Here is a 57671-nt window from a genome sequence, read left to right as displayed (position 1 = left end):
CGTGCATATATTGGTAAATACCTGCGTATGTGATTTGCTAAAACAGCCAAAATCCTTTTTGCCCAGTAGCAATTGTGCGGCAGCATTCATTTTATCAACATCCGGCATGTCACGAAGCAACCAAGAAGCATCTTGCAGAAATGGATTTTTGCCTAAATGAATATGGTATTCGTAAGATCTGGAAGTCGCATCAAAACGTGCATGTGCCTCCGCATGTACGGGCAACAATCGTTGTACGCTAATATCCGAAGGCAGGATGGCGTTCAAGGCGTGGACAAATCTTTGTGGTGAGCTGATTTTTTCCGACGGAATATCCGCATGCACATATAATTTTGTGGCATGCACGCCCGTATCGGTGCGGCCGGCGCCCGTTGTCTCGACTTCCTGTCGCAACACGGTCTGCAGCGCTTGCTGCAATTTCTCTTGCACAGAGACAGCATTCTGCTGGATCTGCCATCCATGATAGGCAGTGCCTTTGTATGCGATTTCCAAAAAGTAGCGTTGAGTGTTTGCTTGCACGGAGGCAAAGTTACGCAATTTTACGTTGTCTGAATGTAAAGACCGCCGGTACAAAGTCGGATCTGTTTAACCAATCTGTCTGTGCTTTTTACACCGGGGATAACTTGGCTTAACGCGGATATTTTTAGTACCTTTAAAACGTATAAAAGAAGAAACGACCATGAAAACACTAAAAGGGCCAGCGATCTTTTTGGCACAATTTATTGATAATACCGCACCTTACAATACGTTAGAAAATATTTCCAAATGGGTAAAATCATTAGGCTATGTCGGTGTGCAAGTGCCGACCAATGATCCGCAATTTTTTGATATGCAAAAGGTAGCAGAAAGCAAAACTTATGCAGACGAAATCAAAGGCCGACTAGCCGAAATCGGGGTAGAGATCACCGAGCTTTCGACGCATTTGCAAGGCCAATTGGTAGCTGTACACCCGACCTACGATAAATTGTTTGATGGATTTGCGCCAGCAGCCGTACACAATAATCCAAAAGCACGTACCGAGTGGGCCATCGATCAACTAAAATTAGCGGCTAAAGCGTCGGCTAACTTAGGTTTGAACGCGCATGCTACCTTTAGCGGTTCATTGTTGTGGCATATGGTTTATCCTTGGCCACAGCGTCCGGCAGGTTTGGTAGAAACAGGTTTTAAAGAATTGGCCAACCGCTGGTTGCCGATTCTGGATGAATTTGATCGTTATGGTGTGGATGTGTGTTACGAAGTGCATCCTGGAGAAGATTTGCACGATGGTGTTTCTTACGAACGTTTTTTAGAAGCAGCTAACAATCACCCAAGAGCCTGTCTATTATATGATCCATCACATTTGTTGTTGCAAGGAATGGATTACCTGAGCTATATAGATCACTATCATGAGCGTATCAAAATGTTCCATGTGAAAGATGCGGAGTTTAATCCAACAGGGAAGCAAGGTGTATATGGCGGCTATAGCAATTGGTTGGATAGAGCAGGTCGCTTCCGTTCGCTTGGCGACGGGCAGGTTGATTTCAAATCCATCTTTAGCAAATTAGCGGCCTATGATTACGAAGGTTGGGCTGTACTAGAGTGGGAGTGTGCGATCAAAAACAGCGTTGACGGTGCTACTGAAGGCGCGCAATTTATTAGCGACCACATCATCAAAGTGACCGAGAGAGCATTTGACGATTTTGCGGCTACCGGTTCCGACGAAGCGTTTAACCGTAACCTGTTGGGGATTTAATCATTGGAATTACAAATAATATGAAATTAAGTCTGGGTTTTTCTCCGTGCCCGAATGATACCTTTATCTTCGATGCCTTGATTCATGGTAAGATCGATACGGGCGATCTTTCGTTCGAACCGAGTTATCAGGATGTGGAGACACTGAACCAAATGGCCTTCGCGCAGCAATTGGATATTACCAAACTAAGCTATCATGCATTTGCCTACGCGGCAAAAGATTACGAATTGTTGGATGCGGGTAGTGCGTTGGGCTTTGGCGTAGGGCCATTATTAATTACGAAGGATAAAGATCTTGCCGAGCGTCTGTCAAATTACGCAGGGCAAGATTTGCCAGCAGATCTGTTGGGTTTGCGTGTCGGTATTCCCGGAAAATATACCACGGCCAATTTTCTGTTGGGCTTGGCTTACCCCCAATTGACCAATAAACAGGAATTGGTGTTTTCAGATATTGAAAATGCCGTACTGGATGGACGGGTTGATGTGGGGTTGATTATTCACGAAAATCGTTTTACGTATAGCGAACGCGGTTTATCCAAAGCACAAGATCTGGGCGAATTCTGGGAACGAGGTACTGGATATCCTATTCCTCTGGGCGGTATTGTGATCAAACGATCGCTGCCGCAATCGGTGAAACAGCAGGTGAATCAGCTCATCGCGGATAGCGTACGATTTGCCTTTGCCAATCCGAAGTCTGGGCTAGATTACATTCGCAGTCATGCCCAAGAAATGGAAGAATCGGTGATGTACCAACATATCGATTTGTATGTCAATAAATATTCCGAGAATCTGGGTGAGAAAGGGCGTGCTTCCGTCAACTATCTATTTAGTGAAGCGGAGCGGCTGGAATTAATCCCGCCGCGCACGCAAGATTTATTTTTAGCTTCGATCTAACATTCAGGGAGACTGAGCGGCACTTTTACGGCGAGTCCACCGTCGGCAGTCTCCTTGTATTTCACATTCATATCTTGCGCGGTAGCCCACATCGTGCCGACGACGGCATCCAAACTCACTTTTGCTTTTTCTGGATTCGATTGTAAGGCTAATTGTGCTGCGGTAATCGCTTTGATGGCGCCCATGGTATTGCGCTCAATGCATGGAATCTGTACCAATCCTCCGATCGGATCGCAGGTCAACCCCAAATGATGTTCCATTGCGATTTCTGCGGCCATCAAGACTTGTCGCTGCGAGCCGCCAAGACATTCGGTGAGCGCACCAGCCGCCATGGCTGACGAAACGCCAATTTCGGCTTGACAGCCTCCCATCGCGGCAGAGATCGTAGCGCCTTTTTTGAAAATCGATCCTATCTCGGATGCGGTCGCCATGAATTGAATGATCTTCTGTTCGTTGAACGCGTCGTAGAATGTAATGTAATATTGTAAAACCGCAGGAATTACGCCTGCTGCGCCATTAGTGGGTGCCGTGACCACCCGACCGAACGAAGCGTTTTCTTCATTCACCGCTAGGGCAAAACAACTCACACAATCCAAAATATAACCAAAATCTTTACCGCCGGCGCGAATCGCTTCCAGCCAAGAGGCAAAATCATGGTACGGGCGGTCTTTGACAATACGCTTATTGAGTTTGGTAGCGCGGCGTTCTACTTGCAATCCGCCCGGCAAAATGCCATTGGTGTGGCAGCCTTTGTAGATGCACTCCTTCATAGTCGCGAATATCTTTAGAATACCTTCTTTGGTTTCCTCTTCGCTGCGCCAAGCCAATTCATTTTCCAGAACCAACTCCGATATCTTCAATCCTGTCCGTCTCGACCAAAACAAGACATCTTCTGCGCTATCCATTTGGAATGGAAGATCCACTTCGGTTGTGCCAGCGCTCTGTTCTTCTTCTTGCACCACAAAACCTCCGCCGATCGAATAATAGGTTTCGCTTAGCGCAGATCCATCTTGCAGAAAAGCTTGAAAAGTAACCGCATTCGGGTGAAAAGGAAGACTTTCATTGTACAAGAACAGCATGTGTTCGTTGTAAACGAAGTCGATTTGATGCTTAGCCCCAAGCTCGATCTTACAAGAAGATTTGATACGATCTATTTTTGGGACGACATCGTATACATCAAACGTGACTGGATCATCTCCGCTCAGCCCAAGTAAAATAGCGATATCTGTACCGTGGCCTACACCGGTTTTTGCTAATGATCCGTATAATAATACGTTGACCTGCTGTACATTTTCTATTCCGGCACGGGCATCTACCGTTTGTACAAATCGCTGTGCGGCACGCCAAGGCCCCAAGGTATGAGAGCTGGACGGACCGATGCCGATCTTAAACATGTCGAAAATAGAAATCTGTTCGCTGGCCATAAATAGATTTAAAATTTCTCAAAAATACGGTATAAAAAGCGCGTATTTTTATTAAATGTTAAATATTAACAAGTATTTAATGATACTATAAATTCGCATTCATTTACATGCCAGCGCCAAATTTGTACTTGCGTGATATAGTCACCGGCAGTTTACCTTCCGAGCGTATATCTTTAAATAGCACTTTGGCCGCAGCACGCTGCATGAAAGCATCATTTTGGTAGGCCATAATAATGCTGCCGCTTTGGCTCACATCCAGGTTGTTGAGCGTGTACGGGTTGGCATTTACAATGGTAATGGTGTTTTTATTGGTTACTTTATCGATAAATCCTACCACATCTTCTGAAAGTGGCAATGTGCTTTGCGGTCTGTTTCGTGCATCGTGAATAGCAACAATCACTTGACCATACTTTCGCGCTTCCATCGCAATTTCTTGCAAGCGCTCTGGTGATTCGTTGTTCGATACGTACAGCTGCATGATGCCACGTACACGACTCGCAATTAGTTGCTCTAAAGCCTGCGGCTTATTGATGCCGACGCTAATGAGTAAGGTTGGGCGTCCGCGATTGAAGGAGTTGATGGCGCGCTGCGAACGTAAAACGGTGATCGAAGCTTCTGCTAAGCGCTGAACCAATTGTTTGGATGCGGCGCTATTCAAATCATTGTATAGATTTTTGGTAGATACTGGTTGGTATTTGTCCAGACCTAACCAGTATTTGGTTGCCAAGACTTTTTTAACCCGGCGATCGATATCTGCTTGCTTGATACTACCGTTTTTAATGGCTTGTTCGATTAGTTGGATCGCGCGGCCACTATTCTCTGATATTTCCAACAAATCATTGCCTGCCTCGATGGCCATCACATCGGCACGACCATTGGGGAAAAATTTAGTTACGCCTTTCATGTCCATCGCATCGGTTACGGAAAGACCTTGAAAACCCAATTCATTGCGGAGCAAATCGGTTACGACTTTTTTGGAGATGGAAGAAGGGATGTTGGGGGTATTATCTAAGGCAGGAATGTGCATATGCGCAACCATAATAGCCGGTGCGCCGGCGCGAATCAATTCCCGAAAAGGAAATAGCTCCAATTCATCCAATCTTTTCTTGGAGAAATCCAATTGAGGAAGATCGTGATGCGAGTCTACATCGGTATCCCCGTGTCCGGGAAAGTGCTTGAGCGAGGCCACAATACCGCCCGCTACCATACCGTCCATGTACGCTTTTGCTTTACGCGTCACATTTTCCTTGTTATCGCCAAAAGACCGGAAGTTGATGACAGGATTTTGTGGGTTGTTATTAATGTCTACTACCGGCGCGAAATTAAAATGCATGCCCAATCGTAAGAAATCTTTGGCCACTTGCTTTCCCATATCGTAGATCAATTCGTCGCGCTGAATAGCGCCCAGCGTCATTTGATAGGGGAACGACGTGGTCGAATCGGCTAAGCGCATGCCCAAACCCCATTCACCATCAAACGTGATCAATAAGGGCACTTTACTATCTTTCTGATAACGGTTGAACATATCAGCGTGTCGCACCGGTCCACCTTGAAATACAACTAACCCGCCCAGTTTTTCCTGCCGTACAATACGGCCGACCGAATCGATATAACGCGTGCCACGATCTGTATGTGCTCTAATAAGAAGTAATTGCGCAATTCGTTCGCGCGGCGTCAGCTGCTGAAAGGTGCGCTCTACCCAAGGATGAGATTGATTAATAAACGGCACAAAATCGCGTTTGGCTTGGCCATAACTATTTGACGTAGCGAAAAAAGATATACAAGTAATGACAAGAAACAGGTACTTCATAGGTATCGTAAAGATAGGTAATGGTGGTGTTAAATCAACTGGTATTTGTCTTCAATCAGTTGGGTCAGCTCTGCAGCATTTCGTACTTCGCCGCAGGCTTCTTTTTTCCACAGCATATCGATAACCAATAATAAATACTGCGTTTCTAGCTCCGGCTTGGCATAGCCCAATTCCTGAAATGCCTTTAGGATGATCGATTGCACGGGCTTCATAAAGTGCTCATGCTGTGTACGCGACAACTCATCGTGCGAGAGTCTTTCCTGCATTTTCCAAAATAAGGGCTCTTCTGCGACTAGTTTATTAGGAAGCAGAATCATATTGCGCAAAAATTCTTTGGCGCCTTTGTAGGTAAGCATGCCTTTGTGGTGCATCACCACGCGGCTATATCCTGTTTTGATGATGAAGGAAAGCAGCCTGTCTTTATTGCCAAAATGTTTGAAAATCAATGCCTCTGACACGCCCGCCTGTAGAGAGATTTCTTTGGTGGAGGTGTCAGCAAAACCTTTTTCAGCGAATAGTGAGGTGGCGGTCTGTATAATTCTATCTTTCCTACTAATGGCTGTTTCTTTCATAGTTGACTGTCTGAAGCAAAGATATTGAAAAATGACAATCCTTGTCTTTCGTATTGATTTATTAAAGTATGCGGCCGCCTTTTTGTAAGAAAATTTCCTTTTTGTCCATGAAGGTCGTCTTATCAATTGGCTTGGTCGCGCGAGAAATAATGGCGGTCTTGAAACCCGCTTCTAAGCTATCCATCGCGGTGAAGTAAACACAATAATCGGCTGCCAATCCGCAAACGTGTACTTCGCTTACCGCTCTTTCCTTCAAATAGCCCTGTAATCCGGTCGCTTTTCGTTGACCATTATCAAAAAAACCGCTATAGCTATCGATATCTCGCTCTGTTCCTTTTCTAAAAATAGCTTCTATAGCAGCTGTATTCAGCATGTCGGATAATTCGGCCCCTGCCGTGCCTTGTACACAGTGATCTGGCCAAAGTGTTTGCTCTAAACCATGCAATTCAATTTTTTCGTAAACCTGCGTGCCGGGATGCTGACTCGCGAAGCTGCCGTGATCTGCGGGATGCCAATCTTGCGTAGCAACTACCAAATCATAGTCTTTCTGCAAAGCATTGATGGCCGGGATAATCGTATCGCCGGCTGGAACAGCCAAAGCGCCTTCGGGCAAAAAATCCACCTGTACATCGACAATGATAAGTGCTTTCATACTCAAATATAACTAATCGATCGTTAATCGATAGCCTACCCCGCGGATGTTTGTAATCTTAATACGTTCGTCTTTAGACAAATATTTTCGGATTCGGCTGATAAACACATCTAAGCTTCGCCCGGTGAAATAGGTGTCATCACCCCAATAGGTGCGGATGATCTCTTCGCGCGGAACTACTTGATCTTTACGCTCGAATAGGCGGCGTAGCAATTCGGCTTCCCGAAAAGAAAGTTTGTCCGTTTCACCTTCGAAGCTCAATAAAAACTTCTGTGTGTCCAACCGATAATTGCCTATTTCGTAATGTTGCTGATCGTGGTATTGTCTTGTGGCGCGATGCGCCGATTCAATGCGTACGATAAGTTCCTCAATTTTAAATGGCTTGCGTATATAATCATTGCCGCCCAGATGAAAGCCTTTGACCAAGTCGGCCGTCTGCGTCATAGCGGTTAGAAAGATAATCGGTGTTTTGGTGTCGATCTTACGTATTTCGGTGGCCAAGGTAAAGCCGTCCATCAAGGGCATCATCACATCTAACACCATCACATGCGGACTGAATTTTTTCAATATTTGCAAGGCATCTTGTCCATTGACCGCATGCTTCACCTCAAAGCCATGTTCCTCGAGGCTTTCCCCAACGATCATCGCCAAACTCAATTCGTCTTCGACATATAAAATTTTCAGCATATTATTTATTTTTTGGATGAGGAATGGTGTTTTGAGGGAATGATATCGTAAAAGTGGTGCCCTCGCCAGATTTGCTATCTACCGTAATGTTGCCGTCGTGCTGATGCACTACTTGCTGCACGTAGGCTAGTCCTAAACCAAATCCTTTCACACTATATAGCTCGCCATTCGGTACACGGAAAAACAGATCATAAATGTTTTTGTGATACGCCTTCGGAATGCCAATACCATTGTCGCTGATGCGGATCTGAATCGCTTTTTCAGTGGCCGTTACGATAATCTTCACCTGTGGTGAAGGCGATTGATTGTATTTGATCGCATTATCTATCACGTTAGAAAATGTATTGCGAAGATGAGCCAAGTCACCATTCAACCATATTACAGGTTGCTGCGGAGGCAATATCAAATTTATTTGTGCAGTGCTAACCAACCGGAAAGACTCTAATATCTCTCGAAGGAGTAAAGCAAGATCAAACGCAGTGTACGTTAAGTTTATACCGCTACGCACATTGCTATTAAACTGCAACACGTTTTCTACCATAAGCGTAAGATGTTCAAGCTCGCGTTTTGATATGGTCAAATACCTATCCCAACGTTCCGGATCGTTTTTAGCTCCAGAACGTTGCAGCGCTTCTACCGCTGCGCTGACCGTTGATAAGGGCGTTTTGAGCTCATGCGTCATGTTGGTCACGAAAGATTGCTGTAGGACGGCCAACTTATTCTGCTTTCGGATCGTTTTGAACAAGGCTAGAAAGGTACCGATCAATGCGAAGAGCAAGAACAGAGAGAAAATGATCTGCCCAAGCATGTTGGAGATAATATGTTTCCAGATGTGGGTTAACTCGGCATATAGATAAAGATTGTTTTCTGCATTAATCAATATTGGTCGCGTGGTCAGGATATCGTTGCTGCGAATCTCGCGCGGTTCGTTGTATCCTCTACGTGCTATTTCATGCACTTTAAGTTGCACGTTAGCACGATCTATACCTTGGTAAGCAAGCTCTTGTTTGTACTCTATTAATAAGGTGTCTAAAGCGGCGGGAGACAACTCTGCGTCTCTTCCCTGTAGCATCCAATGATTGATTTCTCTTGGTTTGCGGCGTTCGCCGTGTTCCTGGCGATTGTTTCGATGGGTTTCACGGTATTGTCTGCGAATACTATCCTGCCTTCTTGTAGCATTCTTCTCCATCCAAGCGTATATACTATCAACTGCAATGATGGGATATGCCCTGCTGATATCTTCCGCAAGGTTTTTCTGGTAGCTATTGCGCGTATTGTTGCCCGTGATGTCGTTGCGCGCGTAATAATCACTTAAGGTGCTGAGCAATGCTTGATCGGCTTTTGCAAAAGTCAATTCGCGGTGGTCGTTATACGAATTGTATAGCCAAAAACTGAGGACGGATAGTATTCCAGCCGTGATTAAGACGATAAGTAGTGCTAGGACTTTGTGGTTTTTTAACATGATTAAAACAAATTTAATTTAGTAGCTTTGCACCGCATAGGTAATTGTTGATTTTTAACAAAATATAACACTGATTAACAGTAACGTTCGGTTACATTTGCAATTCATTGGTTTTTATGCTAAAACATTTCATATTTATTGCCTTCGGGTTCGTTTTTGTCGGCGCGAGTGTCTTATTGTCGAGTTGTGAGAAAGATATGGCTATCGCATTGAACAACGATAACGTTGATGCATTGAACTTAGCTTCGGTGGATTCTTTATCTGTGCAGATTACAAATCTAACACTACAACATATCCCTACTTCGGGAGCAGGAGCTATTCTATTAGGCCGATATGTTCGTGATGGTGTTGGTAGTGTTACTGTTGCGCCGTATTTTCAGGTAGAACCAGAGAATTACACCTATACAGACATTCCAGAAGACGCGCGTTTTGATTCTGTAAGACTAGTACTTCGCAGACATAATCAATTGCATGTACAAGGAGACACCACTCAATCACATACTATTCGCGTACACCGTATCACACAACGTCTGGAAACAACAACATTGCAGGCCGGGGGAATAAATAACGTTGAGATACCTTTTTATGTGCAAAATCCAGCCATTTTTGGTAATCAATCTTTCCAAGTGGATCAAACTCCGTTAGGAGAATTGAGCTATTTGCCAGCTCCTGGTAGAAGACAAAGCCTATCCATTCGTTTGGATAATGCTTTCGGGCAAGATTTGTTTGATAAAATGCAAGCGGATGATGCACGCGTCATCTCGGCAGCCAATTTTACAGAATACATGAATGGCTTCGCCGTGATTCCGGATGAAGAGAATACCAGTGTGATTGCTTATAATGATACTATTCAGGCAGAGATTCATTACTCTTATATCGGCGCTGGCGGATTGCGTGAAGCTGCGCAGAAGGATTTGGTCATTCGCAACTATAATTTAAAATATAATAAGTATTCGGCAGATAGATCGGGTACGCCTTTTCAATCATTGACTCCGCTAAATCCATTACCTGGTACACAAACCAATGGCGTAGGAGTAGTGCAAGCAGGAACAGGTGCGGCAGTGCGGATAGATTTTCCGGCGCTTCGCAATTTCTTACAAACTCCAGGGATAGCGGTGAATAAGTTGGAACTGGAAGTGGAAGTCGAATCGAACGAAAGTTTTATGTATCCTTTACCGACAGGACAGGATGCGCCATCGCTGTATTTGGCGAATAGTAGTGGAGTCGCTTTGAATTTTATTCGTGCACCATTCACAACTGATATTCAACGTGGGCAATATATACCCGCTAATAACACGGGACAAAATGCGACATACCGATTCAATTTAATTGAGTATGTTCGTACGATCAATAGCGAGAGTAATGCGCCTAGTGGATTAGTGCTATCTTTACCACCAGCTTCTTTAGTCGGCACAGCCAATTCGTTGCTGATCGCTACAGAAGATAACAAACCTAAAATCAAATTAAACATCTTATACACAAAATTTAATTAGTCATATGAAGAAGAAAAACTGGCTAGCATTACTTTTAGTTGGTGCGATTGCGACTACATCTTTCCAATCCTGTTCGAGTGATGACGATGAGACGACTACAGGAGACACTGGGCCGACAGAATGGACCAGATCAACAGTTGCACCTGGAGATCCTAGAGAAGGTGCGGCATCTTTTGTGATTAATAATCAGGCATTCCTTGTTGGCGGATACAACGCTACACGCGCTATTTTACAAGATGCATGGGCTTTTAATGGATCGCAGTGGGAACCTAAAGCAGATTTCTCAGGTCCAGCACGTCACCGTGCAGTAGGTTTTTCCATTGGTGAAGCAGGCTTCGTAGGTACAGGTTTTGACGGTACCAATGCATTGAAAGATTTTTACCGTTTTGATGCAGCTGCAAACACGTGGACTCAGATCGCTGATTTTCCAGGAGAAGCTCGTTTTGGTGCTGTTGCATTCTCACTTGGTGGTAATGGATATGTTGGTTTGGGAGAGACTCCAGCCGGCAGAACATTTAGCGACATTTATCGCTACAACCCAGCGAACGATACATGGACTTTAGTACCAACTCAATTCGGTTGGACTCGTTCTGGCGCTTTTGCATTCGTAATTGGCAATAGAGCATATGTTGGTGGTGGTCGTTTCAACAATCAATTACCAGAAGATTTCTTCTCTTTCGACGGAACAACTTGGACTAAATTGAATGACTTGAATCGTAATGATGCGAGTCAGACGTATGATGTAAGACGTCAAAACACGTCGGCATTTGTCATCGGTGGTCAAGGTTATGTCGTGAGTGGTAGAGGACCAGCAGGTTTGGTAGCTAACGTATGGAAATACGATCCAGGAAGTGATATCTGGTCAAATGAGCACCAAGCAGTACAAGGTAGTGGCGCGCGCGAAAAAGCAGTGGGCTTCGCGATTGGCAATAACGGCTACATCACAACGGGTTCTGCTGGTACAGGTCGCGAGCAGTTCTACAGCGAAACACTGGTATTTACACCTGTAAGATAAGTAAGATTAAAAAGGATACGCTATAGTGAGTATCCTTTACAATAAAAAGAGCCGGATGATTATAGCAATCATCCGGCTCTTTTATGTTTATCCTTCTTTAAGGGAAGAAGTCAATTGATCGGATTAACCGATCAATTGTTTTTTATGTAATAGCTCTGCTACTTGCACCGCATTGGTTGCAGCACCTTTACGTAAGTTATCTGCTACTACCCAAAGGTTAAGCGTTTTGTCCTGAGATTCGTCTCTGCGAATACGGCCCACGAAAACCTCATCTTTACCATGTGCATCCTTTGGCATTGGGTATTCCAATTTTGATGGATTATCCACAACGATGATACCTTCTTGAGCTGCCAATAGGTCGCGAACTTCCTGAAGATCAAAATCATTCTCGAATTCGATATTAACAGACTCCGAGTGACCTCCAATTACAGGAATACGGACCGTCGTTGCGGTTACGCGGATAGAATCATCACGCATGATCTTGTTCGTTTCCTTGATCATCTTCATCTCTTCCTTGGTGTAACCATTATCTTGGAAAACATCAATCTGAGGAATCACATTAAGATCAATCTGGTGTGGATACGCTTTTTCACCGTCAATGCCCGCACGCTCATCATTTAATTGCTTTACAGCGGCTACTCCCGTACCAGTTACCGACTGATAAGTAGAAACTACGACGCGTTTAATTTTATATTTCTCGTGTAATGGTTTCATCACCACGACCATCTGAATAGTTGAACAATTCGGGTTTGCAATGATTTTGTCTTCCGCCGTTAATACGTCGCCATTTACCTCTGGCACGATTAGTTTTTTGGAAGGATCCATGCGCCAAGCAGATGAATTATCGATCACGGTGATGCCTGCTTCCGCAAATAAAGGTGCGAATTCGGTAGAAGTACTTCCTCCGGCAGAGAAAAGTGCTACATCTGGTTTGAGTGCAATAGCATCTTGAGCAGTTACCACCTTATACTTCTTACCCTTGAACTCGATCTCTTTACCCTTGCTTCTTTCTGAAGCTACTGGAATTAATTCTGTTACTGGGAAGTTTCTTTCCGCCAATACTGTCAACATTTCTGACCCAACAAGACCTGTTGCGCCAACTACTGCAACTTTCATAAATAAATTATCATTTAACTTTAAAAAAATAAACCAGATTAAGTATATTTAACACGTAATCAACCCCAAACATACTAAATTATTTGGATTCTTAATCTAAAATCTAGTTCGAAAGTAGATTTTAATGATCTTCAAAAATGACGTTAAAAACGTTTGTTCACTGTTCGTTCATCCTGCTTTTATTCGGGAGCAGCTGTGCAGATTTTTTGGAAGATCAGGTGCGTTTTGTATCGCCACATCCTGTTATCAATGAAATCATGATGAATCCGCGTGGAGACAACTTGCCTGCGCGTGAATGGCTCGAGTTATACAATCCATCGGATGTCGCGGTCTTATTGCAAAACTATACGATCTCGTACAACAATCGGAATTTCCAATTTCCAGATATGTATTTGCCAGCCAAACAATATGTCATCGTTACTGCTTCGCAGAATGAACAAGCATTTCTTCGTTATGGGAATGTCTGCGGCATTGAAGGTTGGCCAACGATGAGTAATGCTGGTGCTACCATCACACTGAATCATCAGGAACTGGGAACAGTAGATCAGGTGTCTTATGCTGCCAATTGGTATGCCAGCACGGCAAAAAGACAAGGCGGGTGGAGCTTGGAACGCATAAATCCGGAGTTTGGTTGTAATCCTGCGCAAGCGTGGCAAGAATCTGAAGCCAGAGAAGGAGCCACGCTTGGCGCGCAAAACAGTGTATATCGTGCAGATGCAATCCCAGATGTGCAAATTCGGCAAACTATTGTGCAAAATCAGGAGTTGAGCTTTGTGCTTAGTATGGACATTGGAAATAGTTTAATCATTCAGCAAGTGCAAATGCCGATCGGATTACCACCAATCTCGAGTTGGCGGACTTCGAGAGATACCATACATATTTCCTTCGGGCAGCAGCTTCCCGAAGGTGTTCCTTACGAGGTGATGATTGCGGGACAATATTGCGGAAGGAATCTGAACTTATCGCAAACGGTGTTTTCCGAAACGAACTTAGTGTATAATGATGTAGTCATCAACGAAGTGCTATTCAATCCCAATACGGGCAGTCCCACCTTTGTCGAGATTTACAATCGATCAAGCAAGATCGTCAACCTCCAAAATTGGTTTCTAGGAAACCGTTTAATTTCCAATCGCCAATTACTTTTCCCACCCAATACCTACCGTGTGATCACCACGAATCCGAATCTGTTGCAGCAAGATTATCCCAGTGCCATATTGCGTAATGTTATTGTGCTTCCCAGCCTTCCGGCTTATGCTAACCTGCAAGGAATCGTAACACTTTTCGCCCCAACAGTGTTAATGGATAGTTTGCGCTACACTGCCGCCATGCATCAACCCTTTATCCGCAATGCGCGTGGGGTTTCGTTAGAACGCATTTCACCAGATGTTGCCACGAATGTTGGCGGAAATTTCATTTCGGCATCCACCTACAGTGAAGGCGCGACGCCCGGCTATGAGAATTCACGCTTTCGTGCGGGCACGATTACCAAAAATAACGTATTCCTAGCGGCGCGAACGATGTATCCAAATAGTACAGGCGATGATCGATGGCTATCTATTCATTATGAGTTTGTCCAGGAGAATACCATGGTGAATCTCACGATCTATGATGATAAAGGGAGGAGTCTAAATCGCCTTATTCGCAATCAAGGAGTGGGCTATACAGGCAGATTTACTTGGGACGGCAAAAAGGAAAATGGAGAGCAATCGCCTTCTGGTGTATACTTGATGTGGATGGAAACGTATCAAGATAATGGCCAGCGCCAAACCTTCAAAGAATCCTTTTTATTGAGAAATTAGGCTACGCCTGAAAAACAGCCATTCCCCGTTTTAAAGTAGGGATCAAAAAACAGTATATTTGCACCTGAATTAACCGTTTTGGAGCTCAGACTGGCATTAAATCAGCTTTTTTGGAGCGAAAACGGAAGTGAATAAATCTAAACATGGGAGAACGCATATTAATACTGGGCGCAAACGGACAAATTGGATCAGAACTGGCTGCCGCACTACGTCTGAAATTTGGTGCAGACAATGTCATTACGTCGGATATCCGCGAGCCGCGAGAACGCGCTGAGCAAGAAATCTTCGAATTGGTGAACGTATTGGATAAAGAGAGAGTGAGACATCTTTTTGAGCAATACCAACCCACGCAAGTATATTTATTGGCTGCCATGCTCTCTGCTACAGGCGAGCAATATCCTCAAAAGGCTTGGGATTTAAATATGAACGGCTTATTGAATGTCTTAGATCTAGCTGTTGAATTAGACATAAAAAAGGTGTTTTGGCCAAGTTCTATTGCCGTATTTGGCCCACATTCACCGAAGGTGGATACGCCACAATATTGCGTGATGGATCCCAACAGTATTTATGGTATTAGCAAATTAGCCGGAGAAAGATTGTGTGAGTATTACCATAAAAAATATAACTTGGATGTACGCAGCATTCGTTATCCAGGGGTTATTTCTTGGAAAACAGAACCCGGAGGTGGTACAACGGATTATGCCGTGCATATCTATTTCGAAGCTTTGCGAAATGGCGCATACACTAGTTTCCTTTCCGAACAAACGGAATTGCCCATGCTGTATATGCAAGATGCGGTGCGTGGAACACTGGAATTGATGGATGCGCCGGCAGAAAAGCTAAGCATTCGCTCGAGTTACAACCTAGCAGGAATGAGTTTCACACCAAAAGATATCTCGGAAGAAATCCAAAAAATTCTTCCTAGTTTTGAGATATCCTACACGGAAAATGATCCGAGACAAGCGATTGCAGACTCTTGGCCAAAGCGCATTAACGATGATTATGCGCGAAAAGACTGGGGCTGGAAACCTTCCTTTGATCTGGAAACGATGACGAAGGATATGATTGAAAATCTAAAATCAACGATATAACAATGGGTAGAGCCTTTGAATTTAGGAAAGAGAGAAAATTTAAGCGTTGGGCGAAGATGGCCGTCCAGTTTACGCGACTAGGCAAAGAGATTGCCATGGCCGTAAAAGAAGGTGGCCCGAACGCAGACAGTAATTCACGCTTGCGCACTGCCATGCAAAATGCGAAGGCGGTTAACATGCCAAAAGATCGTGTGGAAGCTGCTATAAAACGTGCTTCAGAGAAAGACGCGAAAGGCTATGAGGAATACGTGTACGAAGGATACGGCCCACACGGTGTGCCTGTGCTCATCGAAACGGCAACGGATAATACCAATCGTACTGTAGCCAATGTCAGAAGCTATTTCACAAAAGCGGGCGGATCATTGGGTAAAACGGGTTCGTTGGATTTCATTTTTCAACGCAAATCGATATTTCGTTTCCCTGCACCTGAGGATCTGGATGTTGAAGAATTGGAATTGGAGTTGATCGACGGCGGTTTGGACGAATTATATGTGGAGGCCGATGAAGAAGGCAATGACGTAGTCGTCGTGCAAACTTCGTTTGAAGATTTTGGTAACATGCAAAAGTTGCTAGAAGAGAAAGGCATCGAAGTTTCTTCGGCTAAGTTGGAGCGTATCTCGCTATCTCATTCTTCATTAACCGAAGAGCAAGCGGCAGATGTATTGAAGTTGATCGATAAAATCGAGGAAGACGACGATGTGCAGGCGGTGTACCACAATATGGACTAAGCAATATTGATATGCATAAAAATCCCTGCGAAACCACTTTCGCAGGGATTTTTTTTTACTTTTGATCATGCTCAGTTTTGAAGAGTTCTTCCATAAGAAAAAGATTGACCTGACTGCTTTGCATTCGGGTGAGCCAGCATTGTATGCGGAATTTTCGAGGCATTACGTGGCAATGGGAGAGAAGAGCTTTGATCACAGTAAAAAGTTTTGGTTCAATAAGCTCCGGAAAACGTACTTGCTCGCCGCAGGCGAACCGGCACCTGTTCCAGAAAAACCATTAGCGATTTCAGACGCACCTTTGGAACCTGTTTCGGATGTCGTGCCTGCTGAGCCAGCAACGACTTCTGTAAAACCGGCAGGATTTAAACCACGCTTCAAGGCCGGCGCTGCAAAAGCATCTTCTACGGAACAAGCAAAGCCGGAAGGGGCCGTTTCGGCTGAAAATAAAGCAGAACCAGCTACTCCTGCTACGGAAGAAAAACCGGTAACAGAAGAATCGGCTGCGCCGGTTACTAAGCCAGCAGGCTTCAAGCCACGCTTCAAAGCCGGTGCTACTAAAACAGTTTCTACCGAGCAAGCAAAGCCAGAAGAAACCACTTCGGTAGAAAATAAGGAAGAACCAACTCCTGCTCCGGAAGAAAAACCGGCAACAGAAGAATCGGCTGCGCCGGTTACTAAGCCAGCAGGCTTCAAGCCACGCTTCAAGGCCGGTGCTACTAAAACAGTTTCTGCAGAGCAAGCAAAGCCAGAAGAAACCATTTCGGCTGAAAATAAAGCAGAAGCAGCTACTGCTCCGGAAGAAAAACCGGCAACAGAAGAATCGGCTGCGCCGGTTACTAAGCCAGCAGGCTTCAAGCCGCGCTTCAAGGCCGGTGCTACTAAAACAGTTTCTGCAGAGCAAGCAAAGCCAGAAGAAACCACTTCGATAGAAAATAAGGAAGAACCAACTCCTGCTCCGGAAGAAAAACCGACAACAGAAGATTCGGCTGCGCCGGTTAGTAAACCCGCTGGCTTCAAGCCGCGCTTCAAAGCTGGCGTAACGAAGCCCACTAAGCCCAAAGACGATCAGTAGCGAACGAAAGCAATGGATCCAGTAAACCCCACGCCAGCAGAAAGTTTAAAAAAGAAAGCCGCCAAAGGATTTTGGTGGGGCGGCCTATCCAACGGTGTGCAACAAGTAATTGGCTTGGTCTTCGGCCTCGTGCTGTTGCGCGTGCTAGATCCTAAAGATTATGGTCTGGTCGGTATCCTCACGATATTCTCCGCTATTGCATCCGCGTTGACAGAATCCGGCTTTGTGAGTGCGATTAGCATTAAGAAAGACGTCACAAAGGCAGATTATAATGCCGTATTCTGGTTTTGCGTGCTTTTAGGTGCCGGAATCTATATGGTTTTGTATTCCGTGAGCCCTTTTTTAGCCGATTTCTATGAGCTGTCCCAATTAGAGCCATTGGCTAAAATTTCATTTTTGAACTTCTTCATCAGCAGCTTTGGCGTCGCCCATAGCGCCTACCTTACGCGTAACTTAATGGTGAAAGAGCGTTCTACTGCGCTGCTTTTCGCAGTTTTGATCAGTAATGTCATCGGGGTGATTGCAGCGCTACAAGGGCTCAAATACTGGTCTTTGGTCATACAAAACCTGACTTACTGCGTGATCTCCGCATCGCTATTCTGGTATTATTCTCATTTTCGTCCTTCTTGGCCCATCAATCTTCGTCCGGTCAAGCCTTTGTTGTCCTACAGTAGCAAGCTGATCATTACCAATGTATTCTTTCACGTCAATAACAATTTCCTGACCGCCATTCTGGGTAAATATGTGCCCGTAGCGCAAGTCGGACAATATACCTCGGGCAATAAGTGGAATCTCATGGGTCAAAATCTGATTTTGAGCATTTCCAATACCATTATCCAGCCGCTGATGACGGAGGTATCGCACAGCGAAGAAGAGCGCAAAATTCGTGTCTTCCGCAAGCTGCTTTCCTTTATCTCTTTCATTACTTTTCCACTAATGTTTGGTTTAGCGCTCATCGCGCCAGACTTTCTTTTGCTTGCTGGCGGTGCCAAATGGCTAGAAAGTGCCGATTACCTGCGCGTTTTGGCATTTGGAGGCGCATTCGCCGTGGTAAGCAATGCATTTTCAAACTATACCCTGAGCAAAGGCCGATCTACTACCTACATGTGGAATATGATCGTATTTGGCATCTTACAGGTCGGCTTATTCTTTGCGCTCAAACACTTGGGCGTCCTGTATATCGTGCTGGGTTATGCAACGATGAATCTGCTTTGGTTGAACACCTGGTTTTTCATCACGCGGAAAAGCCTGCAATACAGTTATCGCTTTATGTGGCGCGATGTATATGCTTACGCGCTTAGCGCCATGGTTGGATTTCTCGCAACCTATTTTTGGATAGACATTTTGCCACACGCGGCATGGAGATTAGCGGTATCCGTATTATCCATGGGAGCAGTTTATTTGGGGATTTGTTATCTATTTTCCAGAGATACATTTCAAGAAATTCAAAATTTCTTTCGCAACAAGCTATGAAGAAGGTACTCAGCATTATCGTTTCATACAATTTTGAGCCTTGGCTCACCAAATGCTTAGATAGCTTGCTACAATCGACTTATCCCGCCGATATTTTTGTAGTCGATAATGCTTCGAGCGACCATACGGTAGCCCAAATTAACGAAAATTATCCGCAAGTAATCTTGCATGAAAGCGGTACGAATCTCGGCTTTGGCCGTGCCAATAATATCGGTTTTGATTACGCGATCGCGAATGAGTATGATGCCGTTTTCTTAGTCAATCAAGATGCTTGGGTGCATCCAGTATGTTTGCAGCACTTGATGCAAGAAGATTATGGTTCCAACGTAGGAATTATATCGCCGATGCATTACGATGGCACGGGTTTGCAGTTGGATGAAGGTTTTGCTGGATATGTGAATCAAGAGCAAGCGCATCTTGATCATTTTGCTGTACCATTTGTGAATGCCGCATTCTGGCTGATTCCCGTTTCCGTTCTCAAAGAAGTGGGACAATTTTCACCGATCTTCTATCATTATGGCGAAGACAGCGATTATGCCAACCGCATACAGCACCATGGCTTGAAAATTATGGTCAACACCAAAGCCATTGCCTATCATGATCGGCAAACTCGAAAGGCCATTTCCAGCGCACAATTTTTTAAAAGAGAATTCATCTATTTCCTGACGGAATATGCTAATGTGAATCATTCCTTTCCGAAGGCGTTTGGCTACGGTGTGCTAGCGCCGATCAAAAAGGCTTTTCAGCGGCCTGCCACGACACCTCACCATGGCTTCGCTTCGTATCTTTCTGTTGCTTTTCAGGTTTTTGCCAAAACAGCGGCCGTTATCCAGACAAGGAAAAGAAACAACTAAATATTATGCGATCCGCTACCTGCCGCGCATTTGCATATGCAGACTTTTTTGGCGAGTTTCGTCTATTCATTTAACACATCCATGGAGCAGCTAAGTCCCATTATTCTTTTTGCCTACAACCGACCCGAACATACGCGACGCGCATTGGAAGCATTGCAGAAAAATGTCGGTGCTGCGGACAGCATCTTATATGTATTTGCAGATGGCGCAAAGCATGATGGCCCTACGCAAAGCGTGCAGCAAGTAAGGGATGTACTCAAAAAAGCATGGGCTTTCAAAGCGGTGCATATCATCGAGCGCGATCGCAATTGGGGATTAGCTAATAACGTGATGGATGGCGTAGGGCAGGTGATGAAAGAACATGGCCGCGCGATCGTATTGGAAGATGATGTGCTATTTGCGCCGCATACGCTACAATACTTCAATGAAGCCTTGACCCGCTATGAAAAGGAAGAAAAGATCATGCACATTGGCGGCTTTATGTACGAGCTGGATCGATCTGGGTTGGATGAAGCATTCGTAACGCGATATGTGGCCAGCCAAGCTTGGGCGACATGGTCGCGCGCTTGGCAACATTTCGAACCGAATATTGATCAGATCATCGCACAATTTGATGAAGCCAAAATCGCGGCTTTTACCTTTGATCACACCATGAATTTCTGGCGAACCATATTGCAGCAGCAAAAAGCAGAAGTCGATTCATGGGCAGTGCGTTGGTATGCCAGCGTTTTCTTGAAAGGTGGTTTGGCGATCGAACCTAGCCAATCGCTCATTGAAAACATTGGTCACGATGGCTCCGGTGTGCATTCGGGAATCAACACCATGTTTGAAACCTCCATACGATCCACGCCGATAACGCGGTTTCCAAGGGATCTGACAGAGAATCCGGCTGGATATGCCGCACTGCGCCATTTCTTTAAACATCGAAAAGGGAATTTGTTTCAACGGGCATACCGCTTTGCGATCAATAAACTGCGCTAAACGTCTATTTATTAGCTATTGACCACAACCATGTCTGATCAATCTCATTCACATCCTACCATTTCTATTATCACGATTGTGTATAATAATGTGCGGGATATCGCGTATACGTTAGCATCTGTGGCGGAGCAAAGTTATTCGCAGGTCGAATACATTGTGATTGATGGCGCATCTTCGGATGGTACATTAGACGTGATTCATCAATATGCGCAGCATATTGATATTTTGGTGTCGGAGAAAGATAAAGGCATTTATGATGCCATGAATAAAGGATTGGCTCGTGCCACAGGCGATTATGTGTTGTTTCTCAATTCTGGCGATACGCTGTGCGATGCGGATACCTTGTGCACCGTGGTAGAGCGTGGCAATGATGCCGATATCATTTATGGCGAAACCAAATTGGTGGATGAAGATCGTCACATTATTGGCGATCGTCGGCATAAAGCACCGGAACAGTTCGACTGGAGATCTTTCCGCTACGGGATGAGTATTTGCCATCAGGCGATATATGTGCGTAGAAGTATTGCTTCGCCTTATGATACCAACTATCAATTAAGTGCGGATATCGATTGGGTGATTCGCGCCGCGAAAAAAGCTAAAACTACTCAAAATGTGCATGCTGTGGTGGCAAAATACCTAGTAGGGGGCATGTCGCAGAAGCGACATCAGCAAAGCTTAAAAGAGCGCTACGAAATCTTCAAAAAACATTACGGAACGCTCGCCAATATCTTCAATCATCTGATCATTGGGATTAGATTAGTATTTTATCGATTGCAACATGGAAAATCTAGAGAATAATCTGCTCAATCCGCAACTGTTGGTCGAAGTAGCCAATGCCAAGATGCCTTTTGGGAAATACAAAGATACGTACCTACGATATCTTCCTGAGTCGTATCTCAATTGGTTTCATAATAAAGGTTTTCCTCCTGGAAAGCTTGGGGTCCAACTCGCTACCTTGTACGAGATCAAACTCAATGGTCTGGAGTACTTGTTACAGCCCTTAGTCAAACGCTAGTTTCACGCGCGTTATGCACCACTTTATCCCTTCCCCAAAAAGTTTTTAAACATAAATGTCATTTTGACATTTTTTTTTGTAATATTTGGAACATTAAATCTGAATACCTGTGTAATACCGTGCTGCGTCAGCGTAGCATTTTTTATAAACTTAATCGTTAAAAAACTATAGTGCAATAAGAGGAAGCGCGATTTTGCGCTCTTTTTCTAACCAATTTTATTCAAACAAATGACTAGATTTTCAACAATTGATTACGTTATATTCCTGATATATTTCGTGATCGTAGCGGGGTACGGTTACTGGATTTACCGTCGTAAAACCAAGAGTGATTCTGCAACCAAAGATTTCTTCTTAGCAGAAGGTTCTCTTACCTGGTGGGCCATTGGTGCTTCACTCATTGCATCCAATATTTCTGCGGAGCAATTTATTGGTATGAGCGGAAATGGATTTACGGTGGGTATGGCCGTGGCTGCATACGAATGGTTTGCTGCTATTGCCTTGATTATTGTGGCCGTGTGGTTTATACCAATGTACCACAAGAATGGCATATTTACCATGCCGCAGTTTCTCAAGATTCGATACAATGAGACGACGGCGCTAATCATGGCGATCTTTTGGTTATTTCTCTATATTCTAGTTAACCTTACTTCGATCTTATTTTTAGGATCCATGGCGATCAATAACTTCGCTGGTGGCGAGAATTTTGAAGTCATCATGACGATCCTTTGTGTGTTTGCCATTATCATCACGCTGGGCGGTATGAAGGTCATTGGATTCACCGATGTGATTCAAGTATTGGTATTGATTATTGGTGGATTGGCGACGACTTATGTAGCGCTTACTTTGGTCAGTGAGCATTTTGGTTTAGGATCCGATATCATTGCTGGTTTTAAGGCGATGATGAAAGATTCTCCGACGCATTTCCAGATGATTGCCGAGAAACCAGGGCCTGATGCATCGCAAGAGGAAATCAACAAATACTTGATGTTACCGGGTATTGCGATGTATTTCGCAGGTCAATGGATTGTGAATTTGAATTATTGGGGTTGTAACCAATACATCACACAGCGTGCGCTAGGAGCAGATTTAAAAACAGCTAGAACAGGTATTTTATTTGCCGGTTTCTTAAAATTATTAATGCCGATTGTCGTAATGTTGCCGGGTATCGCTGCTTATGTGCTATACAAAAATGGTGCGTTACAACAAGAGATGGCACCAGGAGGTGAATTTCACGCCGATAATGCATACTCTGCGATTCTAAGTTTCTTGCCAGATGGTATGAAAGGGCTTTCCTTAGCGGCATTGACGGCTGCGATTGTAGCATCATTAGCAGGGAAAGCAAATAGTATTGCGACGATTTTTACCCTAGATATTTATAAAAAATACCTAGACAAAGACGCTTCTGAAACCAAAATGGTTTGGGTAGGAAAGGTTGCCATTGTCGTGTCAATGTTATTAGCCCTGTTACTGACTTGGGATGACGTATTGGGTATTGGCGGAGCGGGTGGATTTACCTTCATTCAAAAATATACCGGTTATGTTAGTCCGGGCGTATTGGCTATGTTCTTATTGGGTATGTTTTGGAAACGTACTACCGGTACAGCAGCGATTGCGGGTCTGTTATCTGGTTTCTTACTTTCGGTATTCTTCAATGAATTTGCGCCAGCCGTATTTGGACCAGAAACATGGTTGTACACAGCATTCCAGAATGCCAATGGCAAATATGAGATTCCGTTCTTGATTTGTATGGGTTGGGCGTTTGTCTTTGCGGTATTACTCATGGTGATCTTAAGTTTAGCAGGTCCGAAGGTCAATCCTAAAGCATTTGAGATCGATAGAAAAATGTTTAAAGTAGATCCTTCTACCTTGATACTAATTGTGTTTACGCTATTAGTGGTAGGAGCATTGTATGTTAAATTCTGGTAGTGATTTTTTTCACTACCAACTATTTCTCCGAGATAATCAGATAGCATGGCTCAATACTCAGCACAACACCGCGTTCTTATTGCCGTCGATTGTATTATCTTCGGTTTCGATGGCGCGGAGTTGAAACTGCTAGTGGTGCAGCGCGCATTAGAGCCACAGATCGGCAATTGGAGCTTGATGGGTGGTTTCGTAGAAGAAGGGGAAGATCCGAACGATGCGGCATCACGCGTGCTGTACAAATTGACCGGATTGAAAGATGTGTACATGGAGCAGCTTTCGGTATTTGGCAGGCCAAACCGTGATCCGGTGGAGCGCACCATCAGTGTGGCGTACTCCGCATTGATTAATATCAAAGAGTACGAAACGCAGCTGAGTGATGCATACCGTGCAGAGTGGATTCCGTTGAAGGATGTGCCGGCGTTGATCTTCGATCACGATGAGATGGTCGCTGCCGCAAAAGTACACTTGCGCTACAAAGCGGCCTTACATCCGGTCTTGTTCGAGCTCTTGCCCGAAAAGTTTACCATTCCGCAGATCATGGTACTGTACGAACAGGTGTATAATGTGGAGCTGGATAAGCGCAATTTCATGCGCAAACTGCGTTCTACAGGCTTGCTGGTGAAGCAAGCCGACAAAGATAAAGAAGGCTCCCGCAAAGGAGCCTTCTATTACAAATTGGATCAAGAAACGTATAAGGATAAGTTTAGTTCATTCTTACATTTTATCCCACAGCCCTAAGGCTGTTCTAATCTCATTTAGCTAGAAACAAAACGGTCTCCTTCTGATAAAGAAGGAGACCGTTTTTACGTGTATGATATTACTTTACCGTCGTGAAGCGGTAGGTGCTTTGTGTCTTGTATGTCTCCCCTGGTGATAATACGGTAGACGGAAAATTTGCTTGATTGGGTGCGTCTGGGAAATGTTGTGTTTCTAAACAAAATGCCGAACGCAAGCCGTAGGTTTTATCACCTTTAGCATTTTTAATGTCTTTCATGAAATTACCGCTGTAAAACTGCAAGCCTGGTTCTTCCGTCAGGATTTCCATCTGGATGCCTGTTTTCGGGCTGCTTACTGTGGCAATATGCTGCAAACCATCTTTCTTGTTTAACACAAAATTGTGGTCATAACCGCCACCAATTTTAAGTTGTTCATCGTCCGCATCAATGTCTTTGCCAATCGCTTTGGCCGTACGGAAATCAAATGGGGTATTTTCTACAGAAGCCAATTCTCCGGTAGGAATCAAAGTCTTGTCTACTGGCGTATATTTATCCGCTTTTACCATCAGTTCGTGATCGGTGATGGTTTCCGCTCCTTCACCACTCAGGTTGAAGTAAGCATGGTTGGTTAAATTGACGATGGTCTTTTTGTCTGTCGTTGCGCGGTACGCGATGTCCAATCCATTATCTGATGTAATGCTATACGTGACATAAATATCCAAAGCGCCCGGATATCCGGCATCGCCATCTGGTGATAACAAGTGCAATTCTACGCTGTTGTCGGTTACTTTACTCACCGTCCACACTTTCGTGTAATAACCTGTTTCACCGCCGTGTAAGGTATTCACGCCATCATTCAACTCCAATTGATAAGGTTTGTCACCCAGCTTAAATTGTCCTTTAGCAATACGATTTCCAAAGCGACCGACGATAGCGCCATAGAAGCCTTCACCTTTTTTCTGATAGTTTTCTAAATCTTTGTAGCCCAATACGACATCGACTGGATTACCTTGGTTATCTGGTACAAGCAGGCTCACCACGCGCGCGCCATAATTGGTAATCGCTGCGGTAATTGTACCGTTGCTAATCGTGTATAGTTTTACAGAATCTTGGCCGACGACTCCAGCAAAATCAGCAGCAGAAACACCGACATTAATGCTGTCTGCGGTTGTCTCTTTAGCGGTATTCGCATTTTGATTACAAGAGCTTAGGGTAATGGCTAGCGCGATAGGCGCAATGCAGGCTTTCCAGATGAAGCCGGGAGATGTTGTCATAATAAAAAAGTCTTTTATAGGGTGTTTAGGATTATACTAAACCTAAGATAGTGAGTATATTCCAGAAAAGCAACCGAAGAATTCGGCGCGGTTTACCCAAATAAGGAACGGAAGACATCTTCCAGATTGGCCACAGGCCGAATGGCAATGTTGTATTTTTTCGGATCGATTCCTTTGAGATTATATTTGGAGATAAAAATACCGTCAAAACCTAATTTCTCTGCTTCCGCTATGCGTTGTTCGACGCGGTTCACCGCGCGAATCTCGCCTGATAAACCGACTTCGCCCGCGAATGCGGAAGTCCCCGGAAGTGGGATATCTTGTTGAGAAGAGATCAAAGCGGCAATAACGGCTAAATCAATCGCCGGATCTTCGACGCGCAAGCCACCAGTAATGTTTAGAAACACATCTTGCGTACCCAATCGAAAGCCAAATCGCTTTTCTAGCACGGCCAACAGCATGTGCAGTCGCTTGGTGTCGAAACCGGTGGAACTACGCTGTGGGGTGCCGTAAGCCGAAGGACTTACCAAGGCTTGTACCTCGATCATGAGCGGACGAATGCCTTCCAGCATAGAAGCGATAGCCACGCCGCTCATCGATTCTTCGCGTTGCGAAAGCATGATCTCGGAAGGATTGGATACTTCGCGTAAACCATTGCCCTGCATCTCATAAATCCCCAATTCGGAAGATGAACCAAATCGGTTTTTCACCGCGCGCAAGATACGATATACGTGATGTCGGTCGCCCTCGAACTGCAACACCGTATCGACCATATGCTCCAATACTTTTGGCCCAGCAATAGCGCCATCTTTAGTGATATGCCCTACGATAAGTACGGGCGTGTCACTTTCCTTCGCAAAGCGCAAAAGTTCAGCGGTACATTCTTTTACTTGAGATACCGAGCCAGGAGCCGACTCGATCTGCGAAGAGTGCAAAGTCTGTATCGAATCAATCACGATGACATCGGGTTGTACCGATTCGATCTGCTTAAAGATGTTTTGGGTGGAAGTTTCCGTCAGGATAAAACAATTCGCCTTACTGCTTTGGTTCAGGCGTTCGGCACGCATTTTAATCTGCTGTTCGCTCTCTTCACCAGAAATGTACAGGGTTTTTACCTGCGGTATGGATAAAGCCAATTGAAGCATGAGCGTCGATTTGCCAATGCCCGGCTCGCCACCAATTAATACGAGCGAACCCGGAACAATTCCGCCACCCAGCACGCGATTAAATTCATGATCTGGCGTTAGGATGCGTTTCTCTTCACTGTACACGATTTCATGAATCACAGCCGCTTTGTTCGTGCGTTTCGGAGTGCCAGCAGCGGTGGAGCTGCGCCATTCGGGCACGCGCGACGAACCTTTATCTACCACTTCTTCTACAAAGGTATTCCATTGCTTACAGGATGGACATTGCCCTAGCCATTTGGGAGATTCGTAGCCACAACTTTGACAGAAATAAGCAGATTTAGTTTTCGCCATTGCACGAATTTAGAAAAAAAGTAAGGACAAACCGTAACAAAGCAGTAGTATTGTCGTCAAATACCTAGAAAATGAACCCAGAGCTTGAACAACAATTTGTGCTTCTCTTGGAGGAAAACCAAAATATCCTCCATAAGATCTGTAAGCTGTATGCGGCAGATCGTGATGCGCACAAGGATTTGTTTCAGGAAATGGTGATTCAGTTGTGGAAAGCGTATCCCACATTCAAAGGTCAATCGAAGTTTACCACTTGGGCTTATCGCGTATCATTGAATACCGCAATATCGCTTTATCGCGTAAAAAAGCGGCGTGTGGAAACCGTAACCTGGGATTATGCCGTACATAATATACAGTACGAAGAATACAGTTCGGAAGAGGAAGATAAGTTGAGCTATCTCTATGCTGCGGTGCAGGAATTGAATGATATCGAGAAGGCCTTGGTGTTTATGTATCTGGAGGATAAAGATTATGCAGAGATCGCCGAGACACTAGGGGTAAGTGAAGTAAATGCACGCGTACGGATGAACCGTATTAAAACAAAATTGAAAGTCATACTCAGCCAAAGAGGGGCATTATAATGGATGAATTAGATTTCTTAAAAAATCATTGGCAGAAAGAGCAACGTTTTCCGCAGATAAAGGCAAAGGAAATTCGGGCTATGGCGCACAGAAGCTCTTCTTCGGTGGTGAAATGGATTTTTGTGATTAGTATTCTAGAGTTTTTTCTAGGCTGGGCCATTTCATTTTTCTTGCCTTCGGTCGAGTATCGGTCTACTTTTGAAGAGATTTTTGTTACGACGCTAGAGGTCGTTTTTTACGTCGTTATTATTTATTTTATCTATCAGTTTTTCGCGAGTTTTCGTACGATTCGCAATACGAAAGATACCAAATCTTTACTGACCTCGATCATCGATACGCGCGCTCACGTAGAACGTTATATCAAATTTAATATCTATTATTTTTACTTCGGATTTTTAACAGCAGGTGGTTTTACGCTGTACGAAAAAGTGGCGGCCGATTCCAACAAAAGTATAGGAACTTTGATAGTTTATATCGTGTTGTTTGCAATACTGATGGCAATTATTTCCTATCTGTTTATTCGTGTGGTGCGTTTCTACTACCGAATCGTTTACGGATTACTCTTGAAGCGATTGAATAAGAATTACGAAGAATTACTCCAACTGGAACAAGAGGTAGAATAGAATATTTGTATCTTTGTGCCGCAATTCATTAAACGCCGTTTGAAGCGGTATCAATGCTCATGGGAAAATACAATACTTTGCTGTACTACTGTTACAGCCCTATCGAAGATGCAGCACAGTTTGCTGTAGATCATTTAAATTTTTGTAAATCATTGGATTTAGTTGGTCGCATTATTGTGGCCGACGAAGGTCTGAATGGTACGGTTTCGGGTTCGCCAGAATCGTGTAAAGCGTATATGGAAGCGGTACATGCCGATGCACGCTTTGCTAAAACGGAGTTTAAGATTGATGAAGTGGAGGAGTTATCTTTCATCAAAATGCATTGCCGTTATAAGCCCGAGATTGTGCACTCGGGGTTGAGAAATCCTAAAGATATCGATCCGAATCGCCAAACAGGTGTGCATCTGGAGCCGCAAGATTTCATGCAGATGAAAGATCAGGACGATGTGGTGGTGCTGGATGTGCGCTCTAACTACGAGCATTCGGTCGGTCGCTTCAAAAATGCAGTTACATTAGATATGGAAAACTTTCGTGAGTTTCCAGAGAAAATCAAAGAACTGCAGCAATATAAAGGCAAAAAGATTTTGACCTATTGCACCGGCGGGATCAAATGTGAAAAAGCTTCGGCGTTATTACTTAAAGAAGGTTTTGAAGATGTGTACCAACTGCATGGCGGGATCATCAAATATGGCAAAGAAGCCGGTGGAAAGGATTTCGACGGACAATGTTATGTGTTTGATAATCGGGTGACGGTAGATGTCAACTCGGTGAATCCATCGGTCGTGTCTACCTGTCGCAATTGCGGAACAACCACTTCCAAGATGATCAATTGCGCCAACCCGGATTGCAATGAGCATTTTACGCAATGTGACGCCTGCGGCGAACAATTAGAAGGCTGTTGCTCTCCAGTGTGTATGACGCATCCGCGCAAGCGTGAATATGACGGTACAGGCTATTATGTAAAAGTGCCTCAACCAGTCAACGCCGATAAAATCAGCAAACGAAAACATAAACAGTTTGTGAAGTAAGATCTGCGTTTGGTTACTATAAATGAAGAAGCCTTCCAAATATGGAAGGCTTCTTTTTATTTTATGCAATAGACGAGATGCGGCAAGTTACCCAACTAAAGCTTTCAGTGCGCGTCGGAGCTGTCATAAACAAAAAAAGTCCATCATTGCTGATGGACTTTTTTGCTGGAGCGAAAGACGAGATTCGAACTCGCGACCCCGACCTTGGCAAGGTCGTGCTCTACCAACTGAGCTACTTTCGCATTGGTGGAACAAAGGTAATATATCCACCGGTATATGTCAACACTTTTGTGAAAAAAAGTGCATTAATTGATCGCATCGATACAATTCATCCCGTCGATGGCTGCCGAAACGATACCGCCTGCGTAGCCGGCGCCTTCAGCACAAGGGTATAAACCAGCTACTTGCGGATGTTGTAAGCTGTCTTTATCTCTCGGAATGCGTAGCGGTGAAGAAGTGCGCGATTCTACACCGACTAATATCGCTTCATTTGTATAATAGCCTTTCATCTTTTTGCCAAAGCGTGGCAATGCACCTTGAAGCGCTTTATGTACAAAATCTGGGAGAACTTCTTTCAATTCCACCGATTTGGTGCCTGGTTTATAGGAGTGAATCGGTAGGTCATTAGAAAGTCGACCTTCCACAAAATCGACCATGCGCTGTGCGGGCGCAACTAATGCGCCACCGCCCGCTTGAAAAGCTTTTTGTTCTACCGCTTGCTGAAATTCGAGCAGCGCGAATGGATTGTTGATTGCTGCCGGAATATCTTCCAAATTGATCTGTGTGACCGTGCCCGAATTGGCATGTGGATTATTGCGTTTGGATGGCGACCAACCATTCACCACGATCTCTTCCTGATCCGTGGCGCAAGGAGCAATGATTCCGCCAGGACACATACAGAAAGAAAATACACCACGACCATCTACCTGCTCCACCAAGCTATAATAAGCTGGAGGTAAGTTTTCGTGTCTTTCGACGCAGTGATATTGAGCGCTGTCTACAATGTATTGTGGATGTTCGATACGCACGCCCAATGCAAAAGGCTTAGCTTCTAACAACCAACCTTTGTCGCGAAATAAATAAAAGATATCGCGAGCTGAATGTCCAGTAGCAACAATGATGTTATTGGCGTTGACCGTTGAGCCATCAGCGAGCTTTACGCCCGTGGCTTGGCCAGATGATGTTAATATGTCGATCACTTTCGCATCAAAATGTACTTCGCCACCTTGCTCCACAATGCGCTCACGCATCAGTTGAATGATATGCGGTAATTTATTCGTGCCGATATGTGGCCGCGCGTTGACCAGAATATCCTCATCTGCGCCATGTTCCACAAAGATGGATAAGACTTTTTGCACGTCACCGCGCTTATCAGAACGCGTGTATAATTTACCGTCGGAATACGTGCCAGCGCCGCCTTCGCCAAAACAATAATTGGATTCTGGATTGACCACGCCTTCCCGATTGATGCGAGCCAGATCGCGACGGCGATCCTGCACCGCTTTACCGCGCTCGAGCACAATGGGTTTCAAGCCACGTTCTAAGCAGCGATAAGCTGCAAATAATCCTGCCGGTCCCGCGCCAATAATGATGACAGGTTTAGCATCTTTTACTTGCTTGAGATTGGACGTGTAGGTGAATGGCGTAGGGGATTCATCCATATAAAAAATTACCCGAAGTCGGTACACCACTTGTCGGCTTCGGCCATCAATAGATCGTTTGCGGATATGGATCCCGCCAATTCTACTGGCTGCCACGCCTAATTTCTTCGCGCCCATCCGTAGGATCGCGGCTTCATCGAGGATCAGGTCGGGGCTTACGGCTAATTCAATTTCTTTTTCCATAAATACGGTTGTTGGGTTGCTATCCCAAATCTTGGTACAAAGATACAGAATCTGATCTAGGACGTTGCTGTCAAAATACTTTGAGAGAATACATCGCAAATTTTGTATATTTATCCATATAGAAAAGAAAAACATTACAGATGAAAAGATTTTTAATGCTAACTGTTGTGAGTTTGTTTACGGCAGTATCTTTAAGCTCATGTGGCTACAATACGATGGTTTCCAAAGACGAGAATGTCAAAGGTAAATGGGCTCAAGTAGAAAATGCCTACCAACGTAGAGCGGATTTGATTCCAAACTTGGTGTCGACGGTAAAAGGAGCGGCAAACCATGAAGAAAGTACCTTGACTGCGGTGGTTGAAGCGCGCGCTAAAGCAACGCAGGTGACCGTAGATCCTTCGAACCTATCGGAAGAGGAAATTGCGAACTTTCAGCAAACACAGGATGCGTTCTCGCAATCAATCGGTCGTTTGTTGGTGAGTGTCGAAGCATATCCAGACTTGAAAGCCAACCAAAATTTCCGTGAATTGCAAGCGCAGTTGGAAGGTACAGAAAACCGAATTTCGGTAGAGCGCCGTGCGTACAATGAAGCGGTGCAAGACTTTAATACGACTGTGCGTAGTTTTCCAAATAATATAATGGCTGGGATGTTTGGCTTCAAAGCAAAAGGAACATTCACAGCGGCAGAAGGATCGGATAAAGCACCAACGGTCTCTTTCTAAAATTTAACGCTTCCAGAGCACACTCTGGAAGCGTTTTTGTTAAACCTTACACAGGAAGAGAAACATGGATATTTTTACACAGCAAGAGCAGGATACAATCGTGCAGGCAATCAGCTTGGCCGAAAGTCATACTTCTGGTGAGATCCGATTGGTCGTAGAGCGTAAGCTCAAGGAAGGCGAAGCGCTAGATCGAGCTACTCATTATTTTGATAAATTAAACATGGGTGCTACGGCACTGCACAACGGCGTGTTGATCTATTTGGCGCACGATGATCATGCGTATGCCATTATTGGTGATTCGGGAATTCATAAAAAAGTTCCAGCCGATTTTTGGGAAACGGTGTCGTCGCATATGCTGGATCATTTCAAAGAAGGCCATGTGGCGCGTGGTCTGATTGCGGGTATTACAGAAGCGGGCGAACAATTAGGGATTTATTTCCCGAAGGGACAAGATGATGTTAATGAACTTCCAGATGATATACACTTTGGTGAAAATTAAAACAAAGGTGCTTTCCGCGTCGCTATTCAAAACGGTTTTCTGCTGGGCATTTTTAAGCCTTTGGATTTCTGATCTGGCGATTGCGCAAGATTTTCCGGCGCAGCCAAAAAGTTTAGTCAGCGACTTTGTAGGTGCTTTAAGCCAATCCGAAGTGCGCCAGCTAGAGCAGAAGTTATTGAGTTTTGAGGATTCTACTTCTATTCAATTGGCCATTGTAGTGATGCAATCTACCGGCGAGTATGATATAGCCGATTATGGCGATCGTCTGGCAAAGCATTGGGGCGTTGGCAATAAGAAATACGATAACGGGATACTGCTTTTGGTCGCTTTGGAAGATCGAGCCGTGACCATTCGCACCGGTTATGGGATCGAAGGATCCGTGCCCGATGTGATTGCGTATCGTATTATTGAAAATGAAATCAAGCCTGCTTTTCGAAGTGGTCGCTATGGTCAAGGAATCGAAAATGGCGTTGATGCGCTGATCTCGTATACCAAAGGCGAATACAAAGCGGATCCGAAACAGAAAGGTAACTCTGGGGCTGGCGGTGGCGTTCCAGTTGTCGTGATCTTCTTTATTATCATTATCCTCTTTTCTATCTTCTCCAAAGGAGGTGGCAAAGGCGGTGGTGGCAAAATGATGAACGGCAAAGGTGCTTCTGATCTTTTCTGGTGGACCTTGTTGAGCCAAATGGGTGGCGGCGGTGGTCGCGGCAGCTCAGGTGGCGGCTTTGGCGGAGGTTTCGGAGGCGGCGGCGGTGGCGGCTTCGGAGGATTTGGTGGCGGTGGATTTGGCGGTGGCGGCGCAAGCGGTCGTTGGTAATTCACGCATTTTCGCTGATACCTTCAGCACGATAAAATAATAAGACAGGGATCTGTGATAATGCACAGATCCCTGTCTTATATATACCGTTAGCCATTATTTTAAGCCGTCACGGTGCGCATTTCCCGAAGTAGATGGAGCGCATATTCGATCGAGCTGACGCCGCTGATTGCGATGCGCAGTTGTCCTTTTACCTCTTTCAAGTTACTGATGGCCGCGTGCTGTTGCACAAAAGTAAGCACTTGGCCGAATTGTGGCGATTCAAAATAGCTGGATTTCGCATTCGATACGAAAAAACCTTTTAGCGTATCTTTCTTATAGGTGATCTTTTCTAAGCCTATTTCCTTGCCCAACCATTGCAGTCGCAGCGTGTCAAATAATTGGAAAACAGGAGCAGGGATGGGTCCAAAACGATCTTCCAAGGCTTTCGCAAAGCCATCGAGTTCCGATTCGCTCTGCAACTTCGAAAGCTCAGTATACAGGTTGTAGCGTTCCGAGATATTGGTTACGTATTCATCTGGGATCAATACTTCTAAGTCGGTATCGATCTGGGTAAAAGTTACGTAAGTACGATTCTGATCATCGGCGAATAGCTCACCAAACTCATCATCTTTCAGTTCTTGTACGGCTTCGTCTAAGATCTTGTTATACATCTCAAAACCAATTTCGGCGATAAAGCCCGATTGTTCGGCACCTAATAAATTTCCAGAACCACGGATATCCAAATCGCGCATCGCAACATTGAATCCAGATCCCAGTTCCGAGAATTCTTCAATCGCTGAAAGTCGTTTGTAAGCTTCATTGGTCAAGGTAGATAATGGCGGGCTCAACAAATAGCAAAATGCTTTTTTGTTGGATCGACCAACACGACCGCGCATCTGGTGCAAATCACTTAAGCCAAACATATGCGCTTGGTTGATGATGATGGTATTGGCATTTGGAATATCTAATCCCGCCTCAATAATGGTGGTCGCGATCAAGACATCGTAATCGTGATTAATGAATTTCAACATCACATCTTCCAGATCATCACCTTCGAGCTGGCCATGAGCCACACCAACGCGGGCATTCGGCACGAGCTTCTGGATCAATAAGCCCAATTGCTTTAAGTCGGCCACGCGATTGTGGATGAAGAAAACCTGACCACCACGATCCAGCTCAAATGAAACGGCTTCTTGAATGAGTGCATCATTGAATACATGTAATTCCGTTTGTACCGGCTGACGATTGGGCGGCGGCGTAGAGATAATGCTCAAGTCGCGCGCGCCCATCAAGGAAAAGTGCAACGTTCGCGGAATTGGTGTAGCAGTTAGCGTCAGCGAATCTACGTTAGCACGCATGTGCTTCAGCTTTTCTTTGACCGATACGCCAAATTTTTGTTCCTCATCGATAATCATTAACCCCAAATCCTTAAACTTCACATCTTTACTCACCAGACGATGCGTTCCGATAATGACATCTACTTTCCCCTCGACTAGTCGTTGTAAGGTTTCTTTGATCTGCTTGCTGGTCTTGAATCGGTTGATGTAATCAATATTGGCAGGCAGATCTTTTAGACGCTCAGAGAACGTGCGATAATGTTGCAGTGCCAAGATCGTAGTCGGGACTAATACAGCCACCTGTTTGCTGTCGGCTACTGCTTTGAAAGCGGCTCGAATCGCCACTTCGGTTTTCCCGAAACCTACATCACCACAGACCAAGCGATCCATCGGATGTGGTGATTCCATATCGCGTTTTACATCGGCCGTAGATTTTTCCTGATCAGGTGTGTCTTCATAAATGAAGGATGCTTCTAGCTCTTTCTGCAAATAGGTGTCAGGACTGAACGCATTTCCGGTTTGTGCTTTTCGCTTCGCGTAAAGCTTAATCAAATCGCGGGCAATATCTTTTACCTTCTTCTTCGTGGTTTTCTTGAGCTTCTCCCAAGTGTCGGTGCCGAGCTTATTCATTTTAGGAATAGCACCTTCCTTGCCGGTGTATTTAGAAATACGATTCAGCGAGTTGATGTTAACGTACAGTAGATCATTGTCGGCATAGATGAGCCGAATCATTTCTTGCGTTTTGCCGCTCACCTCTACTTTTTCCAGTCCGGCATATTTGCCCACTCCGTGGTCAATGTGTGTGATGAAATCTCCCGGTTTAAGATCGCGCAGATCTTTTAGTGTAATGGCCTGAGAACGTTCGTATCCCTTTTTGCGCTTGTATTTATAATAGCGATCAAAGATTTGATGATCGGTATAGCAGGCCACTCGAATGGTGTCATCACGAAATCCTTCGCGAAGCGCCTTATAAACGGGCGTAAATTGTACGGATTTGTCCAAATCATCCAGAATGGCATAGATGCGCTCGACCTGTTTATTCGAGTCCGAAAAGATCACATTCGTGACTTTCTTTTGCTCATTTTCTTTGAGATTGTGTATGAGTAGGTTGAAATCCTTGTTGAAAGAGGGTTGCGGATGCGTATCAAATTGTATGGTGGCGTCTGCATTATAAAAAAACTGCTTTCCAAATTCGATGATTGGGAACTCAAAAAGCATCGCATTTACATTCTTGTCGTCCGAAAAGGTGAAACGAGGATCTACCCATTCCGGATTGTTTTTGACGTCGTCTTCAGAAAGGGCTTTCCAAAACTGGGCTGCCTTCTGATAACCTTCGCGCAAGATATCCAGGGTAAATTGTACATCCTTAATCCAGATCACGGCATCATTAGAGATGTATTCTAATAGCGATATGTGGTTGTTAGACAAAAATTTTGCCTGCACATTGGGCACGATCGTGACCGAATTGATCTTCTTGACCGATACTTGGCTCTCGATATCGAATGTGCGTATCGTCTCAATCTCATCTCCGAAAAATTCTACGCGGTAGGGCAGGTCATTGGAAAATGAAAAAATATCAACAATTCCTCCACGAATAGCAAATTGGCCGGGTTCGTATACGAAATCGACGCGTTCAAAGTCGTATTCGTATAAGAACTCATTGATGAAATCGATGCTTAATTTGGTGTTGACGCGAATTTCTAAGGTGTTTTTTTCTAGATCGTCCCTGTTGATGACCTTCTCCGCAATAGCTTCTGGATAGGAAACGACGATTTTTGGCAATTCGGAAACATGGTGCAAAGAACTTAATGTTTCTGCACGCTGCAATACGTGGGTGCCGTCGAGCTGGGTGAAATCGTATGCTTTGCGGAAAGATGAAGGGAAAAACAAAATTTGCTTGTCGAACAGACTTTCTAAATCCGCCAAGAAAAAGGAAGCATCCTCGTGCGTAGGCAAAATAAAGACAAATGGTCGTTGCTGCAACTCGTAGAGGCTGGCTGCTACGACAGCATCTGACGATCCGATTAATCCTTTTGCATGAATTTTTGGACTTTTTTTGGTGATCTCTTTGCCTAAGGTAGTTAGCTGCTCGGAGGCGCCATATTTTTTGATGATCTCTTGAATATCCACTCGTAATACCAGTTTGAGTACGAATGTACAAAAACCTTACCGATGCAAGCAAGTGCTAGGCATTTATTCCGAAGAGGTCGGTCGTCGAAAATTACAAAGGAGTCCTACTTTTGGTAGCACTCCTTTGTACGCTGCGCTGTTGCGTAGCATTTTGTTAATAACAAGGTTAGTTAGTTGTATTTTGGTGTTTATGTTGTCTCTTTCGTAACGTAAATATAGGGTTTTGTTTAAAAATTGCAACGAAAGGAGTGATATTTTTAGAAAATGATTATTGTAGGCTGTGTTGATGAGCGCGTCTTAATAATGCTACTTGTAAGTGGTATCTTTGTAAAAATGGTGTCTGAGTAATATTTGCAGCATGCTCAGAACCAACGAAATCATTTTAGTTATGAAAGATACAGACGAAAGAAACTATCCTAGTGCAGTCCAAAGTGCTTGGAATTGCAAATGTCCACGCTGCCGACGGGGGAATATGTTTGAAGGATCTATCTTTAGCTTGAGTCGCTCTGCTCGTCAGATGAGAACGGTATGTCCTCATTGTGAGCTTATGTTTGAAAAAGAGCCGGGATATTTCTACGTAGCCATGTATGTGAGTTACGTATTCGTGGTGGCACAATTGATTGCCTCTTGCGTAGCGACTTATGTGATTACGGGCGATGCAGAATCACCTTGGCTATATTTGACCGTAGCTTGTGCGGCGGTGATTATTTTAGCGCCTTTCAATTACCGGTATTCGCGGATTGTTTTACTGTATTGGATGACGCCATCTTTTCGTTTCCGACCGGAATTGTACGATCGAGAACCCGCGAAGGCGATTTAAAAAGACCACTATTTTCTAGTAGAATTTGCGATATAGATCGTAAAGAATCATGATGTCATAAGGTGTTAATTCGGATGATACATCAGTACGAATATATTTCTTCTTAAAAGAACGCACAGCAGTACGCAAATTGGAAGTGTCATAACCAATAATACGCAAAGCGTCCGTACTATTAAATGTGGGTGGCGGTGGTGCAAGATAGTTTGCATTGTACCAAATTCCAAATCCACGCTCGGCCAAGGTTTCCCAAGGAAAGTAAGTGCTTGGATCATCTTTACGACCGGGAGCATAATCGGAATGACCAATAAAATTAGTTTGCGGAATACGGTATTTGCTTTTGAGATTATTCAACAAAATCAACAAAGCGTTGATCTGCAAATCTGGAAACGGTTCGTTGCCATTATTATCCAATTCTATTCCGATTGACACGGAGTTCATATCAGTAATATTTCCCCATTTTCCGGCTCCGGCATGCCAAGCACGCTGATAATCATTGAGCATTTGCACGACTTGTCCGTCTCTCCCGATCACATAATGGCTGCTTACTTGTGTATGTGCTAATTGAAAGGTTCTGATGGTTTGCGCAATGCTGTTTTGCGACGTATGATGGATCATCACAAATTGCGGTTTGCGCAGATCGTAATGTATGGTAGGTGCAAAATCGTAATTGCGTTGAATACCTGTTGCATGCAATTCTGCGACCTCTCGCTCTGGTGTAGAGACTGATTGCTGGATATTTTCAAACTGTGTGTTTGGTGTAACGGTGGATTGCGACTGCGCGACAGCGGTATTGCTTTCTACTACGCGCTGCTCTTCAATATCTATCACGATCGACTCTGAAGAAGGAGTGGTCTTAACGACCGCGGGAGCCACAATTGCTTTGGTCTTTTTCTTGGAACTAGAACAGCTTTGCGTAGTCGCTACTAACAAAATCATTCCACACGCAAGCCATTTAAATTTCATCATTTTGAGCTTCTACTTTAATCTTGTTATGAGCGATCTTTTTCTAATTCGCGAAAGTAAACCAATCGTTTATTGTCTTGGGAAATTAAATAGTACACCCATCGCTAATGCTTGACTGTATTGTACGCGCGCGCGACTTTCTCCCTCCATAATACGTGTACGGTCGTACCACATGACACCAGTAGCAGTTACGCTAATTATACCACTTACTTTTGCCGTCAACGTGGCATCTAATCTATGATCTGGACGAGTAATCTCCAAATAGTCCGCCAATAATGCATACCTCGCTTTTAAGTTAAGATTTTTAGATAGGTTACGATCCAAATTGGCTACCAATTGAAAACCTAATTCATTACGCATAATTCTGCCAGGTTCTACACCAAATGCTGATTGCAATCTGGAAACTCCATCTTCGTCTTCTGCAATTTCGCGTACGCTATCATCCAGCACGAATGTCTGACGAGCTGTACCAGTACCGAAACGTAGGGAAAAGGTGTCATCTGGCTTATACTCCAAACCCAGTGATTCTGTTAAATACCCAGGCGACATGAATGCTGCAGTTTTCCTGCCTCGCACTTCAACGCCGTCTTCTCTTGCGTAATTATATCCGGCAGCGAAAATTGACTCAAATACTACTGAGGTAAAGATTGACCATCTGCTGGAAAATTTATAGGCCAATTTATTATCCCAAAAAATTCGATCTATATTTTTTTTACTTAATTGATCGTCATTTGCTAATACACCGTAGCGTAAATCCACCTCGGTGGTAAAGTTAAAATCATTACGATTATATTCCGATTTGTGCCAAGCAGTAGTAGACCATGCCATAGAATTTACACCACCATCTTTCCAGTTATCACTAAAAGAAGCTTGATTCAAATTTAGTCCAAGCTTGGTCCAGTGTTTCCAATAATCCACTGATAAACCCAATTCAGGGATAGGTACTTTTACATTGCGAATGCTTAGTGGTTTATTGGCACGGCTACCAACGATACTGGTATCTGGCAGTGCCCGAAGATCTTTTAAATCTTGTGCATTGGCATTATACCCCAAGCCTACACATGTTGCTATCGCAACGAAGTAAATTACCTGTTTCATACTTAATTTTCTTGTTTAACGTCAAAGTCTACCTTGGGTAGTTCTGGCAAAGGTCGCAAATCTGGCAATATTTTAAACATATTGTATTTACTTTTTATGTATTGTGTCAACTGATAATGACTCGCGCGTGTGGCAAATGCGTACGAAGGGCGATATCGAATCATAAAATTTTGAAGTTGATCACCCTCAAGTCCGAGCAAGTTATATACAAGGTCAGGTGTAAAGATAGAGTCAACAACGTTATCTTCATAGACTTGCTGCATATACGCGGTAAATCTGCGGGCATTACGTCCCTCTTTGCTCAATAAATTATAGATGGCATTGATACTTAATCCAGCTCCGGTTGGTCCTACACTAATAAGCGATCCCGGATCTGCTAAGTTGTACGCATCTCGATACACTCGCTTGGATTCTTCGTAGATCTCGATCGGCGATCGGCGCGCATTGACTTTCACGGTTTCAATATACCGAAAATCGCGCAACATGGATAAAACCAGAATTTGGTTGTGAGGTACAGCAAGGGTATCTGCCAAAAAACCATCCTTGATAAAAACGAGTGTATCGGTCGGTTCTACCTCTAAGCGGAATTCGCCTTTGGCATTGTTAAATATGCGCTGGTGCGTTCTGGGATTGTAGATTTGTACTCTCCCTAATCGATCTTTAGATTCTTCGTCATAGACAATACCTTCCAGTTGAATCTGCCCCTGCAAAAACAAAGGTAGAATGGATAGCATAAAGGCGATGATATAGATGAATAGGTTCACTACCGTAAAACTACATGTTCAGAGAGAAGATTTATAATATTTAACATCTTTTTGGAGATGCTACTTTATTTGGAAACAATGATGAGCTGTCCGATGTCAAGATTTTCGTCTTCCAAGGCATTAATTTGGATCAGCTCCTCTACCGACAGACCGTATTGCTGACCGATGCTATACAGCGTATCGTTGGCTTTGACTTGGTAAATGATCATGGCCACAGGCTTCTTTACTTCCTCTGGCGGCACGACCTCCTCAAATACTTCTTTTTCCATGATAATCTCCTCAACCTGCACTTCGCGCCGCTCTTGCTCGACGTAGGTTTCTGCTCTATCATATTGGTGCAGATCGTATCGCTCGATGAGATCGATCAACAAATAGGCATAACGGGGATTGGTGGCGTATCCGGCTTTTTTAAGTCCGTGAGCCCAACCTTTATAATCATCTTTTTTAAGTGCGAAAAGCGCTTCGTATCTTTTGCGGAGTAAAAATTGAGAATGGTCTTTGAAAGAATCGTCGGGGTTATTATACACGCGAAAACAATCGTTCTGACCATCATCCGGCCGAGTAATGCTGCGTCCTCTCCACACGCCACCGCACTTGATTCCAAAATGGTTGTTTGCTTGTGTTGCTAGATAGCTGTTGCCATTACCCGACTCTAAAAGAGCCTGAGCTAACTTGATACTGGCAGGAATGCCATATTGATTCATTTCCGCTATCGCAATGCTTTTGTACCGGTCAATATAAGTATTGCCACTTGTGTTAGTTGCTGATCCGCCAGGCTTTACGGAAGAATTAGGCTTATTATTTGACGACGAGGGATAGGTCTTCGAGGTGCGTAAAGTACCCGGTCTTCTCGAGCTACAGCTAGAGAAGACTAACAAAGCGCTTAAGAGTATGGCAAACCCGAACTTGTATCCCATTAGTCAATTATAGGAATAAAAAAATCACCCGTGTACGTATGCTTAATTAAGCGTCGTCTTTTCGTCGTATTGATCCAAATCGTAGCGATCAATTGTCGCCAAGACCTTGCGAGACCAATCTCCAGAAGTAGAATATCCAGATCTTGCGATTCCTTTTATCCAAGATTGGTAATCTTCTGAGTCGTGCTTCAAGAAAAGAGGTTGTGTGGACTTTTTACGTTGTAGTAGTTCTACGAAGTCGCGATAAGAAGCGAGTGTAGAATCGTAATCTTTGTAAGCAGATTTAATCTTTTTGCTGCTGTTTTTACCTTTGATGCCAAAGTGATTGTTGAGGTATGTGGCAATTCGACTATTACCATAGGCGCTTTCGTGAATTGCGATTGCTAAGATGACAGAAGCGGGTACTCCTGTTTCCCGCATCAGCTGCTTGGCAGCTTTATTGTGTTTTTCCAGATAACTTGTCGGCGTGTATTTGCTTTGTGCAGTACATAATGATGCGCCGATGGTTACCGTGATAAAAAGTACACATAGTACCTTCATCCAATTTTTTAACATAGTCCTTTTTTTGGTTCAACCATTACTTTTTGCGTAACACAAAAAGCCCGTCTCTAATGGGCAAGATCAATTTTTCAACACGTTGATCTGCCGCTAAAAAAGTATTTAATTCTAAAATTTGTTTAGTCTGACTGTCGGGTGCTTCGTCTAGCACGCGACCTTTCCACAATACATTATCTACCAGAATCAGTCCGCCAGATGGAATCCTGTCTATAACCATCTCATAGTAGATTTTGTTTCGTTTCTTATCCGCATCGATGAAAACAAGCTCAAATTGCCCTTCAATAGTCGGAATCACATCTATCGCATCTCCTAAATGGTAGCAAATCTGCTCTCGTTGATCGGCTTGGTCAAAATAGTGCTGTACCCGATCATGCAATTCTTCATCAATGTCAATTGTATGAATAATGCCATCTGCACGTAATCCCTCTGCTAAAGCTAATGTGGCGTATCCCGTGAAAGTTCCGATTTCTAAAATCTGCTTCGGAGCCACCAATTTGCTTAACATCGACAAGACCCGACCTTGAAAATGACCGGACAGCATATGTGCTTTTGTCTCCTTCAAATACGTTTCCCGATTGATCTTTTTTAATAGCGCTGGCTCCTGATCACAGGTGCTTTCCAGATACTCGCTATACTTCTCATCAGGCATGTTCATCGCGACAAATATACTTATTCCCGTCACATAGACAAGTTAAAAAGTGTTAATCAACTGTGCTGTAGTTGTTTGAAAGAATTTTGAAAGTAACAAATCAAGCCTGCGGAAGGCAGGCTTGATGATATATATAGGTGTGTTTAATCTAAAGATGCGGTGATCAGACGTAGGAATTCTGATCGAGTTACATCATTTTCAAAAGCCCCAGTAAATGCTGATGTAGTCGTTACCGAGTTTTGCTTCTGGATGCCACGCATCGCCATGCACATGTGCTTGCACTCCATCACCACGGCTACGCCTCTTGGCTGCAAAGTTTCTTGAATACAGTCTCTAATCTCGTTGGTGAGGCGTTCTTGTACTTGCAGTCTTCTTGCGAAAGCATCGACCACACGCGGAATTTTGCTGAGGCCAACGATATGTCCGTTCGGAATGTAGGCAATGTGTGCTTTTCCGAAAAATGGCAGCATGTGGTGTTCGCACATGGAGTACACTTCGATATCTTTCACCACGACCATTTGACTATATTCTTCTTCAAACATGGCACTGCGCAATAATCCTGCGGCGTCCACATTGTAGCCATGCGTGAGGTACTGTAAAGCTTTGGCGACTCTTTCGGGAGTTTTTATTAATCCTTCGCGCTCTGGTTTTTCACCCAAAGCATCCAGAATATCAGTGTAATGTGCCGCGATACGTTCCACATCTTTGGTGTTGTATTGATCGATTTTGCGGTATCCTTCCACCTCGTCGTCGTCGTCATCCAAATGGTGCAAATTGTTCATGTCAATTATTTTATGGGGGTATTAGTGCCGAAATACTCAGCGTAGTTATTTTCTGTTTCGTGCAATCTTACGGAATGTAACACCACACCTTCTTGGTCAAAAGATGGTTTCAAGACTTCAAATATAGATTGCGCGATCACTTCTGTAGAGGCCATTTTGCCTTTCATAAAAGCGACCTCTATGTTGATGTTTTTATGGTCTACCTGTTGGATCACCAATTCGTGGATGATCGCCTTCATCTGTTTTAGATCCATCACAAAGCCTGTCTCAGGATTGATATCACCTTTTACGGTAACAAATAGCTCGTAGTTGTGGCCATGCCAATGAGGGTTGGAGCAGTTTCCGAATACGCGCAAATTTTCTTCGTCGGACCAATCAGCCCGAAATAATCTATGCGCAGCACTAAAACGTTCGCGACGTGTGATGTAGACCATAATGCCAAATATACATCAAAAAACAGTTACTTTGTCTGTTCGAGATTACCGAAATTTCATATGGAGATATTAATTGTCGCGGCTACAGAACGCGAGCTAAAGCCTTCTTTACCATTATTGCATGAGCTAGAGATTGACGTGCTTGTTACTGGTGTTGGTATGGTCGAAACCGCCTTTGCGCTCGGCGAAAAGCTTACTGCAAAACATTATGATCTGTTACTGAACGTGGGCATAGCAGGATCATTCTCTTCAGACTTAACAATCGGTGATGTGGTAGAAGTTGTGCAAGATCGACTGATCGAGCTGGGAGCTCAAAACCGAGAAGAATTTCTCTCGATAGAAGAAATGGGATTTGGCCAATCCTTGTTTTCTTCGAATTCAATCGTCGGCACTATCGCGCCAACTGGTTTGCAACAAGTATATGGTATCACCGTCAATACGGTGCATGGTAATGTCGTAGCGATCGAAGCGATACGTAAGCGGTTGGAAAATGATCTCACCATTGAATCTATGGAAGGCGCAGCTGTGCTGCATGCTGCGCATAAGAAAAACACACCCGTGGTACAGGTTCGTGCGATTTCCAATTATGTAGAGCCTAGAGATACGAGTCGTTGGGATATACCACAAGCGATTCAAAACCTACACGAATGGTTGCGTGGATACTTAATTTCGCAGCAGCGTTGATGAAGTAAAATACTTGAATCCCACTACCATAATTCGATAAATTGTAGTAGCTTTGCCTTGGAAAAACAGACTATTCACTAATACTGATGAGAGAAATACAATTCAGAGAAGCGCTTCGTGAAGCAATGAACGAAGAGATGCGCAAAGATGAAACGATATTTTTAATGGGCGAGGAAGTCGCAGAGTATAATGGCGCTTACAAAGTAAGTCAAGGTATGCTCGACGAATTCGGTGCTAAACGAGTAATTGATACGCCAATTGCAGAGCTTGGTTTTGCAGGTATCAGCGTGGGTGCGGCGATGAACGGCTTGAAGCCAATCGTTGAATTCATGACGTTTAACTTCTCCCTAGTAGCTATAGATCAGGTAATCAATGCAGCAGCAAAGATTCACCAGATGAGTGGCGGACAATTTTCTTGTCCGATCGTATTCCGCGGTGCGACTGGTAATGCTGGTCAATTGGCGGCACAACACTCCCAAAACTTTGAAAACTGGTATGCTAATACACCAGGATTGAAGGTAGTAGTTCCTTCGAATCCTTATGATGCAAAAGGTTTATTAAAATCTTCGATCATCGATCCAGATCCAGTAATCTTTATGGAATCTGAGGTGATGTATGGCGATAAAGGCGAAGTGCCTGAAGAAGAATACTACATCGAAATCGGAAAAGCCAAAGTGGTTAAAGAAGGTACTGATGTAACCGTAGTTTCTTTCGGTAAAATGGTGCCACGTGTAGTGATTCCTGCTGTTGAGGAATTGGAGAAAGAAGGTATTAGCGTAGAATTGATCGATTTACGTACTGTAAGACCGATTGACTTTGAAGCGATCATTAATTCTGTCAAGAAAACCAACAGATTAGTTGTGGTGGAAGAAGCTTGGCCTTTGGCTTCGATTTCTTCAGAAATCACTTTCCGTGTACAGAAAGATGCATTTGATTACTTAGATGCACCTGTTACACGGGTTACTTCGGCAGATGTACCTTTGGGTTATGCGCCTACTTTGGTAGAAGCATCTCTTCCGAGCATCACAAAAGTAGTGAAAGCCATCAAGGAAGTATCTTACATCAAAAAGTAAGATTTTAATACTAAAGTCATTCGGAAACCTCCATGCCCCAAGCATGGAGGTTTCCTTTTTTAGTGAAAATACCAGTCATAATTGCTATATTTAGCTATTATAAATACTTAGTAACTCAACATGAAGAAATTAAAATTAAGTGTTTGTTTGTTTCTAGCCGTAGCGCTAGGCGTGCAGGCGCAGGAAAAGGTATCCTTTCGATATAATCCTCCTATCGGAGAAAAATTAGTCTATAATACGGCTATGAATATGGATATAGAAGGAGAGCAGTCTATGATCATGGATATCAATATGGTCATGACACAAACTGCTAAAGACAAAGGTGCTGATCAAGTATTCAATATCGTGTCACAGATCGAGTCTATCAAAATGGACATGAACATGCAAATGATGATGATGTCTTATGACTCGGAGAATCCAGATGATAGCAATCCTGTTTCGCAACAGATGGGTGAGCAGTTTGCTCCATTATTGAAGAAGGATATCAACGTAAAAATCAATGATCGCGCTGAGGTAATTGATGTAGCCGATGCAGAAGCTTTCGCTGGAATAGGCGATATTAAGTCGATGTTTAGCGCGGCAAGTTTTCCGGAGCAACCTATCGCAGAAGGAGAAAGCTGGTCAATGTCTGTGCCCAATGAGCAGTTAGGAGTAGAATTGAACTACAAATTGACCTATGCTGGTAAAGAGGGAGATTTGATTCGCGTGAATCTAGAGTCTGAACCTTCTGATGAAGCTGGTGCCATGAGTATCACCGCAAGCGGTTTTAATTTGTACGATCCAACTACGTTTGTTGTTGTCAAATCAGAGGTTACTTCAAAGGTCGATGCACAAGGTGCTTCGATTACGAATAAGACCGTAATGGAAAAGCAATAAGCAGCACGATATTTATACACAAAAGAGAGCGGCATCTGATAAAGATGCCGCTCTCTTTTGTGTATAATAAACCGATTAATCGGTTCTTATGAAGTTACTTCTGCTTTGTATTCTTCAGCCGATAGTAAGCCATTTACATCATCTGGATTGCTTAATTTAACACGGATAATCCACCCTGCTTCGTAAGCATCATTATTTACCAATTCTGGCGAAGCGTCAATCGCTTCATTCACAGAAAGTACCGTTCCCTGAACAGGCATAAACAAGTCAGAAACTGTTTTCACTGCTTCGATTGTTCCAAAAACCTCATTTGCTGCTACCTCTTCACCAACACTGCTGATGTCTACAAAAACGATGTCACCCAACTCGCGTTGTGCAAAATCCGTAATGCCGATAACGGCTTCATCACCTTCCACACGAACCCATTCGTGATCTTTTGTATACTTTAAATCTGCTGGAAAATTCATTATTTCTCTATAGTTTTTTCAAATTTATCATTATCGGTCGACAATCCAAAAGTTAAATGTAACTTTATTTGAATGAATACGCAGATCGAAAAGCTTTACCAGATCGCTCAAAAGAAAGAGCGATTTATCATCGGTTTAATGTCTGGTACGTCGCTCGACGGATTGGATATCGCGTTATGTCAGATCTCTGGAAGTGGTACAAATACACGACTTCGCTTGTTGAACTTTACTACGGCATCCTATTCCGCTGACTTTCGGCATGAGGTGAAGCAAATATTTGCGCAGAAACAGGTAGATCACTTGATGTGGAGTACGCTACATGTGAAGGTAGCACAAGTACATGCTGATCTCGTACTTGCAAGTATGAAATCTTGGGGATTGAGAAGCGAAGATATTGACCTCATCGCAAGCCATGGGCAAACGGTATTTCATGCGCCAAAAGGTAGCCACTCTCATCAACTGAACAGCACATTGCAGATCGGAGATGGCGATCATATCGCGGTGAAGACCGGTATTATCACGATTTCTGATTTTCGACAAAAACATGTCGCCGCGGGCGGCGATGGTGCGCCATTGGTCGTGTATGGCGATGCTCTCTTATACACTTCCGAAGAAGAATATCGCGTCTTATTAAATATCGGTGGCATTGCCAACTTTACCTTCCTTCCGAAGCAATCTTCCGGATTATCCGCCTATGCGACCGATTTAGGGCCTGGAAATACCTTGATGAATCAGTACATGCAAAAGCATTTGGGTGAAGAGATGGATCGTGATGGTGAATTAGCAAGTCGGGGTGTAGTTCATGATGAACTTTTACAAATGCTGCTCGAAACAGCTTTTCTAAAGCAGCATTTTCCAAAAACAACTGGGCCAGAGTTGTTCAATTTGTCATTGTTAGACAACGCGATGCAAGAGGCGAAGGTTATCAATTTAGATCACGCAGATATCTTAGCTACGCTGGCTCAATTTACGATTGAAAGTACGGTGGATGGCATACGTCGAGCAGTCGATGAGTTAGATGCTGTATCCGTTTATATCAGTGGTGGTGGATTGCATAATCCGTATCTAATGCAAGGAATTCAGCAAGGATTAGCGGATTGTTGTGTGCACTCATTTGATGCGATAGGATTCGATCCGGATGCAAAAGAGGCGGCTTTATTTGCCGTTTTAGCCAACGAAACGATTGCAGGAGCACCAGCAAATGTGGCGCATATCGCTGGTTCGCCAGCAGTCTGCATGGGAAAGATTAGCTTTCCTTATTGATCAATGGCTTGATGAATATAATTCTTAAATGGCAGACAGGATGTATAAATCTCCATAACAGCATCCAGCGCACCTTCGCTTTCCATCGTTATTTGCGGCACTTCGCTACTTAGCGTAAAACTTTTCAATTTGAGTATGTCAATATGTGGATGATCGGCCTCGTATCCTGCCGGCGGCCTTACCAATTTATCTTCTGTTCCTAGATCGGTCCATTTCCATTTTCCTTTTGCCAAGGCGGTATGCAGTTCTTCGGCATTGTAATCAATCTCCTGACGGATTAAGTCGAGATGCGCTTTATTTGGTCGCCAATAACCGACCGCCAGAAAAATCTTTTTGGGCTCGACGTGAATGTAATACTCCGGACCATCCAATTTTCGTCCATCCACCGAAATACCCGCCGCTAGCCAATTTTTGTAAGGTGCTTTATTCTTCGAAAAGCGAACATCCCGATAGATCCTAAACAAGCATTTGGAAGGATTGATATCTTGATGAATATGAGGATCTACCTCCGACAAACGCATAATAATCGCTTGCACAAACCCCTTCATATTCTGTTGAGCCGCATCGTAGCGCTCTTTGTGCTCTTGAAACCACTCGCGATTATTATTCTCCGCTAGTTCACTTAAAAAGGCAAAAGTTGCCGGATAGATCTTTGTTGTCATATTACACTAAAAGTAAAAATACCCAAACCAAAGGCGCAGCAATCAACAAACCGTCAAAGCGATCTAATAAACCGCCGTGTCCGGGTAAAATATTACCCGAATCCTTCACGCCTAAAGTCCTTTTTAACATGGATTCGACCAGATCACCCAAGGTGCCAAAAGTACCAATGAGGAATCCCATCACCAGCCATTGCCACAGCGGCAAGATCGGATAAAAATGCGATAACAAAGCTGCTACTCCCAGAGCAAAAGCCAATCCACCTAAAAATCCTTCCCATGTTTTGTTGGGTGAGATACGTTCAAATAGCTTGGTACGACCGATGCTGCGACCAACCAGATAGGCGCCCGTATCATTGCTCCATAGCATGAATAAAAAGCCAAGTGGAATCTGCGCTTGATAAGATCCGCGGATAAATCCGAGTGCTACAAAACAGAAAAATGGAAATGCTGTGTACAACAAACCGGTCAACGTATACGAGATGTCGTGAAATGGCTTGGCATGGCCGCGGTACAGCGGTACAATAAAAATCAAACTAATACAAGGAATGATAATCGCGCTGTAACGCAATGATAGCAGTTCTAAATGATGTAATCCCAATAATAAACCGAGCAATACCGCTGTTAGTATTCCGATTCCAGTCACTGGAAGTACATCTTGCTGTTGACGAACTATACCAAAAAATTCATACAAACACCAAACGCCAACTAACGAAAAGAAGATGGTAAAGATGGTGGCTCCAGCTAACGCGGAACCAATTAATACGGTAATAAAAACCGCCCCTGTAATGGCACGTTGAAGCATTAATCGACCGGATTATTGGATTGTTGATCGATCAGCTGTAAGGCTGCAGCTTCATTCTCTTGCTGTACGTACAATTCCACGTTGCCAAATCGAACATAGACGTCCTGTTTGTTGACCACGACAGCCGGAATATCATTCTCGATGAGCATCTGCCGTACAATTTCTGCCTCCACCACAATGCTATACGTGTTTATTTTTACCCAGCCTGGTTCCATAGTTTGGATTTTATTTTTGTTGATTGCCTATAAAAATACCAACCTACGGCGACACTCGCAATTAAACTCACAAAATAAAGGCTGATGTGAAACGGATCTTCCGTCATCAGTTGTTGATAGGAATAACCTTTCGTGCTGTAGTAAAAAGCGACAAACACCACGGTAGCATTGTTGACAAAATGCGCCAAAATCGGAATCCATATGTTGTTGGTTAGTAGCAACATGTAGCCGAATATAGCTCCTAAAAGCATTCTCGGAAAAAAACCAAAAAACTGCACATGGATCGCAGAGAAAATAATGGCGGTCACCCAAATAACGACATGTTTATTGGTGATCCATCGCCCCAAAATATTTTGTAAAGCGCCGCGGAAGAAAAATTCTTCAGCGATAGCTGGTAGCACGGCGATCGTGAGAAGATTCAATGCTAGGCGAGACAAGGAATTGTTCATGACTAAATTTTCGGTCAGCAACGCCATCTCGTCCTCCTTTTGGCGCATCCAACTTTCTACGCCGTTCCAAGATTGCGGTAATAGCATATCTCTGTTCCACTCGCCGATGAGGTTCATGATCGGACTAAATGCCACTAAAAAAAGCACAGCCAATCCGAAAAACAGCGCCGGTGTAGTGCGCGACATGGGAAGGTATTGAATCGTGCTATTTCGTTCGATAATTTGCAGTATAATTGGTGGTAATAAAAAGGTAGAAATGCTACTGGTTGCAAGCATCGTGTACATAAAGCCTGTATTACCGCTTCCGAGGGCTAGTGCATTTTGACCTGCAACAAGCAGGTCGCCCACGTTTTCAAAAATGGCAGCATAACCCAAAAGGGCAACGAGTTGAAGTGTGAATGAACAAAGTAAGACCAATCCGAAAAGAATGACGAGAGAAATTCCGGGTGAATTGGTAGGTGATTTTAGTGACTGCATAGCTCGAAAATAGGTAAAAACTTTCAAAAAAGGGGCTGCCTAAATGAATAGGCAGCCCCTTAAAAAGTTCAAAAAAATCAGCGCTTAATTGACCCGGATTGGATCAACTGGTTTTTTCATTTCTTGGTAAGGATAGGTTTTCATCTCTTCCAAGAGTAGCTTAACGGTTCGCTCCAATTGTGGATCTTTACCGTCTAATAAGTCTTTTGGCATTTGCTCTACAAAAATATCTGGTGCGACACCTTCATTTTCAATGATGTAATTGCCCTTTAGGTCAAATACACCAAAGTTTGGTGACGTAATGCTACCGCCATCTAATAACGGTGGATAACCAGAGATACCGACCAAGATGCCCATCGTAGTACGTCCAACTAATTTGCCTAAACCTTTGAATCGGAACATGTATGGCATCATATCGCCCCCAGATCCCGCATTTTCATTGATGATCATGGCTTTCGGTCCGTAAATACCATTGCCTGGTGTGGTGAAGCTTTTTCCATCGCGGATTCCCCATCCGGAGATTAAATCGCGCGAAAGTAAATCGATGACATAATCTGCTACCGAACCACCACCGTTATTACGTTCATCCAGCAGCAAGGCTTTTTTGTCCATTTGCGAGAAGTAATAACGATTGAAAGAATCATAACCTTCACGACCTGTATTGGGCATATACACATAAGCGATCTGTCCGTTACTGGCCGCATCTACTTTCTGGCGGTTTTTCTCGACCCAGTTTTGGCGACGCAAACCTACCTCATTAGCGTAAGAGATTGGTTTTACAATCACTTCTCGCGAACCATCCAAAGAAGCTTTTGAGTTAACTTTTAGCGTGACTTGTTTGTCTACCGTATGGTCAAAAAGGCTGTAGATATCCATATCTGCCGTCAGTTCTTTGCCGTTTACTGCTAAGATGTAATCGCCTTCTTTAATATTCAATCCTGGCTCTGCCAACGGTGCTTTGAAAGAAGGGTTCCAATCCATGCGTGTGTAAATCTTCGCGATGCGATAACGATTATTGCTAATCTCATAATCCGCACCCAATACACCCGCAGATACGGACGGTGTGGAAGGTTCATCTCCGGGATAGATATAGTTGTGACCAACGACCATTTCGCCCATCATTTCGTTGAGTAAATACCCAAGATCTGACCGGTGATTTACATAGGGTAAGAACTTCGCATATTTCGTTTTCATTGCATTCCAATCTACACCATGCATGTTTTCTACATAGAAAAATTCTTTTTGCATGGCCCAAACTTCGTTGAACACCTGATCCCATTCTGCTTTAGGGTCTACCAGCTGCTGTACATCATCTACTTTCAGTTTTTCTGGGGCGCCAGCAGGCTTTTTACCGGCATCTACGATATAGTATCCGTCGGACGTACGGTAAAGCATTTTTTTACCATCGGCACTAATCACAAAGCTGTAGGTATTATCGATTAGGTTTTTCTCTTCAAGCTTGTTGAGATCGTAGGAGAAAATACTGCGCCCTTTGGAGTAAACCAGCATATTCTCTACTAATCCGCTTAGTTGTCCAACACCGGTTGATATAGGAAGTGCGACAATCCGGTTATTGATCTGATCGAAGTCGACTTTAATATCCTTGATCTTCGCAGTTTTACTTTCCTGCTCCTCGCTTTTTGTGTCTTTTTTATCGGCTTCACCTTTCTTGTTGCTGTCCGCATTTGCCGTTTCAGTTTTTACCGTTTCTTCATCACTTTCGTTTTTGAAGATGGATGGTGTTTCACTAGATAAGATAAAGGCGTAGGTATTGTACTCCGGACTGCGATCATAAGCCGTCATATGTAATCCAGAATTAGTTAATCCTGTATTGGTACTCGCTTGGAAAACAAGGTACTTGCCATCACGTGTAAATACCGGCTGGCGTACCGCGCCCATGCCGTCGGTGATTTGCTGTGTTTTTTTGCTGTCCAAATTGTACATGAAGACCGCTGTAACACCATTTGGCAAGGCCTTGATATACGAAATCCATTTCGAATCGGTAGACCAGCTTGGTTGGAAGTGATTATAAGTGCGGCCGGTATGCGATGCCAAATAATCGTCATCTACTTTTACTGTAGTTTTGGTGTCCACATCGATATAGTACAAGTTCAAATGCGCATCATTATAGAATAGCTTTTTGCTATCTGGCGACCATGTGGGTTGAAAATAGAAGGCGGTTTCACCTAATTTGATGTAGGTGGGTTCTTTTTCTGCCTTTTGGTCGCGAAGCACTAATTCATATTGTCCGTTTTTGTCAGAGATAAATGAAATCCATTTGCCATCGGGAGACCAAGCCGGGAAACGCTCATGTGTACCCGGAGAATTGGACAGATTGCGTGCATCGCCTTTCTCTTTGGGTACGGAGAATATTTCACCACGCGCTTCGAAAAGTGCCCGTTGACCAGTGGGAGAGATGTTCCAACCGCGGATGCCCTCTTTCATTTGCACGTAGTGAGGGCGTTTGTACAGCGCATCTGCATGGATCTGAATAGCAAGAGGTGTAACCGATTTGGAGCTTGTTTGCAATAAATTGATCTTTCCATTCTGCTCAAATACTAATTCATTACCTTTCCCTTGCAGCGAACGCACATCGTAATCGGTGAAATTCGTCAGTTTTTCGACCTTCTTGGTCTTGATGTTATAGCTGAAGATGTTTACGGTTTTTTCTCTGTCGGACAAGAAGTACACGTGATCACCGAGCCAAACTGGTTTTACATCGTTACAGTTTTCTCCGGGAACGACTTCTACGTGATGCGTTTTTGAATCAAAAATCCAGATGGACGGCATGCCACCACCGCGGTAACGTTTGAATGCCACGCGATCGCGTTCGGTTGGATCTCCATTTTTGATATAGGCCCAATACCTTCCATCCGCCGAAGGCGATCCCTGATAAGCTTCTGGCATCGTTAATGGTTGATCTGTGCCTTTGTTGATATCCGATTTGTATAAACGCGATCCTAGAGAATAGGTAAACCCTCGAGAAGTCGTGAAATATACTTCATTGTTATTCAACCATCCACGCAATACATCCGAGGCAGGATGATGCGTAACGCGACGTGGCTCGCCACCTTGAATAGATACGACATAAACATCGGTATTGCCGTCATAATTACCTGTAAATGCGACTTGCGAACCATCTGGCGAGAAGATCGGATTTTGTTCTACGCCAGGATTTACCGTCATACGGCGAGCATTAGTGCCGTTTTTGTCTGCCAGCCAAATATCTCCTCCGTATACAAAAGAGATATGTTTGTCGCTAATACTTGGATTCCGAAGGAGCAGGGTTTCATTTTGTGCGAAAGACGTCACAGTTTGCCCCGCCAAGAGAACCATAAATGGTACTACCTTTTTTAACATATATAGAGTTGGTTAATTAATGCGCTAAATATAACAAAAATAGCCGGTGTCGAAACTTCGACACCGGCTATTTAAAGTAGTTGTATTGATGAAACAGTTAGTCTGCTATAACAATCACTGCACGGCTTAGGCGTGGGTCATCATAGTACATATTATCTACACCACCTTTATACTCTTTTACGAGTTGGTTCGGTGATACGTTGAATTCGCGAACAAGCACATTATATATTGCTTCGGCACGTTCACGGCTTAGTCGTTCGTTAATTTTGGTAGTTCCAGTACCTTTATCTGCATAACCTGTAATGCTGTATTTGATATTCGGATCTCCTTCTTTGATCATGTCAGCAAAGAAACTTAAGTTGACACGAGCTTCATTACTTACGATACTTTTGTTGATTGGGAAGGTTACTAGGATAGGCGCTACTAGCATATTACGCTCGATCTGTACTTCGGTGATCGAAGAGTTCTTCGCTTCTGCTAATTGTTTTCTCAAGTGATTATTGTCTTGAGCCAGCTTGTTGACAGCACTACGAAGCGCACTAAGATCTTCTTCATTGTATTTAATGATTGTAGTTTTAGGCTTATCCCAATCTTTCTTTTTGCCAAAATTGTAACGAATACCAACTGTAGCACTACCTAATCCATCTTCCAGACGATTACCTTCTTCGCCATCAAAACGATCTCCGACCATAGAGCCGCGAAGATCTAGCGTGAGATGAAATGCAGGGCTCAAACGGAAAGTGTTTAGCAAACCAATACTAGCGCTCAGTTCTCTTCCGCTACCCACGCGCTCCGACTTATCGTTAGTATTTATCATGATACCCAATCCAGCATATGGGCTGATTTCGTAAAAACGGTCATCTCGGTATCCGCCTATCAAGTTAGATAAGTTAAATAATACATCTCCTCGGAAATGGATGAATTTTATTTCTTGCTTTTCTAACATGTAGCCTTCCCATGGAAGTTTGTCATACGGACCGACTACATAGCTACCATTTTGTGTTAAGCCGTTTGCTTTAAAGCCGTTGGCTCCTAAGCGTACTCCGATGCCTGGTGTAAACCATTTACCAAAATATGCCTCAAAAGCTGGTGTAATACGATCTGCGAAATCCATCTGAATATTGTGATCGCCGAAATAAATTTGTGCACCGGCACCTGCACCGATAAACCAGTTTTGAAAGAAACGATTTGTTTCTACCTTGTACTTGTCGTCGTGTATGATAGTGGTAGTATCGCGACGAATCTCATAAGTTTGGGCTGAGGCGGACATATAAGTCACAAATCCCAGAATTAAAATGAATGTGTATTTCATTGCTAACGGATGTTATGGTATGGTGCACTATTTTTCTATAATTAAGAATATCAGCTTCGTTCTCATGTAAGCCAATTGCTATCTTGTAATCAATCTCCTGCAAATATATTGATCAATCGAGACAAAACACGCTTTTTTTTGAACAATGTAGTCAAAGCACTACATAAAATAGGTGTTATGATTCTGTTTTTTTCATTTATTTATGAAATTATTTGATTCCTTTTGGAATGTCGTGCTGTGTTAAGTATGAGGCTAGCGAACTATTATAAGCAGATGATAAGATATACTGCAATTGGTCACGAAAGTCAAATTGGAGATCCTCATGAAGCTTTGTCCACTTGCCATAGGCAAATTTAATACGCGCAGCTAAATATTGATGTAGCTTATGGCTTTGGTGAAGATGACTTCTTTCAAAAAACGAGGAAAATTGATTTATAGATTCTCTTAAAATGAGTAGCCTGAATTCTAATTCACTAACCTTGTCTTTAGTGATTTTTTCATGTTCATTGACGATACCATTGGCATGTCTAATTAACTTATTTAAAGCGGCAAAATTAGCAGCTGATACTCCAGATGCAGATGTTTTAAAGGCATGTGCAAAGATAGACTTTAGCTGTTCCCTTAAGTCATCGATACGTTGTTGCAAATCAATATCGTCTTCCAATAGCTGGAAGTGTAGTCTTTTAATCAGTAACTTGTCTTTATTGATTAGACGGATCAAAAGCTTATCTTTTTCTTTGTCAGAAAGTGCTAAGATGGCAGCTTTAAGTTCGGGCTGTTGATGTACGGACATGTGTTAATCTAGCAGCGAATTCTCCTGGATATATTTTTCCCACGCCCAAGCAGATTTCATCATTTCTTCAATACCCAATTCCGCTTTCCAACCCAATTTTTCGGCAGATTTTGTCACATCTCCCCATACTTTTACAATGTCGCCATCTCTTCTCGGACCGATTTCATAATTCAATTTTTGTCCAGACGTCTTCTCAAAAGCTTTGATGGCTTCGAGCACCGAATAACCTATCCCAGTACCAATGTTAAATACATCGTATTTGCCGGCAGGATTTCCTTTTTCTAACAATTTGATAGCAGCAACGTGCGCTTTGGCCAAGTCCACCACATGAATATAATCGCGTACGCAAGAGCCATCAGTAGTTTCGTAATCACCACCAAAGACGGTTAATTTCTCTCTTTTGCCTATCGCAGTCTGCGTAATAAAAGGTACTAAATTTTGTGGTACACCGATCGGTAGTTCGCCTATTAGTGCAGAGGCGTGTGCTCCAGCAGGATTGAAGTAACGTAGGGAAATGATCTGATAATTATCGTGCGCTAGAGCGGTCTCGCGCAAAATTTCTTCTGCAATTTGTTTTGTATTTCCGTACGGCGATTCAGCAGTTTTTACGGGTGCCGTTTCGGAAACGGGTAATTGGTCTGGTTGACCATAAACCGTGCAGCTTGAAGAAAAAACGAAGTTTACAGGTGTATTTTGATACGCATTCAACAAATTGATCAAGGAGAAAAAGTTATTATGGTAATATTTCAACGGTTTTATGACCGATTCACCCACTGCTTTGGAAGCCGCAAAGTGGATAACACCCGAGATGTCCGGATTGCTAGCGACGAAATTTTTTACCGCCGCTTCATCACATAAATCAAACTGATGAAATTCTGGCCGATGACCGATGATCTTTTCTATCTGATCTAATATACGAATGCTTGAATTGGATAGGTTATCTATAATAATTGGCGTGTAGCCCGCCTGATATAATTCTACAACGGTATGTGAGCCAATAAATCCTGTGCCGCCTGTTACTAAAATCTTATGCATCTCTTTTAAAGTATATTTGAGTGGTTTCTTGTAAATCTATTTTGTCCATCGCCCGATAGTAATCGATGGTTTTGCGCAAACCATCTGCACGAGACACATTTGGTGCCCAGTCCAGTAGTCGTTTTGCTAGCGTAATATCAGGTTGACGTTGTTTAGGATCATCAACCGGCAAGTCCGAAAATACTAAATTTGATGTACTATCCGTGAGTTCAATAATCTCCTTGGCTATATCTGTAATTGTTATCTCATCTGGATTACCCAAGTTAACAGGTTCATTATAATCAGCATGTAGCAGTCGAAATATGCCATCAACCAGATCATCAACATAGCAGAATGAACGTGTTTGTTTCCCGTCTCCGAAAACGCTTAAATTTTGGTCACGAAGTGCCTGT

At 43.7% G+C, this 57671-nt stretch carries 56 protein-coding genes and 1 tRNA gene (2 of these 57 cut by a window edge); 26 read left to right on the top strand and 31 right to left on the bottom strand.

Annotation, left to right across the window (positions count from 1 at the left end; genetic code table 11):
* On the bottom strand, positions 1 to 519 hold the 5' portion of the coding sequence (truA, locus tag GKO22_RS03170) for a tRNA pseudouridine(38-40) synthase TruA (protein ID WP_166332635.1). It extends 249 nt beyond the left edge of the window; the window shows 519 of its 768 coding nt (coding positions 1-519); the start codon lies at positions 517 to 519; the stop codon falls past the left edge of the window.
* A 160-nt stretch (positions 520 to 679) separates the two neighbouring features.
* On the opposite strand from truA, the gene GKO22_RS03165 reads away from it, so the two are divergent.
* Together GKO22_RS03165 and GKO22_RS03160 are read left to right on the top strand one after the other, a co-directional pair.
* The gene (locus GKO22_RS03165; protein ID WP_166332634.1) at positions 680 to 1732 is read left to right on the top strand and encodes a sugar phosphate isomerase/epimerase family protein; all 1053 of its coding nucleotides are present in this window, start codon (positions 680 to 682) and stop codon (positions 1730 to 1732) included.
* 20 nt (positions 1733 to 1752) lie between these two features.
* The gene (locus GKO22_RS03160) at positions 1753 to 2625 is read left to right on the top strand and encodes a 1,4-dihydroxy-6-naphthoate synthase (protein WP_166332633.1); all 873 of its coding nucleotides are present in this window, start codon (positions 1753 to 1755) and stop codon (positions 2623 to 2625) included.
* On the opposite strand, the gene GKO22_RS03155 is transcribed toward GKO22_RS03160, so the two are convergent.
* The 6 genes from GKO22_RS03155 to GKO22_RS03130 form a co-directional block, all read right to left on the bottom strand.
* A complete protein-coding gene (locus GKO22_RS03155) occupies positions 2622 to 4049 on the bottom strand; it encodes an L-serine ammonia-lyase (protein WP_166332632.1) in 1428 nt (475 codons plus the stop codon). The two genes, GKO22_RS03160 and GKO22_RS03155, sit on opposite strands and share 4 nt — an antisense overlap.
* Positions 4050 to 4152: 103 nt before the next feature.
* A complete protein-coding gene (locus GKO22_RS03150; protein ID WP_166332631.1) occupies positions 4153 to 5859 on the bottom strand; it encodes a glycoside hydrolase family 3 protein in 1707 nt (568 codons plus the stop codon).
* A gap of 29 nt (positions 5860 to 5888) precedes the next feature.
* Entirely contained in the window at positions 5889 to 6431 is a 543-nt protein-coding gene (locus tag GKO22_RS03145; RefSeq protein WP_166332630.1) for a TetR/AcrR family transcriptional regulator, read from the bottom strand.
* Between the two features lie 61 nt (positions 6432 to 6492).
* On the bottom strand, positions 6493 to 7083 hold the full coding sequence (gene pncA / locus GKO22_RS03140) for a bifunctional nicotinamidase/pyrazinamidase (RefSeq protein ID WP_166332629.1): 591 nt from the start codon (positions 7081 to 7083) through the stop codon (positions 6493 to 6495).
* 12 nt (positions 7084 to 7095) lie between these two features.
* The gene (locus GKO22_RS03135; protein WP_166332628.1) at positions 7096 to 7770 is read right to left on the bottom strand and encodes a response regulator transcription factor; all 675 of its coding nucleotides are present in this window, start codon (positions 7768 to 7770) and stop codon (positions 7096 to 7098) included.
* Position 7771: 1 nt separating this feature from the next.
* The gene (locus tag GKO22_RS03130) at positions 7772 to 9232 is read right to left on the bottom strand and encodes a sensor histidine kinase (RefSeq protein WP_166332627.1); all 1461 of its coding nucleotides are present in this window, start codon (positions 9230 to 9232) and stop codon (positions 7772 to 7774) included.
* A gap of 116 nt (positions 9233 to 9348) precedes the next feature.
* On the opposite strand from GKO22_RS03130, the gene GKO22_RS03125 reads away from it, so the two are divergent.
* Positions 9349 to 10725, top strand: a complete 1377-nt coding sequence (locus GKO22_RS03125) for a DUF4270 family protein (RefSeq protein WP_166332626.1) — start codon at positions 9349 to 9351, stop codon at positions 10723 to 10725.
* 4 nt (positions 10726 to 10729) lie between these two features.
* Positions 10730 to 11740: a Kelch repeat-containing protein gene (locus GKO22_RS03120; protein ID WP_166332625.1), complete on the top strand. Its 1011-nt coding sequence runs from the start codon at positions 10730 to 10732 to the stop codon at positions 11738 to 11740.
* Between the two features lie 123 nt (positions 11741 to 11863).
* On the opposite strand, the gene GKO22_RS03115 is transcribed toward GKO22_RS03120, so the two are convergent.
* Positions 11864 to 12856 (bottom strand): aspartate-semialdehyde dehydrogenase, encoded by a 993-nt coding sequence (locus GKO22_RS03115; RefSeq protein WP_166332624.1) that lies wholly within the window; start codon positions 12854 to 12856, stop codon positions 11864 to 11866.
* Between the two features lie 137 nt (positions 12857 to 12993).
* On the opposite strand from GKO22_RS03115, the gene GKO22_RS03110 reads away from it, so the two are divergent.
* The 11 genes from GKO22_RS03110 to GKO22_RS03060 all read left to right on the top strand — a co-directional run bounded on the left by GKO22_RS03110 (position 12994) and on the right by GKO22_RS03060 (position 24533).
* Positions 12994 to 14655 (top strand): lamin tail domain-containing protein, encoded by a 1662-nt coding sequence (locus GKO22_RS03110; RefSeq protein ID WP_166332623.1) that lies wholly within the window; start codon positions 12994 to 12996, stop codon positions 14653 to 14655.
* 143 nt (positions 14656 to 14798) lie between these two features.
* Positions 14799 to 15746: an NAD-dependent epimerase/dehydratase family protein gene (locus GKO22_RS03105; RefSeq protein WP_166332622.1), complete on the top strand. Its 948-nt coding sequence runs from the start codon at positions 14799 to 14801 to the stop codon at positions 15744 to 15746.
* A 2-nt stretch (positions 15747 to 15748) separates the two neighbouring features.
* Positions 15749 to 16474 carry a YebC/PmpR family DNA-binding transcriptional regulator gene (locus GKO22_RS03100; protein WP_166332621.1) on the top strand — a complete coding sequence of 242 codons (726 nt, stop codon included), beginning with the start codon at positions 15749 to 15751 and terminating at the stop codon, positions 16472 to 16474.
* A 67-nt stretch (positions 16475 to 16541) separates the two neighbouring features.
* Positions 16542 to 17546, top strand: a complete 1005-nt coding sequence (locus tag GKO22_RS03095; RefSeq protein ID WP_166332620.1) for a hypothetical protein — start codon at positions 16542 to 16544, stop codon at positions 17544 to 17546.
* 12 nt (positions 17547 to 17558) lie between these two features.
* Complete coding sequence (locus tag GKO22_RS03090; RefSeq protein WP_166332619.1) at positions 17559 to 19019, top strand: lipopolysaccharide biosynthesis protein; 1461 nt, start codon at positions 17559 to 17561, stop codon at positions 19017 to 19019.
* Positions 19016 to 19873: a glycosyltransferase family 2 protein gene (locus GKO22_RS03085; protein ID WP_166332618.1), complete on the top strand. Its 858-nt coding sequence runs from the start codon at positions 19016 to 19018 to the stop codon at positions 19871 to 19873. Before GKO22_RS03090 ends, GKO22_RS03085 begins: the two co-directional genes overlap by 4 nt.
* An 81-nt stretch (positions 19874 to 19954) precedes the next feature.
* A complete protein-coding gene (locus tag GKO22_RS03080; protein WP_166332617.1) occupies positions 19955 to 20854 on the top strand; it encodes a glycosyltransferase in 900 nt (299 codons plus the stop codon).
* A gap of 30 nt (positions 20855 to 20884) precedes the next feature.
* Positions 20885 to 21652, top strand: a complete 768-nt coding sequence (locus GKO22_RS03075) for a glycosyltransferase family 2 protein (protein ID WP_166332616.1) — start codon at positions 20885 to 20887, stop codon at positions 21650 to 21652.
* Entirely contained in the window at positions 21633 to 21869 is a 237-nt protein-coding gene (locus GKO22_RS03070; RefSeq protein WP_206367784.1) for a DUF3820 family protein, read from the top strand. The genes GKO22_RS03075 and GKO22_RS03070 overlap by 20 nt, the downstream gene beginning before the upstream one ends.
* Before the next feature lie 228 nt (positions 21870 to 22097).
* Positions 22098 to 23795 (top strand): sodium:solute symporter family transporter, encoded by a 1698-nt coding sequence (locus tag GKO22_RS03065; protein ID WP_116775247.1) that lies wholly within the window; start codon positions 22098 to 22100, stop codon positions 23793 to 23795.
* Between the two features lie 45 nt (positions 23796 to 23840).
* Positions 23841 to 24533 carry an NUDIX hydrolase gene (locus GKO22_RS03060; RefSeq protein ID WP_166332615.1) on the top strand — a complete coding sequence of 231 codons (693 nt, stop codon included), beginning with the start codon at positions 23841 to 23843 and terminating at the stop codon, positions 24531 to 24533.
* 79 nt (positions 24534 to 24612) lie between these two features.
* Here the strand turns inward: GKO22_RS03060 and GKO22_RS03055 are convergent, their stop codons facing one another.
* Positions 24613 to 25785 (bottom strand): aldose epimerase family protein, encoded by a 1173-nt coding sequence (locus GKO22_RS03055; RefSeq protein ID WP_166332614.1) that lies wholly within the window; start codon positions 25783 to 25785, stop codon positions 24613 to 24615.
* A 92-nt stretch (positions 25786 to 25877) separates the two neighbouring features.
* The gene (gene radA / locus GKO22_RS03050) at positions 25878 to 27263 is read right to left on the bottom strand and encodes a DNA repair protein RadA (protein WP_166332613.1); all 1386 of its coding nucleotides are present in this window, start codon (positions 27261 to 27263) and stop codon (positions 25878 to 25880) included.
* A gap of 71 nt (positions 27264 to 27334) precedes the next feature.
* Between radA and GKO22_RS03045 the strand changes: the two genes are divergently transcribed.
* From GKO22_RS03045 to trhO, 3 genes are read left to right on the top strand one after another with little or no spacing between them, the layout of a single operon-like run.
* Positions 27335 to 27841 carry an RNA polymerase sigma factor gene (locus GKO22_RS03045; protein WP_116775243.1) on the top strand — a complete coding sequence of 169 codons (507 nt, stop codon included), beginning with the start codon at positions 27335 to 27337 and terminating at the stop codon, positions 27839 to 27841.
* Positions 27841 to 28464 carry a hypothetical protein gene (locus GKO22_RS03040; RefSeq protein WP_166332612.1) on the top strand — a complete coding sequence of 208 codons (624 nt, stop codon included), beginning with the start codon at positions 27841 to 27843 and terminating at the stop codon, positions 28462 to 28464. Before GKO22_RS03045 ends, GKO22_RS03040 begins: the two co-directional genes overlap by 1 nt.
* A 59-nt stretch (positions 28465 to 28523) precedes the next feature.
* Complete coding sequence (gene trhO, locus GKO22_RS03035; RefSeq protein WP_166332611.1) at positions 28524 to 29492, top strand: oxygen-dependent tRNA uridine(34) hydroxylase TrhO; 969 nt, start codon at positions 28524 to 28526, stop codon at positions 29490 to 29492.
* Between the two features lie 166 nt (positions 29493 to 29658).
* Here the strand turns inward: trhO and GKO22_RS03030 are convergent.
* A tRNA-Gly gene (locus GKO22_RS03030) sits at positions 29659 to 29734 on the bottom strand.
* A gap of 63 nt (positions 29735 to 29797) precedes the next feature.
* Positions 29798 to 31336, bottom strand: a complete 1539-nt coding sequence (locus tag GKO22_RS03025) for an NAD(P)/FAD-dependent oxidoreductase (RefSeq protein ID WP_166332610.1) — start codon at positions 31334 to 31336, stop codon at positions 29798 to 29800.
* 140 nt (positions 31337 to 31476) lie between these two features.
* Here GKO22_RS03025 and GKO22_RS03020 point away from each other — a divergent pair, with 140 nt between their 5' ends.
* The 3 genes from GKO22_RS03020 to GKO22_RS03010 all read left to right on the top strand — a co-directional run bounded on the left by GKO22_RS03020 (position 31477) and on the right by GKO22_RS03010 (position 33377).
* Entirely contained in the window at positions 31477 to 32058 is a 582-nt protein-coding gene (locus GKO22_RS03020) for a LemA family protein (protein ID WP_166332609.1), read from the top strand.
* A gap of 64 nt (positions 32059 to 32122) precedes the next feature.
* On the top strand, positions 32123 to 32557 hold the full coding sequence (locus GKO22_RS03015; protein ID WP_166332608.1) for a TPM domain-containing protein: 435 nt from the start codon (positions 32123 to 32125) through the stop codon (positions 32555 to 32557).
* On the top strand, positions 32547 to 33377 hold the full coding sequence (locus tag GKO22_RS03010) for a TPM domain-containing protein (RefSeq protein WP_317165694.1): 831 nt from the start codon (positions 32547 to 32549) through the stop codon (positions 33375 to 33377). Before GKO22_RS03015 ends, GKO22_RS03010 begins: the two co-directional genes overlap by 11 nt.
* A 101-nt stretch (positions 33378 to 33478) precedes the next feature.
* Here the strand turns inward: GKO22_RS03010 and mfd are convergent, their stop codons facing one another.
* Positions 33479 to 36826 (bottom strand): transcription-repair coupling factor, encoded by a 3348-nt coding sequence (gene mfd, locus GKO22_RS03005; RefSeq protein ID WP_166332606.1) that lies wholly within the window; start codon positions 36824 to 36826, stop codon positions 33479 to 33481.
* Positions 36827 to 37214: 388 nt separating this feature from the next.
* On the opposite strand from mfd, the gene GKO22_RS03000 reads away from it, so the two are divergent.
* Entirely contained in the window at positions 37215 to 37646 is a 432-nt protein-coding gene (locus GKO22_RS03000; protein ID WP_166332605.1) for a DUF983 domain-containing protein, read from the top strand.
* A gap of 15 nt (positions 37647 to 37661) precedes the next feature.
* Here GKO22_RS03000 and GKO22_RS02995 read toward each other — a convergent pair whose 3' ends face one another.
* The 8 genes from GKO22_RS02995 to GKO22_RS02960 all read right to left on the bottom strand — a co-directional run bounded on the left by GKO22_RS02995 (position 37662) and on the right by GKO22_RS02960 (position 43811).
* The gene (locus GKO22_RS02995; protein WP_240920090.1) at positions 37662 to 38612 is read right to left on the bottom strand and encodes an N-acetylmuramoyl-L-alanine amidase; all 951 of its coding nucleotides are present in this window, start codon (positions 38610 to 38612) and stop codon (positions 37662 to 37664) included.
* 66 nt (positions 38613 to 38678) lie between these two features.
* Positions 38679 to 39707 carry a DUF3078 domain-containing protein gene (locus tag GKO22_RS02990; RefSeq protein ID WP_166332604.1) on the bottom strand — a complete coding sequence of 343 codons (1029 nt, stop codon included), beginning with the start codon at positions 39705 to 39707 and terminating at the stop codon, positions 38679 to 38681.
* Between the two features lie 2 nt (positions 39708 to 39709).
* Positions 39710 to 40441, bottom strand: coding sequence for a hypothetical protein (locus tag GKO22_RS02985; RefSeq protein ID WP_166332603.1), 732 nt, complete (start codon positions 40439 to 40441; stop codon positions 39710 to 39712).
* Positions 40442 to 40536: 95 nt separating this feature from the next.
* On the bottom strand, positions 40537 to 41388 hold the full coding sequence (locus GKO22_RS02980; RefSeq protein WP_166332602.1) for a glucosaminidase domain-containing protein: 852 nt from the start codon (positions 41386 to 41388) through the stop codon (positions 40537 to 40539).
* Positions 41389 to 41430: 42 nt separating this feature from the next.
* Positions 41431 to 41943 (bottom strand): glucosaminidase domain-containing protein, encoded by a 513-nt coding sequence (locus GKO22_RS02975; RefSeq protein WP_166332601.1) that lies wholly within the window; start codon positions 41941 to 41943, stop codon positions 41431 to 41433.
* A gap of 22 nt (positions 41944 to 41965) precedes the next feature.
* Positions 41966 to 42601, bottom strand: coding sequence for an O-methyltransferase (locus tag GKO22_RS02970; RefSeq protein WP_166332940.1), 636 nt, complete (start codon positions 42599 to 42601; stop codon positions 41966 to 41968).
* A gap of 137 nt (positions 42602 to 42738) precedes the next feature.
* Positions 42739 to 43377: a GTP cyclohydrolase I FolE gene (gene folE / locus GKO22_RS02965; RefSeq protein ID WP_166332600.1), complete on the bottom strand. Its 639-nt coding sequence runs from the start codon at positions 43375 to 43377 to the stop codon at positions 42739 to 42741.
* A 5-nt stretch (positions 43378 to 43382) separates the two neighbouring features.
* Complete coding sequence (locus GKO22_RS02960; protein ID WP_166332599.1) at positions 43383 to 43811, bottom strand: 6-pyruvoyl trahydropterin synthase family protein; 429 nt, start codon at positions 43809 to 43811, stop codon at positions 43383 to 43385.
* Between the two features lie 60 nt (positions 43812 to 43871).
* Between GKO22_RS02960 and mqnB the strand changes: the two genes are divergently transcribed.
* From mqnB to GKO22_RS02945, 3 genes are all read left to right on the top strand, one after another.
* Positions 43872 to 44495 (top strand): futalosine hydrolase, encoded by a 624-nt coding sequence (gene mqnB, locus GKO22_RS02955; RefSeq protein ID WP_166332598.1) that lies wholly within the window; start codon positions 43872 to 43874, stop codon positions 44493 to 44495.
* A gap of 86 nt (positions 44496 to 44581) precedes the next feature.
* Complete coding sequence (locus tag GKO22_RS02950; protein WP_066754363.1) at positions 44582 to 45568, top strand: pyruvate dehydrogenase complex E1 component subunit beta; 987 nt, start codon at positions 44582 to 44584, stop codon at positions 45566 to 45568.
* A 120-nt stretch (positions 45569 to 45688) separates the two neighbouring features.
* Entirely contained in the window at positions 45689 to 46444 is a 756-nt protein-coding gene (locus GKO22_RS02945) for a DUF6263 family protein (RefSeq protein WP_166332597.1), read from the top strand.
* A gap of 86 nt (positions 46445 to 46530) precedes the next feature.
* On the opposite strand, the gene gcvH is transcribed toward GKO22_RS02945, so the two are convergent.
* Positions 46531 to 46911, bottom strand: a complete 381-nt coding sequence (gene gcvH / locus GKO22_RS02940) for a glycine cleavage system protein GcvH (RefSeq protein WP_116775221.1) — start codon at positions 46909 to 46911, stop codon at positions 46531 to 46533.
* 72 nt (positions 46912 to 46983) lie between these two features.
* Here gcvH and GKO22_RS02935 point away from each other — a divergent pair, with 72 nt between their 5' ends.
* On the top strand, positions 46984 to 48174 hold the full coding sequence (locus tag GKO22_RS02935; protein ID WP_166332596.1) for an anhydro-N-acetylmuramic acid kinase: 1191 nt from the start codon (positions 46984 to 46986) through the stop codon (positions 48172 to 48174).
* Here GKO22_RS02935 and GKO22_RS02930 read toward each other — a convergent pair.
* The 9 genes from GKO22_RS02930 to GKO22_RS02890 form a co-directional block, all read right to left on the bottom strand.
* Positions 48168 to 48836: a DUF2461 domain-containing protein gene (locus GKO22_RS02930; RefSeq protein WP_166332595.1), complete on the bottom strand. Its 669-nt coding sequence runs from the start codon at positions 48834 to 48836 to the stop codon at positions 48168 to 48170. The two genes, GKO22_RS02935 and GKO22_RS02930, sit on opposite strands and share 7 nt — an antisense overlap.
* A 1-nt stretch (position 48837) precedes the next feature.
* Entirely contained in the window at positions 48838 to 49638 is an 801-nt protein-coding gene (locus tag GKO22_RS02925) for a phosphatidate cytidylyltransferase (protein ID WP_166332594.1), read from the bottom strand.
* Positions 49638 to 49853, bottom strand: a complete 216-nt coding sequence (locus GKO22_RS02920; protein WP_166332593.1) for a putative signal transducing protein — start codon at positions 49851 to 49853, stop codon at positions 49638 to 49640. The genes GKO22_RS02925 and GKO22_RS02920 overlap by 1 nt, the downstream gene beginning before the upstream one ends.
* On the bottom strand, positions 49835 to 50779 hold the full coding sequence (locus GKO22_RS02915) for a CPBP family intramembrane glutamic endopeptidase (RefSeq protein WP_166332592.1): 945 nt from the start codon (positions 50777 to 50779) through the stop codon (positions 49835 to 49837). The genes GKO22_RS02920 and GKO22_RS02915 overlap by 19 nt, the downstream gene beginning before the upstream one ends.
* Positions 50780 to 50863: 84 nt before the next feature.
* Positions 50864 to 54139, bottom strand: a complete 3276-nt coding sequence (locus GKO22_RS02910) for a S41 family peptidase (protein WP_166332591.1) — start codon at positions 54137 to 54139, stop codon at positions 50864 to 50866.
* 97 nt (positions 54140 to 54236) lie between these two features.
* Positions 54237 to 55451: an OmpA family protein gene (locus tag GKO22_RS02905; protein WP_166332590.1), complete on the bottom strand. Its 1215-nt coding sequence runs from the start codon at positions 55449 to 55451 to the stop codon at positions 54237 to 54239.
* Between the two features lie 208 nt (positions 55452 to 55659).
* A complete protein-coding gene (locus tag GKO22_RS02900; protein WP_166332589.1) occupies positions 55660 to 56244 on the bottom strand; it encodes a hypothetical protein in 585 nt (194 codons plus the stop codon).
* A gap of 3 nt (positions 56245 to 56247) precedes the next feature.
* A complete protein-coding gene (gene galE, locus GKO22_RS02895; protein WP_166332588.1) occupies positions 56248 to 57279 on the bottom strand; it encodes a UDP-glucose 4-epimerase GalE in 1032 nt (343 codons plus the stop codon).
* A protein-coding gene (locus tag GKO22_RS02890; RefSeq protein WP_166332587.1) for a UDP-glucuronic acid decarboxylase family protein crosses the window boundary here: on the bottom strand, positions 57272 to 57671 show its 3' portion. 596 nt of this gene lie beyond the right edge of the window; only the last 400 of its 996 coding nucleotides appear in the window; its start codon lies off the right edge, out of view — the gene reads right to left on this strand; the stop codon is at positions 57272 to 57274. The genes galE and GKO22_RS02890 overlap by 8 nt, the downstream gene beginning before the upstream one ends.

The sequence above is a fragment of the Sphingobacterium chungjuense genome (assembly GCF_011316935.1).
GTDB classification, from domain to species: domain Bacteria; phylum Bacteroidota; class Bacteroidia; order Sphingobacteriales; family Sphingobacteriaceae; genus Sphingobacterium; species Sphingobacterium chungjuense.
Note: the sequence above shows the minus strand (reverse complement) of the source record. Positions and strands in the feature narration are given on the sequence as shown.

What these genes read in the sequence shown, in the direction of transcription:
- GKO22_RS03165 (WP_166332634.1), top strand. Translation starts at nt 680, where the DNA reads ATGAAAACACTAAAAGGGCCAGCGATCTTTTTGGCACAATTTATTGAT.
- GKO22_RS03160 (WP_166332633.1), top strand. Translation starts at nt 1,753, where the DNA reads ATGAAATTAAGTCTGGGTTTTTCTCCGTGCCCGAATGATACCTTTATC.
- GKO22_RS03155 (WP_166332632.1), bottom strand. Translation starts at nt 4,049, where the DNA reads ATGGCCAGCGAACAGATTTCTATTTTCGACATGTTTAAGATCGGCATC.
- GKO22_RS03150 (WP_166332631.1), bottom strand. Translation starts at nt 5,859, where the DNA reads ATGAAGTACCTGTTTCTTGTCATTACTTGTATATCTTTTTTCGCTACG.
- GKO22_RS03145 (WP_166332630.1), bottom strand. Translation starts at nt 6,431, where the DNA reads ATGAAAGAAACAGCCATTAGTAGGAAAGATAGAATTATACAGACCGCC.
- pncA (WP_166332629.1), bottom strand. Translation starts at nt 7,083, where the DNA reads ATGAAAGCACTTATCATTGTCGATGTACAGGTGGATTTTTTGCCCGAA.
- GKO22_RS03135 (WP_166332628.1), bottom strand. Translation starts at nt 7,770, where the DNA reads ATGCTGAAAATTTTATATGTCGAAGACGAATTGAGTTTGGCGATGATC.
- GKO22_RS03130 (WP_166332627.1), bottom strand. Translation starts at nt 9,232, where the DNA reads ATGTTAAAAAACCACAAAGTCCTAGCACTACTTATCGTCTTAATCACG.
- GKO22_RS03125 (WP_166332626.1), top strand. Translation starts at nt 9,349, where the DNA reads ATGCTAAAACATTTCATATTTATTGCCTTCGGGTTCGTTTTTGTCGGC.
- GKO22_RS03120 (WP_166332625.1), top strand. Translation starts at nt 10,730, where the DNA reads ATGAAGAAGAAAAACTGGCTAGCATTACTTTTAGTTGGTGCGATTGCG.
- GKO22_RS03115 (WP_166332624.1), bottom strand. Translation starts at nt 12,856, where the DNA reads ATGAAAGTTGCAGTAGTTGGCGCAACAGGTCTTGTTGGGTCAGAAATG.
- GKO22_RS03110 (WP_166332623.1), top strand. Translation starts at nt 12,994, where the DNA reads ATGACGTTAAAAACGTTTGTTCACTGTTCGTTCATCCTGCTTTTATTC.
- GKO22_RS03105 (WP_166332622.1), top strand. Translation starts at nt 14,799, where the DNA reads ATGGGAGAACGCATATTAATACTGGGCGCAAACGGACAAATTGGATCA.
- GKO22_RS03100 (WP_166332621.1), top strand. Translation starts at nt 15,749, where the DNA reads ATGGGTAGAGCCTTTGAATTTAGGAAAGAGAGAAAATTTAAGCGTTGG.
- GKO22_RS03095 (WP_166332620.1), top strand. Translation starts at nt 16,542, where the DNA reads ATGCTCAGTTTTGAAGAGTTCTTCCATAAGAAAAAGATTGACCTGACT.
- GKO22_RS03090 (WP_166332619.1), top strand. Translation starts at nt 17,559, where the DNA reads ATGGATCCAGTAAACCCCACGCCAGCAGAAAGTTTAAAAAAGAAAGCC.
- GKO22_RS03085 (WP_166332618.1), top strand. Translation starts at nt 19,016, where the DNA reads ATGAAGAAGGTACTCAGCATTATCGTTTCATACAATTTTGAGCCTTGG.
- GKO22_RS03080 (WP_166332617.1), top strand. Translation starts at nt 19,955, where the DNA reads ATGGAGCAGCTAAGTCCCATTATTCTTTTTGCCTACAACCGACCCGAA.
- GKO22_RS03075 (WP_166332616.1), top strand. Translation starts at nt 20,885, where the DNA reads ATGTCTGATCAATCTCATTCACATCCTACCATTTCTATTATCACGATT.
- GKO22_RS03070 (WP_206367784.1), top strand. Translation starts at nt 21,633, where the DNA reads ATGGAAAATCTAGAGAATAATCTGCTCAATCCGCAACTGTTGGTCGAA.
- GKO22_RS03065 (WP_116775247.1), top strand. Translation starts at nt 22,098, where the DNA reads ATGACTAGATTTTCAACAATTGATTACGTTATATTCCTGATATATTTC.
- GKO22_RS03060 (WP_166332615.1), top strand. Translation starts at nt 23,841, where the DNA reads ATGGCTCAATACTCAGCACAACACCGCGTTCTTATTGCCGTCGATTGT.
- GKO22_RS03055 (WP_166332614.1), bottom strand. Translation starts at nt 25,785, where the DNA reads ATGACAACATCTCCCGGCTTCATCTGGAAAGCCTGCATTGCGCCTATC.
- radA (WP_166332613.1), bottom strand. Translation starts at nt 27,263, where the DNA reads ATGGCGAAAACTAAATCTGCTTATTTCTGTCAAAGTTGTGGCTACGAA.
- GKO22_RS03045 (WP_116775243.1), top strand. Translation starts at nt 27,335, where the DNA reads ATGAACCCAGAGCTTGAACAACAATTTGTGCTTCTCTTGGAGGAAAAC.
- GKO22_RS03040 (WP_166332612.1), top strand. Translation starts at nt 27,841, where the DNA reads ATGGATGAATTAGATTTCTTAAAAAATCATTGGCAGAAAGAGCAACGT.
- trhO (WP_166332611.1), top strand. Translation starts at nt 28,524, where the DNA reads ATGGGAAAATACAATACTTTGCTGTACTACTGTTACAGCCCTATCGAA.
- GKO22_RS03025 (WP_166332610.1), bottom strand. Translation starts at nt 31,336, where the DNA reads ATGGAAAAAGAAATTGAATTAGCCGTAAGCCCCGACCTGATCCTCGAT.
- GKO22_RS03020 (WP_166332609.1), top strand. Translation starts at nt 31,477, where the DNA reads ATGAAAAGATTTTTAATGCTAACTGTTGTGAGTTTGTTTACGGCAGTA.
- GKO22_RS03015 (WP_166332608.1), top strand. Translation starts at nt 32,123, where the DNA reads ATGGATATTTTTACACAGCAAGAGCAGGATACAATCGTGCAGGCAATC.
- GKO22_RS03000 (WP_166332605.1), top strand. Translation starts at nt 37,215, where the DNA reads ATGAAAGATACAGACGAAAGAAACTATCCTAGTGCAGTCCAAAGTGCT.
- GKO22_RS02995 (WP_240920090.1), bottom strand. Translation starts at nt 38,612, where the DNA reads ATGATGAAATTTAAATGGCTTGCGTGTGGAATGATTTTGTTAGTAGCG.
- GKO22_RS02990 (WP_166332604.1), bottom strand. Translation starts at nt 39,707, where the DNA reads ATGAAACAGGTAATTTACTTCGTTGCGATAGCAACATGTGTAGGCTTG.
- GKO22_RS02985 (WP_166332603.1), bottom strand. Translation starts at nt 40,441, where the DNA reads ATGCTATCCATTCTACCTTTGTTTTTGCAGGGGCAGATTCAACTGGAA.
- GKO22_RS02980 (WP_166332602.1), bottom strand. Translation starts at nt 41,388, where the DNA reads ATGGGATACAAGTTCGGGTTTGCCATACTCTTAAGCGCTTTGTTAGTC.
- GKO22_RS02975 (WP_166332601.1), bottom strand. Translation starts at nt 41,943, where the DNA reads ATGTTAAAAAATTGGATGAAGGTACTATGTGTACTTTTTATCACGGTA.
- GKO22_RS02970 (WP_166332940.1), bottom strand. Translation starts at nt 42,601, where the DNA reads ATGAACATGCCTGATGAGAAGTATAGCGAGTATCTGGAAAGCACCTGT.
- folE (WP_166332600.1), bottom strand. Translation starts at nt 43,377, where the DNA reads ATGAACAATTTGCACCATTTGGATGACGACGACGACGAGGTGGAAGGA.
- GKO22_RS02960 (WP_166332599.1), bottom strand. Translation starts at nt 43,811, where the DNA reads ATGGTCTACATCACACGTCGCGAACGTTTTAGTGCTGCGCATAGATTA.
- mqnB (WP_166332598.1), top strand. Translation starts at nt 43,872, where the DNA reads ATGGAGATATTAATTGTCGCGGCTACAGAACGCGAGCTAAAGCCTTCT.
- GKO22_RS02950 (WP_066754363.1), top strand. Translation starts at nt 44,582, where the DNA reads ATGAGAGAAATACAATTCAGAGAAGCGCTTCGTGAAGCAATGAACGAA.
- GKO22_RS02945 (WP_166332597.1), top strand. Translation starts at nt 45,689, where the DNA reads ATGAAGAAATTAAAATTAAGTGTTTGTTTGTTTCTAGCCGTAGCGCTA.
- gcvH (WP_116775221.1), bottom strand. Translation starts at nt 46,911, where the DNA reads ATGAATTTTCCAGCAGATTTAAAGTATACAAAAGATCACGAATGGGTT.
- GKO22_RS02935 (WP_166332596.1), top strand. Translation starts at nt 46,984, where the DNA reads ATGAATACGCAGATCGAAAAGCTTTACCAGATCGCTCAAAAGAAAGAG.
- GKO22_RS02930 (WP_166332595.1), bottom strand. Translation starts at nt 48,836, where the DNA reads ATGACAACAAAGATCTATCCGGCAACTTTTGCCTTTTTAAGTGAACTA.
- GKO22_RS02925 (WP_166332594.1), bottom strand. Translation starts at nt 49,638, where the DNA reads ATGCTTCAACGTGCCATTACAGGGGCGGTTTTTATTACCGTATTAATT.
- GKO22_RS02920 (WP_166332593.1), bottom strand. Translation starts at nt 49,853, where the DNA reads ATGGAACCAGGCTGGGTAAAAATAAACACGTATAGCATTGTGGTGGAG.
- GKO22_RS02915 (WP_166332592.1), bottom strand. Translation starts at nt 50,779, where the DNA reads ATGCAGTCACTAAAATCACCTACCAATTCACCCGGAATTTCTCTCGTC.
- GKO22_RS02910 (WP_166332591.1), bottom strand. Translation starts at nt 54,139, where the DNA reads ATGTTAAAAAAGGTAGTACCATTTATGGTTCTCTTGGCGGGGCAAACT.
- GKO22_RS02905 (WP_166332590.1), bottom strand. Translation starts at nt 55,451, where the DNA reads ATGAAATACACATTCATTTTAATTCTGGGATTTGTGACTTATATGTCC.
- GKO22_RS02900 (WP_166332589.1), bottom strand. Translation starts at nt 56,244, where the DNA reads ATGTCCGTACATCAACAGCCCGAACTTAAAGCTGCCATCTTAGCACTT.
- galE (WP_166332588.1), bottom strand. Translation starts at nt 57,279, where the DNA reads ATGCATAAGATTTTAGTAACAGGCGGCACAGGATTTATTGGCTCACAT.